The organism is Sphingomonas sp., from assembly GCF_017745215.1.
Lineage (GTDB): Bacteria > Pseudomonadota > Alphaproteobacteria > Sphingomonadales > Sphingomonadaceae > Sphingomonas.
The window spans coordinates 1-55162 of record NZ_JAGHZV010000010.1 but is presented as its reverse complement, the minus strand read 5'-3'; the positions used below and the strand labels follow the sequence as shown (position 1 = coordinate 55162).

59 protein-coding genes, 1 tRNA gene and 1 pseudogene (1 of these 61 cut by a window edge) are annotated in these 55162 nt (G+C 68.7%); 39 read left to right on the top strand and 22 right to left on the bottom strand.

Translation table 11 applies throughout. The features are described 5' to 3' along the window. From J7495_RS11965 to J7495_RS11950, 4 genes are all read right to left on the bottom strand, one after another. On the bottom strand, positions 1-93 hold the beginning of the coding sequence (locus J7495_RS11965) for a sulfotransferase (protein ID WP_294056734.1). It extends 861 nt beyond the left edge of the window; only the first 93 of its 954 coding nucleotides appear in the window; its start codon is at positions 91-93; its stop codon lies off the left edge, out of view. A 64-nt stretch (positions 94-157) separates the two neighbouring features. Further along, on the bottom strand, positions 158-550 hold the full coding sequence (locus J7495_RS11960; protein WP_294056733.1) for a hypothetical protein: 393 nt from the start codon (positions 548-550) through the stop codon (positions 158-160). After that, complete coding sequence (locus tag J7495_RS11955) at positions 547-804, bottom strand: hypothetical protein (RefSeq protein ID WP_294056732.1); 258 nt, start codon at positions 802-804, stop codon at positions 547-549. Before J7495_RS11955 ends, J7495_RS11960 begins: the two co-directional genes overlap by 4 nt. Beyond that, positions 795-2183: an arylsulfotransferase family protein gene (locus J7495_RS11950; protein WP_294056731.1), complete on the bottom strand. Its 1389-nt coding sequence runs from the start codon at positions 2181-2183 to the stop codon at positions 795-797. Before J7495_RS11950 ends, J7495_RS11955 begins: the two co-directional genes overlap by 10 nt. Before the next feature lie 272 nt (positions 2184-2455). Here J7495_RS11950 and J7495_RS11945 point away from each other — a divergent pair, with 272 nt between their 5' ends. From J7495_RS11945 to grxD, 12 genes are all read left to right on the top strand, one after another. Next, the gene (locus J7495_RS11945; RefSeq protein WP_294056730.1) at positions 2456-3139 is read left to right on the top strand and encodes a ferritin-like domain-containing protein; all 684 of its coding nucleotides are present in this window, start codon (positions 2456-2458) and stop codon (positions 3137-3139) included. A 137-nt stretch (positions 3140-3276) separates the two neighbouring features. Further along, positions 3277-4236, top strand: coding sequence for an NAD(P)-dependent oxidoreductase (locus J7495_RS11940; RefSeq protein WP_294056729.1), 960 nt, complete (start codon positions 3277-3279; stop codon positions 4234-4236). A gap of 44 nt (positions 4237-4280) precedes the next feature. Then, entirely contained in the window at positions 4281-5123 is an 843-nt protein-coding gene (locus J7495_RS11935; protein ID WP_294056826.1) for a c-type cytochrome, read from the top strand. Between the two features lie 17 nt (positions 5124-5140). Then, entirely contained in the window at positions 5141-5983 is an 843-nt protein-coding gene (locus J7495_RS11930; protein ID WP_294056728.1) for a cytochrome c, read from the top strand. Beyond that, positions 5980-6306 (top strand): hypothetical protein, encoded by a 327-nt coding sequence (locus J7495_RS11925; RefSeq protein WP_294056727.1) that lies wholly within the window; start codon positions 5980-5982, stop codon positions 6304-6306. Before J7495_RS11930 ends, J7495_RS11925 begins: the two co-directional genes overlap by 4 nt. A gap of 52 nt (positions 6307-6358) precedes the next feature. Then, positions 6359-7798, top strand: a complete 1440-nt coding sequence (gene leuC / locus J7495_RS11920) for a 3-isopropylmalate dehydratase large subunit (protein WP_294056726.1) — start codon at positions 6359-6361, stop codon at positions 7796-7798. 24 nt (positions 7799-7822) lie between these two features. Further along, entirely contained in the window at positions 7823-7972 is a 150-nt protein-coding gene (locus tag J7495_RS11915; protein ID WP_294056725.1) for a hypothetical protein, read from the top strand. A gap of 88 nt (positions 7973-8060) precedes the next feature. After that, positions 8061-8690, top strand: coding sequence for a 3-isopropylmalate dehydratase small subunit (gene leuD, locus J7495_RS11910; protein ID WP_294056724.1), 630 nt, complete (start codon positions 8061-8063; stop codon positions 8688-8690). After that, the gene (locus tag J7495_RS11905) at positions 8653-9654 is read left to right on the top strand and encodes an NADPH:quinone oxidoreductase family protein (RefSeq protein ID WP_294056723.1); all 1002 of its coding nucleotides are present in this window, start codon (positions 8653-8655) and stop codon (positions 9652-9654) included. The genes leuD and J7495_RS11905 overlap by 38 nt, the downstream gene beginning before the upstream one ends. 204 nt (positions 9655-9858) lie before the next feature. Then, a complete protein-coding gene (locus J7495_RS11900; protein WP_294056722.1) occupies positions 9859-10182 on the top strand; it encodes a DUF1476 domain-containing protein in 324 nt (107 codons plus the stop codon). Continuing rightward, positions 10183-10422, top strand: coding sequence for a BolA family protein (locus J7495_RS11895; protein WP_294056721.1), 240 nt, complete (start codon positions 10183-10185; stop codon positions 10420-10422). It abuts the gene before it with no gap. Between the two features lie 6 nt (positions 10423-10428). Continuing rightward, positions 10429-10761, top strand: a complete 333-nt coding sequence (gene grxD, locus J7495_RS11890) for a Grx4 family monothiol glutaredoxin (protein WP_294056720.1) — start codon at positions 10429-10431, stop codon at positions 10759-10761. Between the two features lie 386 nt (positions 10762-11147). On the opposite strand, the gene J7495_RS11885 is transcribed toward grxD, so the two are convergent. Then, positions 11148-12122, bottom strand: coding sequence for a carbohydrate kinase family protein (locus J7495_RS11885; RefSeq protein WP_294056719.1), 975 nt, complete (start codon positions 12120-12122; stop codon positions 11148-11150). A 139-nt stretch (positions 12123-12261) separates the two neighbouring features. On the opposite strand from J7495_RS11885, the gene J7495_RS11880 reads away from it, so the two are divergent. The 6 genes from J7495_RS11880 to nadA all read left to right on the top strand — a co-directional run bounded on the left by J7495_RS11880 (position 12262) and on the right by nadA (position 17906). Continuing rightward, a complete protein-coding gene (locus tag J7495_RS11880) occupies positions 12262-12630 on the top strand; it encodes a BlaI/MecI/CopY family transcriptional regulator (protein ID WP_294056718.1) in 369 nt (122 codons plus the stop codon). Beyond that, positions 12627-14270: a M56 family metallopeptidase gene (locus J7495_RS11875; RefSeq protein ID WP_294056717.1), complete on the top strand. Its 1644-nt coding sequence runs from the start codon at positions 12627-12629 to the stop codon at positions 14268-14270. The genes J7495_RS11880 and J7495_RS11875 overlap by 4 nt, the downstream gene beginning before the upstream one ends. 154 nt (positions 14271-14424) lie before the next feature. Further along, a complete protein-coding gene (locus J7495_RS11870; RefSeq protein WP_294056716.1) occupies positions 14425-15282 on the top strand; it encodes an MBL fold metallo-hydrolase in 858 nt (285 codons plus the stop codon). Then, positions 15264-16001 carry a DUF4230 domain-containing protein gene (locus J7495_RS11865; protein ID WP_294056715.1) on the top strand — a complete coding sequence of 246 codons (738 nt, stop codon included), beginning with the start codon at positions 15264-15266 and terminating at the stop codon, positions 15999-16001. Before J7495_RS11870 ends, J7495_RS11865 begins: the two co-directional genes overlap by 19 nt. 65 nt (positions 16002-16066) lie before the next feature. Beyond that, positions 16067-16837 carry a hypothetical protein gene (locus tag J7495_RS11860; RefSeq protein WP_294056714.1) on the top strand — a complete coding sequence of 257 codons (771 nt, stop codon included), beginning with the start codon at positions 16067-16069 and terminating at the stop codon, positions 16835-16837. 52 nt (positions 16838-16889) lie between these two features. Further along, entirely contained in the window at positions 16890-17906 is a 1017-nt protein-coding gene (nadA, locus tag J7495_RS11855; protein ID WP_294056713.1) for a quinolinate synthase NadA, read from the top strand. Here nadA and J7495_RS11850 read toward each other — a convergent pair. Beyond that, positions 17903-18139: a hypothetical protein gene (locus tag J7495_RS11850; RefSeq protein WP_294056712.1), complete on the bottom strand. Its 237-nt coding sequence runs from the start codon at positions 18137-18139 to the stop codon at positions 17903-17905. The genes nadA and J7495_RS11850 overlap by 4 nt on opposite strands. A 133-nt stretch (positions 18140-18272) precedes the next feature. On the opposite strand from J7495_RS11850, the gene J7495_RS11845 reads away from it, so the two are divergent. Then, positions 18273-19403, top strand: a complete 1131-nt coding sequence (locus J7495_RS11845) for a heparan-alpha-glucosaminide N-acetyltransferase domain-containing protein (protein WP_294056711.1) — start codon at positions 18273-18275, stop codon at positions 19401-19403. 119 nt (positions 19404-19522) lie between these two features. Here the strand turns inward: J7495_RS11845 and J7495_RS11840 are convergent, their stop codons facing one another. Both J7495_RS11840 and J7495_RS11835 read right to left on the bottom strand, forming a co-directional pair. Beyond that, a complete protein-coding gene (locus tag J7495_RS11840; RefSeq protein WP_294056710.1) occupies positions 19523-20518 on the bottom strand; it encodes a phytanoyl-CoA dioxygenase family protein in 996 nt (331 codons plus the stop codon). Then, complete coding sequence (locus J7495_RS11835) at positions 20515-22293, bottom strand: DUF885 domain-containing protein (RefSeq protein ID WP_294056709.1); 1779 nt, start codon at positions 22291-22293, stop codon at positions 20515-20517. Before J7495_RS11835 ends, J7495_RS11840 begins: the two co-directional genes overlap by 4 nt. A 65-nt stretch (positions 22294-22358) precedes the next feature. On the opposite strand from J7495_RS11835, the gene nadC reads away from it, so the two are divergent. The 3 genes from nadC to J7495_RS11820 all read left to right on the top strand — a co-directional run bounded on the left by nadC (position 22359) and on the right by J7495_RS11820 (position 24713). Then, the gene (gene nadC / locus J7495_RS11830) at positions 22359-23213 is read left to right on the top strand and encodes a carboxylating nicotinate-nucleotide diphosphorylase (RefSeq protein WP_294056708.1); all 855 of its coding nucleotides are present in this window, start codon (positions 22359-22361) and stop codon (positions 23211-23213) included. A gap of 274 nt (positions 23214-23487) precedes the next feature. Continuing rightward, positions 23488-23916, top strand: a complete 429-nt coding sequence (locus tag J7495_RS11825) for a hypothetical protein (protein ID WP_294056707.1) — start codon at positions 23488-23490, stop codon at positions 23914-23916. Between the two features lie 68 nt (positions 23917-23984). Then, entirely contained in the window at positions 23985-24713 is a 729-nt protein-coding gene (locus tag J7495_RS11820) for an SDR family oxidoreductase (protein WP_294056706.1), read from the top strand. 120 nt (positions 24714-24833) lie between these two features. Here the strand turns inward: J7495_RS11820 and J7495_RS11815 are convergent. From J7495_RS11815 to J7495_RS11800, 4 genes and pseudogenes are all read right to left on the bottom strand, one after another. Next, positions 24834-24971, bottom strand: a pseudogene (locus J7495_RS11815) (DUF4893 domain-containing protein); the annotation flags it as partial. 123 nt (positions 24972-25094) lie between these two features. Then, the gene (locus tag J7495_RS11810) at positions 25095-25718 is read right to left on the bottom strand and encodes a DUF4893 domain-containing protein (protein ID WP_294056705.1); all 624 of its coding nucleotides are present in this window, start codon (positions 25716-25718) and stop codon (positions 25095-25097) included. A 42-nt stretch (positions 25719-25760) separates the two neighbouring features. After that, on the bottom strand, positions 25761-26546 hold the full coding sequence (locus J7495_RS11805) for a 3-hydroxybutyrate dehydrogenase (RefSeq protein WP_294056704.1): 786 nt from the start codon (positions 26544-26546) through the stop codon (positions 25761-25763). Positions 26547-26560: 14 nt separating this feature from the next. Further along, a complete protein-coding gene (locus J7495_RS11800; protein ID WP_294056703.1) occupies positions 26561-27706 on the bottom strand; it encodes a patatin-like phospholipase family protein in 1146 nt (381 codons plus the stop codon). A 365-nt stretch (positions 27707-28071) separates the two neighbouring features. Between J7495_RS11800 and J7495_RS11795 the strand changes: the two genes are divergently transcribed. The 6 genes from J7495_RS11795 to J7495_RS11770 all read left to right on the top strand — a co-directional run bounded on the left by J7495_RS11795 (position 28072) and on the right by J7495_RS11770 (position 34571). Continuing rightward, positions 28072-28953, top strand: a complete 882-nt coding sequence (locus J7495_RS11795; RefSeq protein ID WP_294056702.1) for a neutral zinc metallopeptidase — start codon at positions 28072-28074, stop codon at positions 28951-28953. 277 nt (positions 28954-29230) lie between these two features. Continuing rightward, entirely contained in the window at positions 29231-30412 is a 1182-nt protein-coding gene (locus tag J7495_RS11790; RefSeq protein WP_294056701.1) for a YjgN family protein, read from the top strand. 60 nt (positions 30413-30472) lie between these two features. Then, positions 30473-31549: a YjgN family protein gene (locus tag J7495_RS11785; RefSeq protein ID WP_294056700.1), complete on the top strand. Its 1077-nt coding sequence runs from the start codon at positions 30473-30475 to the stop codon at positions 31547-31549. 7 nt (positions 31550-31556) lie between these two features. Beyond that, entirely contained in the window at positions 31557-32924 is a 1368-nt protein-coding gene (locus tag J7495_RS11780) for a M48 family metallopeptidase (RefSeq protein ID WP_294056699.1), read from the top strand. A 148-nt stretch (positions 32925-33072) separates the two neighbouring features. Further along, positions 33073-33837, top strand: coding sequence for an alpha/beta hydrolase (locus tag J7495_RS11775; protein ID WP_294056698.1), 765 nt, complete (start codon positions 33073-33075; stop codon positions 33835-33837). Then, positions 33819-34571: a hypothetical protein gene (locus tag J7495_RS11770; protein ID WP_294056697.1), complete on the top strand. Its 753-nt coding sequence runs from the start codon at positions 33819-33821 to the stop codon at positions 34569-34571. The genes J7495_RS11775 and J7495_RS11770 overlap by 19 nt, the downstream gene beginning before the upstream one ends. 333 nt (positions 34572-34904) lie before the next feature. Here J7495_RS11770 and J7495_RS11765 read toward each other — a convergent pair whose 3' ends face one another. Continuing rightward, the gene (locus J7495_RS11765; protein WP_294056696.1) at positions 34905-35372 is read right to left on the bottom strand and encodes a YbaK/EbsC family protein; all 468 of its coding nucleotides are present in this window, start codon (positions 35370-35372) and stop codon (positions 34905-34907) included. 184 nt (positions 35373-35556) lie between these two features. Next, positions 35557-38667, bottom strand: coding sequence for a PAS domain S-box protein (locus J7495_RS11760; RefSeq protein WP_294056695.1), 3111 nt, complete (start codon positions 38665-38667; stop codon positions 35557-35559). 209 nt (positions 38668-38876) lie between these two features. Here J7495_RS11760 and J7495_RS11755 point away from each other — a divergent pair, with 209 nt between their 5' ends. Genes J7495_RS11755 through J7495_RS11735 form a run of 5 tightly spaced genes read left to right on the top strand, consistent with a single transcriptional unit; the run spans position 38877 to position 41953 of the window. Further along, positions 38877-39329, top strand: a complete 453-nt coding sequence (locus J7495_RS11755; RefSeq protein WP_294056694.1) for a VOC family protein — start codon at positions 38877-38879, stop codon at positions 39327-39329. Beyond that, on the top strand, positions 39326-40387 hold the full coding sequence (locus J7495_RS11750) for a nitronate monooxygenase (protein WP_294056693.1): 1062 nt from the start codon (positions 39326-39328) through the stop codon (positions 40385-40387). The genes J7495_RS11755 and J7495_RS11750 overlap by 4 nt, the downstream gene beginning before the upstream one ends. Next, a complete protein-coding gene (gene gloB, locus J7495_RS11745) occupies positions 40380-41114 on the top strand; it encodes a hydroxyacylglutathione hydrolase (protein WP_294056692.1) in 735 nt (244 codons plus the stop codon). Before J7495_RS11750 ends, gloB begins: the two co-directional genes overlap by 8 nt. Positions 41115-41153: 39 nt before the next feature. Beyond that, positions 41154-41555 carry a hypothetical protein gene (locus J7495_RS11740; protein ID WP_294056691.1) on the top strand — a complete coding sequence of 134 codons (402 nt, stop codon included), beginning with the start codon at positions 41154-41156 and terminating at the stop codon, positions 41553-41555. A 2-nt stretch (positions 41556-41557) separates the two neighbouring features. After that, entirely contained in the window at positions 41558-41953 is a 396-nt protein-coding gene (locus tag J7495_RS11735; RefSeq protein WP_294056690.1) for a DUF6491 family protein, read from the top strand. A gap of 40 nt (positions 41954-41993) precedes the next feature. Here the strand turns inward: J7495_RS11735 and J7495_RS11730 are convergent, their stop codons facing one another. The 3 genes from J7495_RS11730 to hslV all read right to left on the bottom strand — a co-directional run bounded on the left by J7495_RS11730 (position 41994) and on the right by hslV (position 46239). Beyond that, positions 41994-44123: a S9 family peptidase gene (locus J7495_RS11730; RefSeq protein ID WP_294056689.1), complete on the bottom strand. Its 2130-nt coding sequence runs from the start codon at positions 44121-44123 to the stop codon at positions 41994-41996. A gap of 129 nt (positions 44124-44252) precedes the next feature. Then, positions 44253-45551 carry an ATP-dependent protease ATPase subunit HslU gene (gene hslU, locus J7495_RS11725; RefSeq protein WP_294056688.1) on the bottom strand — a complete coding sequence of 433 codons (1299 nt, stop codon included), beginning with the start codon at positions 45549-45551 and terminating at the stop codon, positions 44253-44255. Positions 45552-45678: 127 nt separating this feature from the next. Continuing rightward, positions 45679-46239 carry an ATP-dependent protease subunit HslV gene (gene hslV, locus J7495_RS11720; RefSeq protein WP_294056687.1) on the bottom strand — a complete coding sequence of 187 codons (561 nt, stop codon included), beginning with the start codon at positions 46237-46239 and terminating at the stop codon, positions 45679-45681. 95 nt (positions 46240-46334) lie between these two features. On the opposite strand from hslV, the gene J7495_RS11715 reads away from it, so the two are divergent. After that, positions 46335-46982, top strand: a complete 648-nt coding sequence (locus J7495_RS11715; protein WP_294056686.1) for a Yip1 family protein — start codon at positions 46335-46337, stop codon at positions 46980-46982. A gap of 62 nt (positions 46983-47044) precedes the next feature. Here J7495_RS11715 and J7495_RS11710 read toward each other — a convergent pair. Next, positions 47045-47121, bottom strand: a tRNA-Pro gene (locus J7495_RS11710). Between the two features lie 136 nt (positions 47122-47257). On the opposite strand from J7495_RS11710, the gene yajC reads away from it, so the two are divergent. From yajC to J7495_RS11690, 4 genes are read left to right on the top strand one after another with little or no spacing between them, the layout of a single operon-like run. Continuing rightward, positions 47258-47644, top strand: coding sequence for a preprotein translocase subunit YajC (gene yajC / locus J7495_RS11705; RefSeq protein ID WP_294056685.1), 387 nt, complete (start codon positions 47258-47260; stop codon positions 47642-47644). Beyond that, positions 47644-49230 carry a protein translocase subunit SecD gene (secD, locus tag J7495_RS11700; protein ID WP_294056684.1) on the top strand — a complete coding sequence of 529 codons (1587 nt, stop codon included), beginning with the start codon at positions 47644-47646 and terminating at the stop codon, positions 49228-49230. The genes yajC and secD overlap by 1 nt, the downstream gene beginning before the upstream one ends. Before the next feature lie 14 nt (positions 49231-49244). Next, a complete protein-coding gene (gene secF, locus J7495_RS11695; RefSeq protein ID WP_294056683.1) occupies positions 49245-50207 on the top strand; it encodes a protein translocase subunit SecF in 963 nt (320 codons plus the stop codon). Positions 50208-50211: 4 nt separating this feature from the next. Next, positions 50212-50583, top strand: coding sequence for an Mth938-like domain-containing protein (locus J7495_RS11690; protein ID WP_294056682.1), 372 nt, complete (start codon positions 50212-50214; stop codon positions 50581-50583). Here J7495_RS11690 and J7495_RS11685 read toward each other — a convergent pair. Genes J7495_RS11685 through J7495_RS11670 form a run of 4 tightly spaced genes read right to left on the bottom strand, consistent with a single transcriptional unit; the run spans position 50568 to position 53370 of the window. Beyond that, positions 50568-51218: a TMEM175 family protein gene (locus tag J7495_RS11685; RefSeq protein ID WP_294056681.1), complete on the bottom strand. Its 651-nt coding sequence runs from the start codon at positions 51216-51218 to the stop codon at positions 50568-50570. The genes J7495_RS11690 and J7495_RS11685 overlap by 16 nt on opposite strands. A gap of 50 nt (positions 51219-51268) precedes the next feature. Then, positions 51269-51736, bottom strand: coding sequence for a hypothetical protein (locus J7495_RS11680; protein ID WP_294056680.1), 468 nt, complete (start codon positions 51734-51736; stop codon positions 51269-51271). A gap of 54 nt (positions 51737-51790) precedes the next feature. Continuing rightward, positions 51791-52993 carry a glycosyltransferase gene (locus tag J7495_RS11675; protein ID WP_294056679.1) on the bottom strand — a complete coding sequence of 401 codons (1203 nt, stop codon included), beginning with the start codon at positions 52991-52993 and terminating at the stop codon, positions 51791-51793. Positions 52994-53040: 47 nt separating this feature from the next. After that, positions 53041-53370 (bottom strand): glycine zipper 2TM domain-containing protein, encoded by a 330-nt coding sequence (locus J7495_RS11670; RefSeq protein ID WP_294056678.1) that lies wholly within the window; start codon positions 53368-53370, stop codon positions 53041-53043. A gap of 81 nt (positions 53371-53451) precedes the next feature. On the opposite strand from J7495_RS11670, the gene J7495_RS11665 reads away from it, so the two are divergent. Then, positions 53452-53922: a cupin domain-containing protein gene (locus J7495_RS11665; RefSeq protein WP_294056677.1), complete on the top strand. Its 471-nt coding sequence runs from the start codon at positions 53452-53454 to the stop codon at positions 53920-53922. Positions 53923-55162: the final 1240 nt, after the last annotated feature.

Sequence of the window (55162 nt, the reverse complement as noted above, 5' to 3'; positions counted from 1 at the left end):
CATGAGGATCGTCGTGCCCGCGCGAGCGAGCCCGGTGACGAACACCGGCGAGTCGAGCGCCAGCGCGTCCGCAATGCGTCCGTGTCGTGCCATTTCGATGTCCAGACTCAGCTCCAGCACCGGCGTGCTGCCCAGCGCGATGCGATGGAGCAGCCGATCAAGCCTGCCGTAGGCGGAGGCGCTGGGTTGCGTAGCGGAAGCCGGCAAGGGCGAGACCCATCGAGAGGATGAACAGCCGCGCCCGCGTGTCGGCCAGCGCGTCGATCGTGCCGAGGTGCGCGATCGGATCGAGCGCGAGCATCGCCAGCAGCGGCAAGGCGATCAGCGCGAGCAGCGCGCCCGCCGTCAGCGACTTGACCATCATCCGGATCGCGAGGATGCGTGTCGCGCGCTCCTTCGACCAGTCCGACACGCCGCGCCGGGCGAGCGTGCGCACCGAGCGCTGGCTGAGCCGGCCGAGCTGGCGGAAGTGGCGCAGGATGCCCGAACGGCGCGCCACGGCGATCGAGCCGAGGATCCCGGCGAAGAGGAACAGTGCGGCGATCGTCACGACACGGTCCCTTCGTCGGCGCGCGCCGGCGCGGGGCGCTGGGCGGCGCGGCCACGCATCCGGCGGACCAGCCGCTTGACCGGGTACCAGACCATCGAGACGATCCCGAGCAGGATCGCGCCGAGTACGCCCAGCGCGGTGCTGATCGCGCCGAGGCCGAGGCCGGGGCCCAGATAGGCCTGGGCGGGATCCGCCGAGGCGAGGATGAGAGCGACGGCGGCTGCCGTCGTGAGCGTCTTGATGTTCAGCTGCATTTCGCGTCCACCGCTGCCTTGATGCCATCCCCGTCCGCCACGGGGTCGAGATAGCGGCTCCAGCGCAGTGCGTAGCGGCGCCGGTCGCCGTCGGCGGAAATGTATCGCCAGCGCACCGTCCCGTCGGGCGCGATGCGCAGCAGCCTCCCTTGCTCGGTCTCCTCGACCATCGTGTCGCCGTTCGCGAGCGGCGTGGCGCGGCCCTGCGCGCGCGTCCGGATGCCGAGCTTGTGGAAGCTGGGCGTCAGCGGATCGCTCGTGCTGTCGGTCGCGAAATCATAGACGACGACGCGGTTGGTGCCGTCGACTTCGGCCTGCTCGGGCTGGTCGAACGCGAAGCGCCAGTGATTGTCGAACACCGAGATGCGGTGGTCGTCGATCACGTTGACGTCGTGCTGGAATTTCCACGGAAAGGTCTTGCGCCACAGCACCTTGCCCGTCGACGGGCGATAGAGCATCACCATCGAGAGGTTGCGCAGGCTGACGAGCAGGTCGCCGCGCTGCCAATAGGGGCCCGAGCTCATCACCGGCTGGATGTCGTTGAGGTGGAACGGATCCTCGTTGAACGGCCGTCCGCGCCAGAGGTGGCCGAGGCCGTTCTGGTCGAGGATGTCGACGATCGAGGTACGCGACAGCACCGCGCCGGCCGCATTCACATGCGCGATGCCTTCCTCGATGAAGTCCGGTCCCACGTCGGGCAGCCGGGATTGCGGCACGCGGTAAGCGGCCCAGTAATCGCCGTCGGGTCCGCGCTCGACCGAATGGTGGAAGATTCCGTCGATCATCCAGATCGGTTTTCCACATGCATCGATTCGAACCAACGGCGATGTGTCGTGGATCAGCAGGCCGCCATCCGGCATCAGCAGCGGGTGCATCGGAAAATAGAAGCGGTTGGTCTTGTCGCGGCCCAGGTCGGCCAGCGCGGACTTGAAGGTGGATTTGCGGTGCACCGCCTCGATGTCGGGCTCGTACTCGCGCATCACCCGGCCATCGCTCAGCCGCACCAGCCGGACCACGCGGCGCGCATGGCCGGTATCGAAATCGGTGACGAGCACATAGCCCGGATCGACGAAGGGCTGCGCGGGGTTGCGCCACAATCCGCCCGGCAGCCGCTCGTAATTGCCGCCGATCGAGGGGCGATAGGGCAACAGCCCGCCGGCCATCCTGCCGAGCGTGTCGGGCACTTCGGCGAGCGCCTCGGCGGCCTGGCCCAGCGCGCCGTGCCGCTCCGGGTTGAGCATGATCGCGCCATAGGCGATCGTCAGCGTCGCGCCGCCCGCAACGATCAGCGCGACCGACCAGAGCGGCACGCGGCGAAAGGCGAGGCGTTCGATGAAGCCGGCGCGGGGCTCAGGACTGGCGGCGCTGCTTTGCTGCACGACGGCTCAGCCCCCGCCTTGCGCGCACGTCGATCGTGCCCTGAAATCGCCCGTTGCTCCGCCCACTCGCCGCTCCGTTCCAGGGGCAAATGCTATGTGTCGTTTGTATCCTCTCAGTTTCTGCATTTTCGCGAAATTGTCGCAACTTGTGGCAATTGCTTCTGATCTGGCGGCGGCGGAAACAAAGGAGGGTTGTGGCATGATGGATACATGGCGCGCGCGAATGGTCCGGCGCGTTGACGCTGGGGGCGCGGGGGCCTAGCCTCGCCCGCATGATCGCCGCGTTCCGCCGCCGCTACCTCGACCTGCTGGGCTCGATTTACATCTACAACGAGCATCGGGGGTACACGAGCATCGACCGCGTCCTCGAGGCGGTCCGGGCCCGCGCGCCCGACGATCATGCGCTGATCGCCTCGATCGAGAAGCACCGCGCCGACGAGCGCAAACATTATGTGATGTTCAAGCGCTGGTTCGAGCTCCAGGGCAAGATGCCGCTCAGGGTCGATCGCACCTGCGGGCATATCGATCGCTTCGTCGAGATCATGTTCCGCCGCACGATCGACGAGCTCGACACCCAGCGGATCATCGCCGAGGACGACGAGTTCGAGAAATTGTGCCGGGTGATCTCGCTCACCGAGCAGCGCGGCTACAAGCAGGTCGAGATCCTGCTCCGGCATCCGTTCGTGCTCAAGGACAAGACGCTGGTGAAGATCTTCCAGATCATCGAGAAGGACGAGCCGAGCCATTGGGCGCCCTATGACGGCTGGCTGAACGCCAACGGCAAGCGCGAGCCCAAGTGGTGGGAGCGCGGGATCGACACCTTCATCCACAGCGAATTGCTGTTCCTCAAGCTCCCCGCGCTGTTCCTCAACCCATGGCTCAGGCGCCGCACCGATTGGGCCGACGCGCACGACCCGGCCGAGCGGGGCGCCTCGCCGCTGCCGGCGGCGGCTTGACCCTCCCGCCCTCATCCCTGCTTTCGCCGGGATGAGGGTTTGAGTAGGGCGAGGGGCGTGCCGGGGAGGGGATTCAACCACAATTCCTGCGAACCATTCGCAGAAAATCTGTGAATCGTTCGCAACACGGGGCCTTGATGCGAATTCTTCTCACTGGATCGTCGGGCTGGCTCGGGCGCTTCCTCGCGCCGATGCTGCGTGCGCGGGGGCATGCGGTGACCGGCCTCGACGTCGCTGCCGGCGCCGACACCGACGTGATCGGATCGGTCGCCGATCGCGCGCTGGTCGACCGTATCTTCGGCGAGCGCGGGATCGAAGCGGTGATCCATGGCGGCGCGTTGCACAAGCCTGATATCGTTCGCTATTCCGCCCAGACCTTCATCGACGTCAATGTGAGCGGCACGCTCAATCTGCTCGACGCGGCGCGCGCGGCGGGGCATGACCGCTTCGTCTTCACCTCGACGACGTCGCTGATGATCAGCCAGGCGATCCGCGACGAAGCGGGCGACGCCGCGGTGTGGCTCGACGAGACGAGCGGGCCGATCGAACCGCGCAACATCTATGGCGTGACGAAGTACGCCGCCGAGGGATTGTGCCGGCTGGCGTGGCTCGAAGGCGGGCTCGCGACGGTCGTGTTGCGAACGAGTCGCTTCTTCCCCGAGGACGACGACACGCACCGCAGCCTCCACGGCGAGAATATGAAGGCGAACGAGCTGCTCCACCGCCGGCTGACGGTGGAGGACGCCGCGCGCGCCCATATCGTCGCGCTTGAGAAGGCGCCCGAGATCGGGTTCGGCAATTTCATCGTCTCGGCGCCGACGCCGTTCGCGCGCGAAGATTGCGCGGAGCTCAAGCACGACGCGCCCGCCGTGATCGCGCGCCATTTCCCAGATGCGGCCGAGCTTTACGCCGCGCGCGGCTGGAGGCTGCCCGCGAGCATCGGCCGCGTCTATGACGCGAGCCTTGCCGAGCGCGCGACGGGATTTCGCTGCGAGACGGATTTCGCGAGCTTGCTCAATGCCTTGCGTGAAGATGCGCCGCTGCCCTTCGCACATGACCCGAGCTATGTCTCCCCGAAAGAAGTGGCGGGGCCATAACGAGTCTGGCATAGCGCCGCCGGGGTTTCCGAGGGGTGGCGGGAATGCGGATCTTGAAGCGTGTCGCGATCGGGCTGGGTGCGATCGTCCTGTTGGCGTTGGTGGTGCTCTACGGCGCGTCCGAATGGGCGATCCGCCGCACCCACGAAGCGGATCTGGTGCAAGTGTCGGTGCCGAAAGATGCCGCATCGATTGCCGAAGGCGCCCGTATCGCGAAGATCGAAGGGTGTCGCGGCTGCCACGGTGACGATGCCGCCGGAAGTGTGTGGAACGATCCTCCCTGGTTCGTCGCGACGATTGCACCGCCGGGGCTCGCGCGCAAGGTTGCGAGCTATTCGGACGCAGAGCTCGGGCGCTTGATCCGGCACGGTATCCGCAAGGACGGAACCTCGCTCTTCATCATGCCCACGGTGGCGCATCGCAACATCGCGGACGACGATCTCGGCAAGCTGATCGCGTGGATCCGCACGCTCAGGCCGGCACCGAAGGACGTGACTCGCGACACCGGCTTCGGCCCGCTCGGGCGGGTCATGCTGCTCAGCGGCCAAGTGCCGCCAAGTTACCAGATCGGTACCGTGGCGCCCAAGCAGCGGCCCGCCGACCTTGGGCGCTATTATTATGATGCGGTCTGCTCGGAATGCCACGCGCTCGACGAGCCGCGCCCGGCTCCCGACGGTTCCGGGACGGCGCCGGCGCTCGCGCCGGTGGCGGCAAGCTACGATCCCATTGCCTTTCGGACGCTGCTGCATACCGGCGTCGCGATGGGGAACCGGAAGCTTGGCCTCATGTCGGTGGTCGCGAAAGAGAATTTCGTTGCGCTGAGCGACGCCGAAATCGTTGCGATCCAGGACTATCTGAAGCGGGAAGCCGCCAAGCAAGCGAAATAGCGAGGGAGGGGCGGGCGATGCGGGGGTTGGGTTGGTCGCGCATGTGGATGCGGCCGCTCGGATCGCTTTTTCTGATCGTTGCGATCGCTTGCCTGGCGCTGCTCGCCGCGTCCGAATGGACGATCCGCCGCGGCCATGAGGCGGCGCTGCGCCCCGTGCCCGTCCCGCACGACGCTGCCTCGGTCGCCGAAGGCGCGCGGCTCGCCACGCTGGTCGGCTGCAGGAGCTGCCACGGCGAGGGCAAGGGCGCGGTGTGGACGCCGGTCGACTGGACCTTCGGCCAGATCGCCCCGCCCGCGCTCGCGCGCACTGCGGCCGGCTATTCGGACGCCGAGTTCGCCCGGCTGATCCGCCACGGGCTGCGCAAGGACGGCAGCAGCGTCTTCATCATGCCCGCCTGGTCGATGGCGAACCTCGCCGACGACGATGTCGGCCGGATCATCGCCTGGGTCCGCACCTTGAAGCCCGCGTCCGACGACGTGATTGCGTCGACATGGTTCGGCCCGCTCGGCCGCTGGCAGATCGTCACCGGCGCGCTGCGCCCGAGCTTCGAGGTCGGCGACGTGGGGCCGCCGGCGCGCCCCGCCGATCCCGGCCGCTATTTCACGCTGGCGCTCTGTTCCGAATGCCACAAGCTCCAGGAAGCGCAGGTGCACGACGGCAACAAGGTCCCCGCGCTCGCGCCGGTCGCGGCTTCCTATTCGCTCCCCGATTTCCAGCGGCTGCTGCACACCGGCGTCGGCGCGGGCGGGCGCGACTCCGGCTTCATGGGGACGATCGCCAAGGAGAATCTCCACGCGCTGAGCGACTCGGAGATCGCCGTGATCCACGCCTATCTGTCGAAGGAAGCCAAGCCATGATGATTCCCGCGCGGCTCGACGGCCTGCCGCAGATCTTCACCGTCGCGACGCTGGTCTTCGCCGCGCTCAAGCTCGGCCCGGTCTTCATCCTGTTGCCGCAGAAGCACCGGCTCGATCGGATCGCGGAGGCGCGCTGGGTGGCGCTGCTCTATTTCACGTCGAAGCTCTCCGGCATCCTCGCGGTCGCCTTCGCGCTCGCGGCGGCGGCGAGCGCGGGCAAGGTGGGCGAGGCGGAATGGCTGTCCGCGCTGATGGTGGTCGCGGGCGCGGCGACCTTCTGGACGATCTACGCGCGCCTCACGCGCCAGACGCCCGCGGCCTAGGAAAATTACCGAAAGCCTTGCCCCGGCGCACGATTCGACTAGATCGCCCCGCATGGCGAACCCGAAGACTCTCTACGAAAAGATCTGGGACGCGCACGTCGTCGAGCGCCGCGACGACGGGACGTGCCTGGTCTATATCGATCGACACTTGGTCCATGAAGTCACCAGCCCGCAGGCGTTCGACGCGCTTCGCGCCAATGGCCGCGGGGTTCGCCGCCCGGACCTTACGCTTGCGGTGCCCGACCATAACCTGCCGACCACCGCGCGAGTCGATGCGGCGGGCCATGTCCTGCCGATCGCCGACCCGGAGAGCGCGAACCAGCTCGCGGCGCTCCGGTCCAACACCGCCGAGTTCGGCATCCGCTATATCGACGCGACCGCGCCCGAGCAGGGCATCGTCCATGTCATCGGGCCCGAGCAGGGCTTCACGCTGCCGGGCACCACGCTCGTCTGCGGCGACAGCCACACCTCGGCGCACGGCGCGCTGGGGGCGCTGGCCTTCGGCATCGGCACCAGCGAAGTCGAGCATGTGCTGGCGACGCAGACGCTGCTGCTGCGCCAGTCGAAGACGATGGAAGTCCGCGTCGACGGCTCGCTCGGCTATGGCGTGAGCCCCAAGGACGTGATCCTTGCGATCATCGGCAGGATCGGTGCAGCGGGCGGCACCGGCTATGTGATCGAATTCACCGGCGAAGTGATCCGCGCGATGTCGGTCGAGGGGCGGCTCACCGTCTCGAACATGTCGATAGAGGGCGGCGCGCGCGCCGGGCTGATCGCGCCCGACGACACGACCTTCGCCTATCTCCGGGACCGCCCGATGGCGCCGAAGGGGGCGGACTGGGACCAGGCGGTGGCGTGGTGGCGCTCCCTGGCCAGCGATCCGGGCGCGGCCTATGACCGCACGGTCACGCTCGACGCGACCTATATCGCGCCGTCGCTCACCTGGGGCACCAGCCCCGAGGATGTCGTGGCGATCACCGGCATCGTTCCCGATCCCGAGAGCTTCGCCGATCCTTCGAAGCGCGTCGCCGCGCAGAAGTCGCTCGATTACATGGGCCTCGCCGCGGGCACCGCGATGCAGGACATTCCGATCGAGCATGTCTTCATCGGCTCGTGCACCAATTCGCGGATCGAGGACCTGCGCGCCGCCGCGGCGGTGGTCGAGGGGCGGCATGTCGCGGATCGAATCCGCCAGGCGCTGGTCGTTCCCGGATCGGGACTGGTCAAGCGCCAGGCCGAGGCCGAGGGGCTCGATCGCATCTTCAAAGAGGCCGGATTCCAATGGCGTGAGCCCGGTTGCTCGATGTGCCTGGCAATGAATCCCGATAAGGTGCCGGCCGGCGAACGTTGCGCTTCAACTTCGAACCGGAATTTTGTAGGAAGACAAGGTCCGGGATCACGGACTCACCTCGTGTCGCCGGCAATGGCCGCGGCCGCGGCGGTGACGGGGAAGCTGACCGACGTCAGGGAACTCATGGCTTCGAAGTCGTGAGGGCGGCGGCACAGGGGGATGCGTATGAAGCGGGCGCTCGTGGTGTTGATCGTCGGGACGATTCTGAGCGGCCTCGCGGCGGCCTATGCGGCCACCACGCAGCGCATGGACGCGAAGGAAGCCCCCGCGGGCAAGACCAGGGCCGCCGACGACCGCGTCGCTGCGCTCGACTGAAGCCGGTATCGACAAAAATAGTCCGTCATCTCGGCTTTCGCCGGGATGACGGCGATTGGCATTCGCCCCGCACAGGAGTTTCCCGCTGATGGACCCCGTCTCCCAGGTCTCCGGCCGTGCCTATCCCTGGGGCGCGAAGAACGTCGACACCGACGTGATCATCCCCGCGCACTGGCTCAAGACCACCAGCCGCAAGGGGCTGGGCAGGGGCGCCTTCGAGACGGTGCGCGCCGAGCCCGGCAACCTCTTCGACGATCCGCGCTACGCCGGCGCACCGGTGCTCGTCGCGGGCGAGAATTTCGGCTGCGGCTCGAGCCGCGAGCATGCCGCCTGGGCGCTCGCCGACATGGGGGTGAAGGCCGTGATCGCGCCGAGCTTCTCGGACATCTTCTCGGGCAACGCCTTCAAGAACGGCATCGTGCCGGTGGTGCTGCCGCAGGAAGCGATTGACCGGCTGGTGGAGGTCGCGAAAACCGACGAGATCACCGTCGACCTCGAGACGATGACCGTCACCACCGCCTATCAGGACCGGTTCCCGTTCGAGCTCGACCCGTTCCGCCGCGAATGCCTGATGCGCGGGCTGGACGAGGTCGGCATCACGCTGGCAAGAGATACCGCGATTTCGAACTATGAAGCGGGCGTCGCCGCGGCGCGGCCGTGGATGCTGGCGGGGAACGGTCATGAAGGCGTTGCTGTCGAAGGAAGCGGGCGGACCTGAGACTCTAAGCCTCGAGGAGGTTCCCGATCCGGTCGCGGCGCCGGGGCAGGTGGTGGTCGCGGTCAGGGCCTGCTCGATCAACTATCCCGACGTGCTGATCATCGAGGACAGATACCAGTTCAAGCCGCAGCGCCCCTTCGCGCCGGGGAGCGAGTTCGCCGGCGTGGTCGAGAGCGTCGGCGCGGGGGTCGAGGGCTGGGCGCCGGGCGACCGGGTGATCGCAGTCACCGGCCACGGCGGGCTCGCCGAGAAGATCGCGGTGGAGGCGGCGCGGCTGATCCGCCTGCCCGAGGCGCACAGCTTCGCCGAGGGGGCGTCGCTGGTAATGACCTATGGCACCACCATCCACGCGCTGCTCGACCGTGGGCATCTGAAGCAGGGGCAGACGCTGCTCGTGCTCGGCGCCGCGGGCGGCGTGGGGCTGGCCGCGATCGAGCTCGGCAAGGCGTTCGGCGCCAAGGTGGTCGCGGCGGTCTCGTCGGAGGCGAAGGCAGCGGCGGCCAAGGCGTCGGGCGCGGACGCGACGATCGTCTATCCGCGTGGCCCCTTCGACAAGGACCAATCGAAGGAAGTCGCCGAACTGTTCAAGCGCGCGGTCGCGCCGCTGGGCGCCGACGTGATCTACGATCCGGTGGGCGGCGACTATGCCGAGCCGGCGCTGCGCGCGATCGGCTGGGAGGGGCGCTACCTCGTGGTCGGCTTCCCGGCCGGCATTCCGCGGCTGCCGCTCAACCTCACCTTGCTCAAGAGCTGCGATGTCTGCGGCGTCTTCTGGGGCGCGTTTGCGGCGCGGGATCCGCGCGCCAACGCCGCGCACATCGAGCGGCTGTTCCGCCTCTGGGCGCAGGGCCAGATCGCCCCGCGCGTCACCGAGACCTTCGCCTTCGCCGACGCCGGCAAGGCGATCGCCAGGCTCGCCTCGCGCGAGGCGATCGGCAAGCTGGTGGTTGAGGTCTCGGCCTAGGAATCGCCCCTTCAGTCGTCATCCCGGCGAAAGCCGGGACCCAGGGCCGCGGGCGACACGGCTTGCTGCCCTGGGTCCCGGCTTTCGCCGGGATGACGGTTTTGGGACTGGCGATGGCACTCCCATGGGATTGCCAGCACGGACCATGGCACCTATCTCAACTCCAACATCCACAGCCGAAACCAATCCAGGGGTAGCCGCAGCATGACCACTTTCGACGACCGCGAACGGGCCTATGAAGCGAAGTTCGCGCGCGACGAGGAAATGGCGTTCCGCATCACCGCGCGGCGCAATCGCCTCGTGGGGCAGTGGGCCGCGGCCAAGATGGGGCTGACCCCCGAAGAAACCGACGCCTATGCCAAGGCCGTCGTCCAGGCCGATTTCGAGGAAGCCGGCGACGAGGACGTCATCCGCAAGCTGCTCGGCGACCTGTCGGGCGCGGGCGTCGACATCGACGAGGCGGCGATCCGCCGCGCGCTCGAGGAGCAGACCGTCGAGGCGCGCCGCCAGCTGATGGAATCCAAGTAAATGCCGATGGCCGCGACCGAGATCGAGGAGCTCATCCGCGCCGGGATCCCCGGTGCGCGGGTCGAGATCACCGATCTCGCCGGCGACGGCGATCATTATGCGGCGCGCGTGGTCGCGCCGATGTTCCGCGGGATGCCGCGGGTGAAGCAGCATCAGGCAGTCTATGCCGCGCTCGGCGGACGGATGGGCGGGGTGCTCCACGCGCTCCAGCTCACCACCGAAGCGCCAGTCGAGGAGTGAGTTGAAGTGACCGACGAAACCCAGGACCGCATTCAGGGGCTGGTCGATTCGAGCGACGTGCTGCTGTTCATGAAGGGCAGCCCCTTGTTCCCGCAATGCGGCTTCTCGAGCCGCGCGGTCGCGATCCTCAACCATCTGAACGTGGCGTTCGAGAGCGTCGACGTGCTCCAGGACCAGGCGGTTCGCCAGGGCATCAAGGCCTTCTCCGACTGGCCGACGATCCCCCAGCTCTACGTCAAGGGCGAGTTTGTCGGCGGTTCGGACATCATGATGGAGATGTTCGAGAGCGGCGAGCTGTCGCAGCTGCTGACCGACAAGGGCGTCGCCGCGGCGCAGTGACGCCGGTGATCGGTTGCCGGCGCGCGCTGGTTCGGCGTGGGCCTTGCGGTGCTGGTGGCGGGAAACCCCGGGTTGGGCGGGCCGGCAGCGAGACCGGTATGAGGATCGCTGCCACGCCCGCCCAGTAATGAAGCGTTCAACGCTCGGGGTGCCTTACGGAATGCAGCCGGCGTGCCAAATAGGGTGAGGCTCGGATTCCTGCGGGTTGCGGTGGTCAACAGGCGTTAACCAGGAACGGCAGTTGTAAAGCTGGCCGACGGTTTTGGGGTTTCCAACCGTCATCCCGGCGAAAGCCGGGACCCGGGGCTGCAGAGGACGTCGCTCGTGGCCCTGGGTCCCGGCTTTCGCCGGGATGACGACTTACAGGGTCGGGATCCCGGATCGGACTACCCCACCACCTCAGCCGCCCGCTCGGGCCGTGCGCCTTCGATCGTCAGCACGCGCGCCGCGCAGGCCGTTGCGAGCCGCGCCACTTCGTCGAGCGGCAACCCCTGCTCGATCCCGTGGAGGTAGCCCGCGGTGAAGGCATCGCCGGCGCCGTTCGTGTTGACGATGGGACGGTCGAGCTTGTTCGCGCCGACATGGAGCGAGCCGGTGCGGTCGAACAGGAAGGCGCCCGCCTCGCCCTGGGTGATCGCGCCCGAGACGCCGCGTTCGCGCAGCATCGCCGCGATCGCTTCGTCGGAAAGGCCGGGGAAGAGCTTCGCGGCTTCGTGGCGGTTGAGCACGAGGTGCCGCGCCTCGGCGAGCAGGTCGCGGACGATCGGCCCGGCGTCGGTGAGCACGCTGACGTCGCCTGGGCAGAAGACCAGGTCCTGCCCCTCGGGCCGCCCGCTCGCCAGCCAGCCGCGGATGCCGTCGGCAACGCCGAGGCGCAGCAGCAGGTATCCGTCGATCGCGACGATGCGCTGGTCGTCGAGCCCATGCGCGGCGGCCGCCAGGTCGTAGGGGACGCCGTGGCAATAGTCGGCGAAGGTGCGCTCGCGATCGCCGGTGATCAGCGTGTAGACGAGCGAATGCGGCCCGTCATAGCCGAAGCCGCGGATCTCGACGCCGCGCGATTCGAGGTCTGCGCGTGCGAAGCTTCCGTGAGAATCGGCCCCGAACGGCGCTACCACCGCGACCTCGCTGCCCAAGGCGGCGAGCCCCGCCGCCATGTTCGCCCCGCAGCCGCCGGGCAGGAACCTGGCGCCAGCGCCCAGCGCGCGGCCGAGCTCCTCGCTGCGCGGATAGGGGATCGTCGTGCACTGCAGCTTCGCCAGGCCGTAGTCGGCGAGCAGCGCTTCCTCGGCATCGGCGACGACGTCGACCGGCGCATGGGCAATGAGTCCGACGATGGGGATTCTCCTTCGCGGCGACAAATAGCGGCGCCCCCGCCCGGCGGGAAGGCTTGGATGCGAAACGGATGCTTTCCTGCACGTTCGTTCAGCTGTCGTTCACCCCTTGACTACAAGCGTAATCGTAACGATTACAGGCGTAGTCATTTTTGAGAGAGACTCGATGAGCGAACGGATCAGCGACGCCGAACATGCCGTGATGGAAGTGTTGTGGGACGAGTCGCCGCTCACCGCGCAGGAAGTCTCCGAACGCGTCGCGCCGAGCCGCGACTGGAGCGCCAACACGGTCAAGACGCTGCTCGGCCGGCTGCTCGCCAAGAACATCATCGCGCATGAGGAGGAGGGGCGGCGCTACCTCTACCGCCCGCTCGTCGCGCGCGCCGACTATGTCGCGGGCGAGTCGCGGCGGATGATCGACCGGCTGTTCGGCGGCAAGCTGACCCCGCTCGTCGCGCACCTCGCCGAGCGCGACCAGCTTTCGGACCAGGACATCGCCGAGATCGAGGCGCTCTTGAAGGAGCTCAAGCAATGACGGCATGGCCAATCATCCCTTGGATCGTCGAGACGCTGATCGCCACCAGCCTGCTGATGGCGGCCGTGATGCTGCTGCGCCAGCCGGCGCGGCGCGTGCTGGGGCCCGCGCTGGCCTATGGGTTGTGGGCGATCCCGGTGCTGCGGCTGGTGATGCCGCCGCTGCCGGGCGGCTGGGGCCTGTCGCGGGTGATCGAGCCGTTCATGCCGCAGGCAGCGGCGGTCACGGCGATGCCTGCGCAGGCCGCGGCTCCGGAAGCGGCGCAGGTGATCGTGATCAGCGCCGGCGACGCCGCGACCACTGCCGCGCCGCAAGTCGTGGCTGCGACGGCGCAGATGCCCGCGCTTTCGACGATCCTGCTCGCGGTCTGGATCGGCGGCGCGCTGGCCTTCCTCGCCTATCACCTGGTTCGCTACGCGTTGTTCTGCGCACGGCTCCAGCGGCTGACGCGCCGCCGCCGCCGGGTCGCCGAGGGCCGCGTCGAAGTGATCGAGACCGACGGCACCCAGGGCCCGCTCGCCTTCGGCATCTGGCGCAAATATGTGGCCTTTCCGAGCGACTTCGCCGAGCGCTACGACCCTGTCGAGCGCAGCCTCGCGCTCGCGCATGAACTCGCGCACCACCGCCGCGGCGACCTGATCGCCAATTGGGTCGCGCTGGTACTGCTCGCGATCCACTGGTGGAATCCGATCGCCTGGCGCGCCTTCCGCGCCTTCCGGGCCGACCAGGAAATGGCCTGCGACGAGCTCGTGCTCGCCGGCCGCAACCAATCGCTGCGCCATGCCTATGGCCGCGCGATCGTCAAGTCCGCGCATGGGGGCGCGGTCTCGGCGGCATGTCACCTGCACACGATCAACGAACTCAAAGGGAGGCTTCGCATGCTCTCGAAGACCAGGAAATTTTCCCCCAAGCGCATCGCCGGCGGCATCGCCGGGGTGAGCATCCTTTCGCTCGCAGCACTGGGGCTGACCGCCTCCGGCAGCCAGGCCGCCGAGCGGATCACGCGAAAGGTCGAGAAGACCCTCGGTGTCGCCATCACCCAGAGCGCGCCGGCCGCGCCCGAGGCGCCGGCTGCGCCTGCCGCGCCCGCCGTGGAAGCGGCGCCGCCGGCTCCGCCCGCAGCCCCTGCGGTCGCCGGCCAGGAAGCGCCGCCTGCGCCGCCCGAGGCCCCGGCTGCGCCTGCGCCCGGCACCCATGTCGAGAAGCGCGTCTATCGCATCACCACCGACGGCAAGGACGGCAAGAAGGTCGTCGTGATCGCCGACAGCCAGGGCACGCCCGACATGAGCTGGGTCGAGGCGAGCGTCCCCGAGGTCAAGGAAGGCGCCTGCAGGGGCAAGAGCGACGACGGCAAATCGGTGGTCCAGGTCACGCCGGGCAAGGACGGCAAGAAGCAGGTCATCGTCATCTGCACCAAGCGCATCGAAGCGATGGCCAAGGCGAGCGAGGACATGGCGAAGGACATCGCGCGCCGTTCGAAGGACATGGGCCTGCGCAGCGCGATCATGGGGCTGCGCGCCGCGCGCAACTCGATCGAGGCGAACGGCGAGATGCCGGCCGATGCGAAGGCCGAAGCGCTCAAGGGCATCGACGAGGCGATCGCCGAGGTCGAGAAGGAAGCCAAGAGCGGGGACGACTGACGGTTTGGGCTAGGGGGAAGGGCCGTCTGCCCCATTTGGCGGCCCTTCCAATGCGGGGCCGGTCGCTCTCCTTCGTGCGGCCGGCTCCGTTTTTTCGTTGGCGGGACGAAACGCCCTGCTTGCGCGCGTCCCGGCGAGGCGCCACATGCCCTGCATGATCGAGGCCCCGACCGGCATCGCCATGGCGATCGACCCGCTGGTCACGCGCATCCTGGCGCCGAACCCGTCGCCCTATACCTATACTGGCACCCAGACCTATCTGGTCGGCGAGGCTGATCTCGCCGTGATCGATCCCGGCCCCGACGAGCCCGCGCATCTCGACGCGCTGGTGATGGCGATCGCGGGCCGGCCGGTGAAGGCGATCCTCTGCACCCACACGCATCGCGACCATAGCCCCGCCTCACGGCCGCTCCAGGATCGCACCGGCGCGCGCGTGATCGGCTGCGCGCCGCTCGTGCTCAAGGATGCCGGCCCGCGCGCCGACGCCTCGTTCGACACCAGCTATGCGCCGGACCTCGTGCTCGACGACGGCGAGACGGTGGCGGGCGAGGGCTGGACGCTCGAGGCGGTGGCGACGCCGGGCCACACCTCGAACCACCTCTGCTTCTCGCTGCGCGAGACCGGCGCGCTGTTCACCGGCGACCATGTCATGGGCTGGTCGACCACCGTGGTCGCGCCGCCGGACGGCGACATGACCGCCTATATGGCCAGCCTCGACAAGCTCATGGCGCGCGAGGACCGCATCTACTTCCCCGCGCACGGCGAGCCGATCGACAAGCCCCAGCGCTTCGTGCGCGGGCTGATCGGCCATCGCAGGCAACGCGAGGGGCAGATCCTGCGTTTGCTCCGGCAGGACGTGGGCGAGGTGCCCGCGATGGTCGAGCGCATGTATGTCGGGCTCGATCCGCGGCTGACGGGCGCGGCGGGCCGTTCGGTGCTCGCGCACCTGATCGACCTTCGCGGCCGCGGACTGGTGAGGGAGGACAACGGCGCATGGCGGATGGCGGCGTAGAACGGGAAAGCGGACGGGGCCGCGGCGGCGGCTGCCTCAAGTTCGTCGCGGGAATGATCGCGGTCGTGGTGATCCTCGGCGCGGCCTTCTGGCTGCTCGGCGACCAGCTCAAGCAGCGCTTCCTCAACCCCGATCCCACCACCATCGCCCAGTCGAGCCTCCAGGGGCTGCGCGAGCAGAACCGGCTCTCGACCTTCGCCGCGCGCTATGTCGCAGTGGTCACCTCGAAGCAGAGCCGGCTCGGTCTCACCGCGCAGAAGACGCTGATCATGCCGGGGAGCGTGCGCTACGAAGTCGATCTCGCGCGGCTCCAGCAGAACGACGTGAGCTGGGACCCGACGGGCAAGAAGCTCACGGTGGTGCTGCCGCCGGTCGAAGTGGTCGGCCCCGAAGTCGATATGGAGCACATCCGCGAGTATAGCGAAGGCGGCATCCTGATGACGCTGACCGACGCCGAATCGGCGCTCGACGACGCCAACCGCAAGGCGGCGCGCGCCGAGCTGGTGCGCCAGGCGCAGGAGCCGACGCCGATGAAGATGGCGCGCGAATCGACGCGGCGGGCGGTCGCCAAGACCTTCGAGATGCCCTTGAAGGCCGCTGGGATCGACGCGAGCGTCCAAGTCTATTTTCAGGGCGAGCCGCGCAACGGCGAAGTGTGGGACATGTCGACCAATCCCCGCGATATCGGCCGCGATCGCCCGGCGCGCGAGCGGCAATAGCTGCACGACTTTGCGGGCAAGCTGATTTGCGTTAGGGTCGCTCCGTTCCGATTGGGGGGAATCCGATGGCGACCATGGCTGGCCCGCTGCGCGACGAGCGTGGCGACGAACGTTTCTTCATGACGATGGCGATCGTCATGGCGCTGATCGTGTTCACGGGCTTCACCTTCCACCTCGCGATGGGCCGCTCGACCTTCGCCAAGCCGCTGATCGTCCATGCCCATGCCGTGGTGTTCATGGGCTGGATCGTGATCTACCTGCTCCAGAACCTCTTCGTCGCGACCGGGAACAAGGCGCTGCACCGCCGGCTCGGCTGGCTCGGCGCCGGCTGGATCGTCGCGATGATCATCCTGGGTACCGCCGTGACGGTTCGGATGGTGCGGCTCGGCGAGGCGCCGTTCTTCTTCACGCCGCTCAACTTCCTGGTCTTCGATCCGCTGACCGTGACCTTTTTTGCGGGGCTCACCGCCGCGGCGATCGCGCTTCGCCGCCAGACCGACTGGCACCGCCGCCTGCACTATTGCGGGATGGCGCTGCTGCTCGGCCCTGCGATCAGCCGGATGCTGCCGTCGCCGCTCCTGATGCCCTATGCCTTCGAGGCGGCGTTCGTGCCGCTGCTGGTCTTCCCCGCGATCGGCGCTGTCGCCGACATCCGGCGGACCGGACGCGTGCATCCGGCCTGGTGGTACGGGATGGCCGCGATGGTGGCGATGCTGCTCGTCACCGAGGCCGTCACGCACAGCCCGGCCGGCATCGCGCTCTACGATGCGGTGACCGCCGGCTCGCCGGGCGCCGAAGTGCCTCCGCTCGCGTTCGGCGCGCCGCCGCGGCCTTGATCCTGCCGTCTCACGGGGCCATGTGCGCCGCGAGACACGGGAGCAAGCTGGAATGGACGCACGCAACGGCATCGGCGGGAGCCTGAGCGGGCTCGACCTGCGCGCCGAGATCGATCGGCTGCGCAAGGAGCGCAACGCGGTGATCCTCGCGCACTACTATCAGAAGCCCGAGCTGCAGGACATCGCCGACTTCGTCGGCGACAGCCTCGACCTGTCGCGCAAGGCGGCCGAGACCAATGCCGACGTGATCGCCTTCTGCGGGGTGCGCTTCATGGCCGAAGTGGCGAAGATCCTCTCGCCGCAGAAGACCGTGGTGCTGCCCGACATGGATGCCGGCTGCAGCCTGGAGGACAGCTGCCCGCCCGAGCAGTTCGCCGCCTTCCGCGCGCAGCATCCCGACCATATCGCGATCACCTACATCAACAGCTCGATCCAGGTGAAGGCGCTGTCGGACATCATCGTCACCAGCTCCTCGGCCGAGAAGATCCTCGCGCAGCTGCCGGCGGACCAGAAGATCATCTTCGGGCCCGACAAGCACCTCGGCGGCTATATGAACCGCAAGACCGGGCGCGACATGCTGCTGTGGCCGGGCGTGTGCATCGTCCACGAGGCGTTCAGCGAGACCGAGCTGCTCAAGCTCAAGGCGCAGCATCCCTCGGCGCCGGTCGCCGCGCACCCGGAGTGCCCGCCGCACGTGCTCGACCATGCCGACTACGTCGGCTCGACCAGCGGCATCCTCGACTTTGCCAAGTCCTTCCCGGGCGACACGCTGATCGTCGCGACCGAGCCGCACATCATCCACCAGATGGAGAAGGCGGTCCCCGGCAAGGCCTTCATCGGCGCGCCTGGCGCGGACGGCAACTGCAACTGCAACGTCTGCCCCTACATGGCGCTCAACACGATGGAGAAGCTGTACCTCTCGCTGCGCGACCTCGAGCCCAGGATTGATGTCGAGGAAGGGCTGCGGCTGAAGGCGAAGAAGAGCCTCGACCGGATGCTCGACATGGCGAGCGGGACGGTGGGGCAGGGCGACCTGGGGCCGATGGGGCCGGTCACCCAGGGCGACTAGGTCTCGGGATCGCCGAACAGCAAGGGCCAGTAGAGCTCGGGCCAGGCAGGCGGCTGGAGGTCGGCCGCGGTTGCCGCCTCGAGCAGCGAGGCGATGCGCGCGACGAGCGCCGGGCGCGCGCGTGCCGGCGTCCGCCCGATCTCGGCGGCCAGCGCATCCATCAGTGCGGGCGACGGTCCGAGCTGGCGCTCGGCTTCAGGATCGCTCGCGGGCTTCAGCAGCAACGGCATCATGGGGCTCACCATCACTCGAACTTTGCCCTACGATTTCCAGCGCTTGTCCGGGAAGGCCAGTTGGGACAGGGTGGTGCGGGGCGGGCCGGGGCGGTGCATGCCGGGGCCGGGCGCCGTTGGAGGGGAGAGAGACGTGGCCTTGAAAGGCGAAAGCGGGCGCCTGACTGCGCTCGACGCGTTGCGTGGGCTCGCGGTGGCGGGGATGATCCTGGTCAACAGCCCCGGCGACTGGAGAATCTCCTGGCCGCAACTCCACCATGCGGACTGGCACGGCTGGACGCTCGCCGACTTCGTCTTCCCCGGCTTCCTGTTCAGCGCCGGGATGGCGCTGGGGCTGAGCTTCCCGCGCACCGTCGACGGCGCGCTGTGGCACAAGGTGCTCAAGCGGGTGGCGCTGCTGATGCTGATCGGGCTGGCGCTCAACCTGTTGCCAGACCTCAACCTCGCGACGCTGCGCATCCCCGGCATCCTCCAGCGGATCGCACTCTGCTATCTGCTGGGGCTGGCGATCGGCGTGGCGACCGGGCGGCGCGATGCGGCCGGACGGGTGACCTTCTCGCCGGAGTGGCTCGGTGTGGCGGCGGCGGGGCTGCTGCTGCTCTACTGGGTGCTGCTGGCCACCGTCGGCGGCGGGCAGCTCGATCCGGCGGGCAACCTCGGTGCGCGGATCGACCGCGCGGTGTTCACCGTGTCGCACCTCTGGCTCTACGGCACCGATGCGAGCGGCGCGGTGGTCTATGATCCCGAAGGGCTGCTCTCGACGATCCCGGCGACCGCCAACCTGCTCGCCGGCATGATCGCGGGGATCGCGTGGCGGCGGCGCGGCGAGGGGGCCTGGCCGTGGCTGCTCGGCGCAGGCGTCGCGCTGCTGGTTCTCGGGCTGGCGCTCGACCCATGGGTGCCGATCAACAAGCGGATCTGGACGCCGAGCTTCGCGCTGCTGAGCATCGGCGTGGCGCTGGCGGTGCTGGTGCTGCTCGGTGCGTTGCTGAGGGCGCGACCGGGCCGGTGGGTCGCGGCGCCGCTGATGGTGCTCGGCGGCAATGCGATCCTCGCCTTCATCCTCTCGCAGCTGCTGGGCGTTGCCGGCGGGATCGGCTGGCTGCCGGGCGGGCAGAGCCCGCAGGGCTGGGGGTTCGGCGTGGCGAAGTCGATCATCGCCGACCCCTATCTCGCCTCCTTCGCCTGCGCGGTGGCGGTCCTAGCGCTGGTGGTGCTGATCCTTGTCCCGCTCCAGCGGCGGGGCATTCACCTGAGGCTTTAGTTCCGAGTCCGACCAACTCAACCGTAATCCCGGCGGAAGCCGGGAAGCACGGTCATGGCCGATGTCGCTTGCTGCCCTGGGTCCCGGCTTTCGCCGGGATGACGGCTTAGGAGAAAGGCTCACCGCCACACGGGGTTCGGTACCAGGTCGGCCGAGACCATCGTGACATATTGCGCCATGCGCGGCAGCGCGGCGCGGTTGGGGCTGGCGCCATGGGGGAGTTCCTGGCGCCAGATGATCAGGTCGCCGGCGCTGGCGGGGATCGGGATCGCCTCGGCGCTCAGGTCCACCTCGCGCGGATCGGCATCGTCCAACGCTCCCAGCCAGCCCTCGGCGAGGCGATGGTGGAAGCCGGGGACGAGCCGCAGCGCGCCCTGGTGGGCGGCGGTGTCGGTGAAATAGAGGATGCCCTGCGTCGCGAAGGGGATCGGCGGGGCGATGCTCTCGTCCCAATGGAGGTGCGGGCCGGGGAACATATAGCCGCCGCGCTCGGGCGGGTTGAAGCTCATCCGGTCGATGCGGTGCCAGAGGTCGGCGGTGCCCCAGAGCTGGGCGAACGCCTTGTGGACGCGATCCGAGCGGCGCGGCGCCTCGAGTTCGGGGGCCTGGAAGCACTGGATCATGATCCCCTGCGCATCGAGCCCATACCAGCTCGCAGGCTCGTCGAGCCGCGCGCCGGTGACCCGCCAGAGCAGCTCTGCCGAGGCGCGCGCCTCGTCGGGGGTGATCGCCTGGCGGAGGATCACCCAGCCGTGCGCGTCCCAATGCGCGAGGTCGGCGGTGTCGAGCACCGGCGGCAGCGCGTCGATCGCGGCGATCCGCGCGGCGGTGGTGGGCGGCGGCGGCAGGCCGTCGAGCCAGGCGTGGTAGCGCGCGACCGTCTCGGGATCGGGCTCGCCCGCGGTGGCGACGATCCAGGCCTCGAACTCGGCGAGCTCGGGCGCCTCGAGGCGCAGGTAACGCATCGCCTGCTCGAGCCCGAGCCCGAGCCCGTCGAGGATCAGCCGGTCCGCCATCCGCAGCGGCTCGGGCGGGACGCGGCCGCTCAGCCGCGCCCAGAGCGAGTCGAGCCCGCGGATGCCGAGCCCCCCGATGCTCGGCGCCTCGCCGATCATTCGATCGGCAGCCCGAACATCAGCTCGCGCACGAACCGCGCCGGCGGCGAGCCGTGGCTGAGCACCGAGTCATTGTACTTCTTGAGGTCGAAGGCGGCGCCCTGCCTGGCCTTGGCTTCCTCGCGCATCGCCATATGCTCGGTGTAGCCGAGGAAATAGCTGAGCAGCTGGGTGGAGCTCAGGCTGGCGCGCACCCATTTGCCCGCCGCTTCGCGCTCCTGCTGGAAGGCGCCCTGGGTCATCAGCGCCATCGCCTGGTCGCGGGTCATGCCCTCGGTCTGGATGCCGATGTCGAGCAGCGTGTTGGTGATCGAGCGCAGCCGCATCTTGAGCACGGTGAGCTTGAACAGCGGATCGCCGTCCAGATAGTCGGCGTCGGCCATCATCCCCTCGGCATAGACTGCCCAGCCTTCGACGAACGAGCCCGAGGAGAGCAGCGCGCGCAGCGTCGAGGGATTGTCGTTCGAATGCGCGATCTGGACGTAGTGGCCCGGCATCGCCTCGTGGATGCCGAGGTCGTGGATCATATAGTCGTTGTATTCGCGCAGGAACGAGGTGGCCTGCTCGTCGCTCCAGTCGGCGGGGATCGGCGAGATGGCGTAGAAGGTGTCGAGCTGGCGCTCCAAGGGCCCGGGCGAGTCGCAATAGGCCACCGCATTGCCTTGCTGGAACACCGGCATGGTGATGATCTTCACCGGCGCGTCAGGCAGCGTGATCAGCCCCTTGGCGCGGACGAAGTCGGTCGCCTGGGCCAGCGTCGCGCGGGCCTTGTCCATCAGCTCGGCGCGCGCGGGCCGCTTGGCGTAGCTGAGCTCGAGCGCGGCTTCGATCGCCGCCTGCTGCTGTGCGGCCGAGGGCGCCTCGGGGCGATCGGCCGAGGCGCCGAGCACCTGGCGGGCGAGCGCGTACATCTCGGCGCGGGTGTCGAGCTTGGCCTTCTCCGCGCGCGCCTTGAGCTCGGCGCGGCTGAGGTCCGAGAGCAGCGCGAACTTCATCTTCTCGTCGTACAGCTTGGCGCCGAGGCGGAAGTCGCCCTTGGCTGCGGGGACGAGGACGGTGTCGAGCCACTTCTGGTGCTCGGCGACGGCGGTCTTCAGCGCCGCCAGCGCGGCGTCGAAGCGCTTCTGGTCGGCGGCCGGGAGCGCATCCTTGTGCGGCGCGAGCATGCCCTCGGCGATCTCGACGATCCCCGAATTCTGCTTCGAGACGGTGGTCGCGAAGATCGCGGGGACGCGCGCGGGGACGAGCTGCCTGCGCGTCTCGGCGAGCAGCGCGGGCAGGCCCTCCATCCGCGCGATCGCGGCCTTCATCCGCACGCCCCACGGCGCGAAGTCGCGCGCGGCGAGGCCGTAGAGCGCGCCCGCGGCGATGTCGTTGTAGCCCTGCGGGTTCCACGCCCAGCTCTGCAGCGTCTCGAGGTCCCAGAGGTCGTAGCGCAGCTGGTTCTCGAGCATCGCGGCGTCGACCTGGCTGTCGCGGCTCAGCGCCTTGCGGTCGAGCTTCGCCAGCTCGGCGAGCAGGCCTGCCTCGAACTTCGCCTGGGCGGCGCGGCCGGCGGCGGTGACGTCGGGCAATTTGGTGTCGGCGCTGTGGTCGCCGAGCGTGGTCGCGTAGCTCGGTGCGAAGCGGGCGATGGACGCGACGTAGCGCTGGCCGATCGACGCGAAGGCGGCCTCCGCCGCGGCGGGCGCGGGGCGGACGGCGGCGACGGGAGCGGTGGCGACGGCGCCGCTGAGCGACGCGCCGAGAAGCAAGGTGGCAAGGATGGAGCGCATTGGAATCCCCTCTGGATGCCGCGGACCCTAGCTGCGGCGAACGCGAAACTATAGGGGGTGCGGCCATGAGCATGACCATCCCCGGGTTCGACCTCGACACCTTCGTCGCCGCCACGCTCGCCGAGGATCTGGGCGGGGGAGGCGACATCACCTCCGCCGCGGTGATCCCGGCCGAGGCGCGGTTCGGCGGGGTGATGGACAGCCGCGACGCGATCATCGTCGCCGGGCTGCCGATCGCCGAAGCCTTCTTCCGCGCGCTCGACCCCGAGGTGGCGATCGAGCGGCTGGTGGCGGACGGCGACCGAGTCTCTGCGGGGACCGACCTGCTGCGGCTCCGCGGCAAGGCGCGCGCGCTGCTCACGGCGGAGCGATCGGCGCTCAACACGGTGCAGCATCTCTCGGGGATCGCGACGCTGACGCGGTCCTATGTCGATGCGATCGTCGGGACGGGGGCGATCCTGCTCGACACGCGCAAGACGCTGCCGGGGCTGCGCCTGCTCGAGAAATATGCGACGCGGATGGGCGGGGCGACCAACCACCGGCTCGGGCTGTGGGACGCGGCGATGATCAAGGACAATCATGTCGCGGTCGCCGGATCGGTTGGCGAAGCGGTGCGGCGCGCGGCGGCGGCGGGGATCACGCGGATCATCGTCGAGGTCGACCGGATCGACCAGATCGAGCCGGCGCTGGCAGCTGGCGCGACGCACCTGCTGCTCGACAACATGGGCCTGCCGGTGCTGCGCGAGGCCGTGGCGCTGGTCGGCGGGCGGGTGCCGACCGAAGCCTCGGGCGGCGTGCGGCTCGACACGATCCGCGCGATCGCCGAGACGGGAGTGACCTATATCAGCGTCGGGCGGATCACCCAGTCGGCCCCGGCGGCGGACATCGGGCTGGATTTCGCTGCAGAAGCGACCGAGTGATCGAGGAAATCGATAACGGTTGACACGGTTGACACCAATCATTGCAGAAACGCTCCGGAGCCTCTGATCGATCAGATCGATCAAGAGACATCCAGCATCTTCAACGACGAGAAAGAGCACCGCCGAAGCTCGCAAGCCAAGTCCTACTTTGCAAGGTCGAGGAAAAATCCAACTCATTCTCGCGTGACTGTTGCGGCGATGCGATGAAGGATTCCGCAATATTGCGCCTTCGCTCCCTCGATTATGCTGTGTCGCAGCATGGAAAGGGGACGACATGGCCGAGACCGTCACGCTGAAGCTCACCGTCTACAGCCCGGAGATCATGACCGATGGCCAGTCGGGCTTCGACTATGACCTGACGATCGAGATCCCCGACACCGCCACGTCGTTCGCCGAAGGGACCGCCGATCCCGGCGACGCCAAGTGCGAAGTGGTGCCGGTGACCGGCACGCTCTCCTTCCCCAATCCCGCCGCGCCGGTGATCGCGCCCTTCACCGGGCTGATCTTCATCTACAGCGACAGCTATGCGATCGGCTTCCCGCTCACCATGATCGCGCAGGGCGACGATCCGGACCTGCTGCCGTTCAACCTCAACATGGCCTTCCCCGCCTCGCCGCTCTATTTCTACAGCGGCGCGATCCAGTTCGGCCAGTGGCCCGGGCCGCTCAGCGACACCACCGCCAGCTTCCTCTGCCCGCAATAGGCATCTGCCGGCTTTTCCGTTGATGACGAATCCAATATGGGATCGTCGAACAAGCGGGAGAGGCAGGCGTGAGCATCCTGAAGGATCGCGTGGTGGTGGTGACGGGCGCGAGCTCGGGGATCGGCGAGGCGTGCGGCGAGGCCTTTGCCGAAAGGGGCGCGAAGGTCGTGCTCGCGGCACGGCGGGCGGAGCGGCTGGACGGGCTGGTCGCGAAGATCGAAGCGGCGGGCGGCGAGGCGCTGGCGGTGACGACCGACGTGACCGACGAAACGGCGGTGGCGGCGCTGTTCGACCGGGCGATGGCGCGGTTCGGGCGGGTCGACGTGCTGGTCAACAATGCGGGAATCGCCGACAGCACGCCGATCGAGCAGACCGAGCTGGCGCTGTGGCACCGGGTGATCGATACCAACCTCACTTCGGCGTTCCTGTGCGCGCGCGAGGCGTTCCGGGTGATGAAGCCGCAGGGGCATGGCCGGATCATCAACGTCGGCTCGATCTCGGCCCGGGTGCCGCGGCCCGAGAGCCCGGCCTATACCGCGAGCAAATGGGGGCTGGACGGGCTGACGCGGGCGCTGGCGATCGACGGGCGGGCGCATAATGTCGCGGTGTCGATCTTCCATCCGGGCGTGGTGGCGACCGAGCTGTCGCCGACGGTGGCGAGCCTGCCCGAGGACCGCGCGGCGCGGCCGCGGGACATGGCGGACGTGATCGTCCACATGGCGGACGTGCCGGACCATCTGAACTTCTACGAGGCGCTGGTGGTGCAAAACCGGATCGCGTTCCTCGGGCGGGGGTGACCCCCCAATCCGTCATCCCGGCGAAAGCCGGGACCCGGGGCCGCGAGCGATGTCTTCCGTAACCCTGGGTCCCGGCTTTCGCCGGGATGACGGTCGAGAGGGCGCGAGAATACCCGACCGTTATTCCACCGGCACGAGCTCGGTCACGTCAAGCAGCGATTCGAAGCGCGGCGACGGCACCACCCAGCGCCAGCGCCTGGGACCGATGCGCTCGACGTAGCCGATGATATCGTGCGTCGCGTCGGTGCCGTAGCGTATGGTGACCCCAATCCGTCATCCCGGCGAAAGCCGGGACCCAGGGCAGCAAGCCGTGTCGCGCGCGGCCCTGGGTCCCGGCTTTCGCCGGGATGACGGTCGAGAGGGCGTGAGAATGCCTGACCGTTACTCCACCGGCACCAGCTCGGTGACATCCAGCAGCGATTCGAAGCGGGGCGACGGCACCACCCAGCGCCAGCGCTTCGGGCCGATGCGCTCGACATAGCCGATCATGTCGCGCGTCGCGTCGGTGCCGTAGCGCAGCGGCGCGGTCTCGTCGCCGAGCATCAGCGTGCCGAGGAAGATCAGCCTCCCACCGCCCGCCGAATCCTTGAACAACAGCCCGGTCGGGCGCTGCGAGCCCGTGCGCTTGTCGAGGCTGACGACCTCGCCCTCGTCGGCGACGTTGCATTCGAACCAGGGATAGGCAGTGAAGTCGCGCATCGCCGTGCCCGCGCCGCCGAGCTTGTAGGTGCGGCAGCGGTAGCGGCCGGGCGGGAGCGTCGGGTCGGCGAGGGCATGGTCGGGGTCGAACAGCGCGGCGTCTCCGGCGATCGCCTGCGGGTCGGCGAGCCGCGCCTTGGCGAGCGCCGCGTCCCACGCCGTCCGCCAGCCGCGGAGGCGATCGCGGTCGGGCTGGGTCGCCATGCTGCGCCAGTCGACGGGGGCAGCACGTTCGGGCCGCTTGTCGTGGCCGCCGCAACCGGCGAGCAGCATCAGGGCAATCAGGGGTGCAGCGCGTCCAGCCATCGTCCTCGCCTTCCGCCCGCCCCGCCTCCTTGTGGCGGTGGATCAGGCCGCGGTCCAGCCTCCGTCGATCGAATAATTGGCCCCGGTGATGGACTTGGCCTCGTCGCGGCAGAGGAACAGCACCAGCGCGGCGACTTCCTCGGGCTGGACGAAGGCCTTGGTCGGCTGCGCGTCGAGCAGCACGTCGTTGATCACCTGCTCGCGGGTCATGTTGCGGGTCTTCATCGTGTCGGGGATCTGGTTCTCGACCAGCGGGGTCCAGACATAGCCGGGCGAGACGCAGTTGACCGTGATGCCGTTCGTCGCGACTTCGAGCGCGATCGTCTTGGTGAGCCCGGCGATGCCGTGCTTGGCCATGACATAGGCCGACTTGTTGGGGCTGGCGACGAGGCTGTGCGCACTCGCCGTCGAGATGATCCGGCCCCAGTTCGCCGCCTTCATGAACGGCACCGCGGCGCGGATCATGTGCCAGGCCGAGGAGAGGTTGATCGCGATGATCGCGTCATACTTCTCGGGCGGGAAATCCTCGATCGGCGCGACGTGCTGGATGCCGGCATTGTTGATGATGATGTCGGGTCCGCCCAGCTCGTCGTGGCAGCGCTTGACCATCGCTTCGATCTGGTCGGGCCTGGTCATGTCGGCGGCGTCGTAGAGCGCCTTGGCGCCGCTGATCGTGGCGAGGTTGGCGCGCTCGGTCTCGATCGCGGCGGCGTCGCCGAAGCCGTTGATCATCACGCCGGCGCCCTCGGCCGCGAGCGCCTTGGCATAGGCGAGACCGATGCCCGAAGTGGAGCCGGTGACGATCGCGGACTTGCCCTTGAGGAACATGGGAGACTCCTGGCTTAGCGTTGGGTGAGGTCGAAGGCGGCGGTCTTGCCCTCGATGATGTCCTGGGCGATCAGCCGCGCGTTCGCCATCGTCTCGGCGACGTCGGCGAGGCCGGCCTGCCAATGCTCGTGCATCGTGCGGCGCGAGAATTCGAAGTCGCGGCTGCCGCCTTCCCAGCGGTTGGCGCGGTAGATGAGCTGGACGAGGCTGACCGGCTTCTCGGCGGCGCGGCGCGTGAGCTCCTGCACGTCGGGGTCGGCCTGGAGCTCGGGCGGCAGCTTGGCGAGCACCTTGCGCGCGAGCTCGCGGTCGCGGCGGCGGCGGATGCGCTCGTCGGAGATCGCGCGGGTGCGGCTGGAGTAGCGGATCTCCTTCTCGCGCGCGAGCACGTCCATGATCGTGCGCGGGCGCTCGGCCTGGGCGGGGAAGAGATCGACCTGGAAGACGAGCATCGTCGCTTCCTGGTTGTCGAGCACATGGGTGAGCGGGGTGTTCGAGACGAGCCCGCCGTCCCACCACAGCGCGCCGTCGATCTCGATCGGCGGCAGCCCGGGCGGGAGCGCGCCCGAGGCCATGATGTGGCGCGCGTCGATCCGGTCGCCGACATGCGTGTCGAAATAGCGGAAGTTGCCGCTCTCGATGTCGACCGCGCCGACCGAGAGGCGGACGGGGCCGTTGTTGAGCAGGTCCCAGTCGACGAGCGTGTCGAGCGTCTTCCGCAAGGGGGAGGAATCGTAGAAGCTGAGCGCCTCCATCGTGCCGGGCACGGCGAAGGCCGGGGGCACGAAGCGCGGGGTGAAGAAGCCCGGCACGCCCTGCACCGCGACCATCGAGGCCGACCATTCGTGGACGAGCTCGCGCATGCCGTCGCCGAGGGGCACGCCGAGGTCGGGGAGCGAGGCGCTGACCGTGTCCCAGAAGGTGCGAAGGCGCTCGAGCCGGCGCTCGGGCGGGTTGCCGGCGAGGATCGCGGCGTTGACGGCGCCGATCGAGATGCCCGCGACCCAGTCGATCTCGATCTGGGCATGGTCGAGCGCTTCGATCACGCCGGCCTGGTAGCTGCCGAGCGCGCCGCCGCCCTGCAGCACCAGCGCCACCGTGTCCGGCAGCGGCAGGGCGGGAGAGCGGCGCCGGGGCTTGCGCGAGTCTGCATCGGCCATGGCGTGGGGCATGGCGCAATGCAGCACGATAGGGAAGGGGCCGACTCAGGGGTTAAACCTAAGTAGGTGGAGGCATCGTTCCAGCCCGCGCGGGCCGCCCTCGCTCCAAGTCGTCATCCCGGCGAAAGCCGGGACCCAGGGCCGCGAGCGATTGCCGGGTCGGCCATGCTCCCAGCATGGCCTGAACAGCGCGGGGCGCTGTTCACCCAGCAATCCTCTGTAACCCTGGGTCCCGGCTTTCGCCGGGATGACGGTTGATGCTGGGCTCGCATCACGATTTCGCCACGGCCAACGCGATTCCAGGGGTGCAACGAAGCCGCGCTTGGCGCATTGTTGCGGAAGAGGAACATCAGGCGGGACCTTCCATGCGGCTGGACGACATCGACCCCACCGAGAATGCGCGCGACCTGGGCAGCGGCGGCGGGGGCGGCGGCTTTCCGCTGCTCGGGCTGCTGCCCTTCTTCCTGAGCGGGCGGATGGGCTGCGGCGGCTTCCTGCTGCTCGCGGTGGTCGCGGCGGTGTACCTGTCGATGGGCGGCGGCGGGCTGGTCTCGACCGGCGCGGGGCCGGGGACGGTCAGCACCACCGCCGGGGAGAGCGGCTCGGGAGTGTGCAACACGCCGGCGCGGCTGGAGGCGTGCAAGGTGATGCACAGCGCCGACCTCACCTGGGCGGCGATCTTCCGGAAGACCGGCAAGCAGTACGAGCCCGCGACGATCTATTTCTACACCGGCGGCGCCAATTCGGCGTGCGGCTTCGCCTCGTCGGCGGTCGGGCCCTATTATTGCCCGGGCGACGACGGCGTGTACCTCGACACCGCCTTCTTCGACGAGCTGGCGCAGCGCTTCGGCGCGAAGGGCGACTTCGCGCGCGACTATGTGATCGCGCACGAGATGGGGCACCATATCCAGGACCTGCTCGGCATCTCGGACGAAGTGTCGCGGCGCCAGGCGGCGGCGGGCGAGACCGAGGCGAACAAGCTCTCGGTGCGGCTGGAGCTGCAAGCGGATTGCTTCGCGGGGGTGTGGGCCTCGTACAACAAGGACCGGCTCGAGCCCGGCGACATCGAGGAAGGCCTGACCGCCGCGCACGCGATCGGCGACGATACCCTTCAACGGGAGGCGCAGGGGACGGTGATGCCCGACAAGTTCACCCACGGCACGTCCGAGGAGCGGATGCGCTGGCTGAAGCGCGGGCTGGATTCGGGCGATCCGGGGCAATGCGACACGTTCAGCGGGGCGATTTGAGCTGAAACCTCAAATCCTCCCCTGGAAGGGGAGGTGACAGCCCGCAGGGCTGACGGAGAGCTACCCCTCCACCACCGCTTCGCGGCGGTCCCCCTCCCCTTCCAGGGGAGGATTTGAACGCTGCCACGCACGGAAGCGTCGAAAACCGGGTGTCGCTAAAGGTCAGGATTTCGGACACCCTGCTCCGAAATCGATCGGAATCCCCTTTGCCGCCAGTCGATTGGCCTTGACGCTGGCCACCCCCATGCGTTGAATCCGGCGCCGAGGGGGAGTTCGCATGGACAAGGGGGAGGCGGCGCCGCGCGCGTTCGAATTCCATGGGCATTGGCGCGAGTTCGCGGGAATCGCGTTCACCAACCTGCTGCTCACCATCGTGACGCTGGGCGTCTATCTCTTCTGGGCGCGTGCCCGCGAGCGACGCTACCTGTGGAGCCAGACGCGCTTCATCGACGACCGGCTCGAATGGACCGGCACCGGGCTCGAGCTGTTCCTCGGCTATGTCATCGCGATCCTCGTCATCGTGGTGCCGCTGTGGGCGCTGCAGATGACCGCGAGCATCCTGATCACCCGCGGCGAGATGGCGGGTGCCTTCGCGCTGGGCATCATCCTGTACCTGCTCGCGCCCTATCTCATCGGCCTCGCGGTGTTCCGGGGCCTGCGCTATCGCCTCAGCCGCACCTTCTGGCACGGGATCCGCGGCGGCACCGACCAGCGCGGGCTCGGCTATGCGCTCGCGAACCTGTGGCGGATGATCGTCGCATATTTCCTGCCGGGGCTGCTGCTCCTCGTCGGCATCTACAATCTCACGCCCCAGGCGGCGATGATGGGGGAGGGCGCTTCCTGGCAGACCGGCGTGGTCTTCCTGATCGCGGCGTTCGGCCTCTCGCTGCTGGTCCCCTGGTCGCAGACGAGCACGTGGAACCTGCGCTGGGGCGCGATGAGCTTCGGACCCTATCCCTTCGGCGCGACGGCGCGTTACCAGCCGCTGATCTGGCGCTTCCTGCTCTATTACCTGCTGCCGATCGTGCTCCTGGCGGGGTTGTTCGTCTTCTTCGTGACGCTGGGCGCGACGGGATCGATCGACAAGGCCGTCTCGACGATCGCCGTCGCGGCGGTGGTGTTCTACTTGGTGTTCTTCGTGCTGCTCGGGCTGGTCGCGCTGTTCTATTATGCCGCCTTCTACCGCGAGGCGATCCGCGCGCTGTCGCTCGGCGAGCTCGAGTTCGAATTCGACGCGACGACGTTCGACTGGTTCCGGCTGATGGTGGTGAACACCGCGCTGGTGATCTTCACGCTGGGGATCGGCGCGATCTTCCTGAGCTACCGCAACTGGCGTTTCTTCATCCGCCACCTGAACGCCTACGGGAACGTCGACCTGCTGCAGATGACGCAGTCCGAGACGCGGCGGCCGGGGCAGGGCGAGGGGCTGCTCGACGCCTTCGACATGGGGGCGTTCTGAGCGGTCTTGACGGTGTAACAGGGCTGGCGTTGAACAGGTACGTGAAGGGGGCAGGGTGACATGGACGAAAATTTGGACAGGGCGCGGGCCTTCGGGTTCCACGGCGACTGGCGAGAGTTCGCGCCGATCGCCTTCACCAACCTGCTGCTCACCATCGTGACGCTCGGCGTCTACACCTTCTGGGCGCGGGCGCGCGAGCGGCGCTACCTTTGGAGCCAGACGCATTTCATCGACGACCGGCTCGAATGGACCGGCACCGGGTTCGAGCTGTTCCTCGGCTATGTGATGGCGATCCTGATCTTCGGCATTCCGCTGGGCGGGCTGTCGTTCCTCTTCCAGATCCTCGTGGCGCGCGGCGAGGCCGGCTATGGCGGGCTGCTGTTCGTCTCGCTCTACCTGCTCGGCATGTACCTGGTCGGCGTCGCGATGTTCCGCGCGCTGCGCTATCGGCTGAGCCGCACCTTCTGGCACGGCATCCGCGGCGGCAGCCATTCGCAGGGCTTCGGCTACGGCCTGTCGCATGTGTGGCGGAACATCGTCGGCTCGCTCGTCTTCGGCTTCCTCGTGCCCTGGGCGATGACCAGCCTGTGGAACAAGCGCTGGAACCAGATGAGCTTCGGGCCGGACGACTTCTACAGCGAGGCGAGCTCCTCGCCGCTGATCGGGCGCTACCTGCTCTATTACCTGCTGCCGATCGTGCTGTTCGTCGGCGCCTTCATCGCCGCTGCGGTCCTCGGCCCCGATGCGGCCGCGCGGCGCGAGGATGCGGCGGCGAACGGGCTTGCCGTGGGCATCATCATCTACATCCTCTTCTTCGTGGTGATGGGGCTGATCGCGCTCTTCTATTATTCGGCCTATTTCCGCGAAGTGATCGGCTCGCTGACGCTGGGCGACCTGCAGTTCGAGTTCGACGCGACCACGGCCGACTGGTTCAAGCTGATGGTGGTGAACATCGCGCTGGTGGTGTTCACGCTGGGGATCGGATCGATCTTCCTCGGCTATCGCAACTGGCGCTTCTTCATCACGCACCTCAATGCCTATGGCACGGTGAACCTCGACGAGATGACGCAGTCCGACACGCGCGCGCCGGGGCAGGGCGAGGGGCTGCTCGACGCCTTCGACGTGGGGGCCTTCTGAGATGCGGATGCGGGTCTGGTACGAGGACGGTCACAGCGCGGCGCGGTTCACGCGGTGGCTGCGCGCCGAGGGTGGCAGCTTCTTCCTGACCGAGGACGGGCTGGAGGACGGGCCCTATGCCTTCGCCGACCTTGTGCCCGCGGGTAGGGCCGACGGGCTGCCCGTCTATGGCCATGCCGCGCGGCCGGGCTGGCGGATCGGGCTCGAGGAGGATGCGCCCGAAGCGATCGCTGCGCAGCTGCCGCAACCGAAGCCCGCACCTGGGCCCGCACCTGTTTCCGCGGCCACGTCGATGCGCCCGCTCGCGCCCGATGCCCTGCTCGGTGAGAATGTCCGCGTCTGGCATTATGACGGGCTGAGCGCCGTGAAGCAGATCCGCACCCTTTATCCGCGCGGCGACCAGTTCGTGCTCGCCGAAGGGATGTTCGAGACCGAGCCCCATGCCTTCAAGGACCTCGTCTCGATGGGCGCGACCGGCGGCGCGGCGCAATATGGGCTGCGCAAGCGGCCGGGCTGGAAGATCGGGCTCGACGGCGAGCCGCCCGCGGGGATCGCGGCGATGCTGCCGGGCGCGAAACGCTATGGCGGGGTGATCGACCGGATCGGGCTGGTGCCTGCGGTGATCGTCTTCGCGGTGCTCTCGGTGCTCGTGGTGGTGGCGGTGCTGATGTCGCCGCCGCTGATCGCGAGCGCGATCCCGCGCTCGACCGAGCGCGAGATGGGCGACCTGATGATCGGCGACGTCGGCACGCGGGCCTGCCACACCAAGGACGGCGACGCGGCGCTGGCAGCGCTGGAGCAGCGGATCGGCGCGCCGAACGGCGTCGACATCCGCGTGGTCAGCATCCCGATCCCCAACGCGGTGACCTTCCCGGGCGGGCATATCCTGGTATTCAGCGGGCTGCTCGACCAGGCGGCCTCGGCGGACGAAGTCGCGGGGGTGCTGGGGCATGAGATCGGCCATTACGAGCATCGCGACCCGCTCGAGGGGCTGATCCGCGACCTGGGGCTGAGCGCGGTGTTCCAGGGCATGAACGGCAATGTCGCGGGGCTTTCGCACGCGGTGCTGGGCGCGAGCTATTCGCGGAACGCCGAGGCGCGGGCGGACAGCTATGCGATCGAGACGCTGCAGAAGCACCAGGTCTCGACCAAGGGCGCGGCGGACTTCTTCCGGCGGATGGAGAAGGAAGAGAAGGAACTGGGCGCGCACGGCGTGATCCAGGGCTATTTCGCGAGCCATCCGGGCTCGGCGAGCCGCGCGGCCGAGTTCGACAAGGGCGATGTGAAGGGTGCCAGGCCGGTGCTCGACGCGGAGCAATGGCGCGCGCTGCGCCACATCTGCTCGGGCGTGAAGCCGGGGAGCTTCTTCTTCTAGCGATCAGAGCCGTCATCCCGGCGAAAGCCGGGACCCAGGGTTATAGGGGACGTCGCTCGTGGCCCTGGGTCCCGGCTTTCGCCGGGATGACGTTGAACGCGCTTGGGGATGCTTCCCTTCATCCTCCGCGCCACCTAGACTGCGCCGCATGACCGACGCGACGACCGAGACCGCCGACCCCGAAGCCGCCGCCGCGCCGCGGCTCGCCTATCATCTGACCCCGGGCGAGGGGCCGACCGTGATGTTCCTCCCCGGCTACGCCTCGGACATGACCGGCACCAAGGCGACTGCGCTCGAGCAATGGGCGCAGGCGAACGGCCGCGCCTATCTGCGCTTCGACTATGCCGGCTGCGGCGCGAGCGAGGGCAGCTTCGAGGACCAGACGCTGGTCGGCTGGCGCGACGACGTGCTGCGCCTGATCGACACGGTTGTCGAGGGGCCGGTGCTGCTCGTCGGCTCGTCGATGGGCGGGTGGATCATGCTGATGGTCGCGCTCGCGCGGCCCGATCGGGTGTGCGGCATGGTGGGGATCGCGCCGGCGCCCGACTTCACCGACTGGGGCTTCAGCCACGACGAGAAGATGACGATGCTCCAGACCGGGCGGCTCGAGCGGCCCTCGGGCTATTCGGACGCGCCGATGGTCACCACCCGTGCCTTCTGGGCCTCGGGCGAGGCCAACCGTATCCTGATCGGCGCGATCGAGACGCGCGTGCCGGTGCGGATCGTCCACGGCCAGATGGACTTTGCGGTCGCCTGGCAGCGCAGCCTCCGGCTGGTCGAGCTGCTCCGTTCATCGGACGTGCAGGTCACCCTGATCAAGGACGGCGACCACCGCCTCAGCCGCGAGGCGGACATCGCGCTGATCGAGCGCGCGATCGAAGATGTGAGCCGCCGATGTTCCTTGCCTTCCTGACGATGCTCCAGCCCGCGCTGCCGCTGCCCGTTCCCTGGAACGAGGATGCGAAGGCGAGGCTGACCCAGTGCCTGAAGCTCGCGGCCACCGATGCGCCGGCCGCGGCGGCGGATGCGGCGAAGTGGCAGGCCTCGGGCGGCAGCTATTTCGCGCGCCAGTGCCTGGGCGTGGCGCTCGCCAACCAGCAGCGCTGGACCGAGGCGGCGACGGCGTTCGAGGCGGCGGCGAAGGATGCCGATGCGGCGCGCGATCTCGTCGCGGCCGATTGCTGGGCGAAGGCGGGCAACGCCTGGCTGGCGGCGGGCGAGGCGGAGAAGGCACGCGGCGTATTGGATGCGGCGATCGCTTCCGGCGGGCTGGTCGGCAATTCGCTGGGCGAGGCCTATCTCGACCGGGCGCGGGCCCGCGTTGCCTCCGGCGACAGCCAGGGCGCGCGCGACGACCTCGACGAAGCGACGCTCAACGCGCCCGACGATGCGCTCGGCTGGCTGCTGCAGGCGACGCTGTCGCGGCGAGTGAATGACCTGCTGAAGGCGGACAAGGCGATCCGCGAGGCGCTGAGGCTGGCGCCGGGCGAGCCCTCGATCCAGCTCGAGGCGGGCAATGTCGCGGCGATGCGCGGCGACGAGCCCGGCGCGCGCGCGGCATGGAGCCAGGTGATCGAGCTGGCGCCGGGGACGCCGATCGCCGATGCGGCGCGCAATGCGCTCAGCCAGTTCGGCGCGGAGAAGTAGAGAGTCTCTCGCGTTCACGCCGCAAACCGACACGCTGAACTTGTTTCAGCATCCAACTCTCCTCCGGGCGGCATCCCTCGTGACGCGTTGGACCCTGAAACAAGGGCGTGTCATCAATTGCGCTTCGAGAGCAGGTGGAACGGGAGCGCCGCTGCCTTTCGAGTCGTCATCCCGGCGAAAGCCGGAACCCCGGGCCGCGAGCGATGCCTTTGTAACCCTGGGTCCCGGCTTTCGCCGGGATGACGGCGGTAGGAGCGCCGAAACCCGCTCGGCGCTTGAGGACACGCCCAAGCTCAGGGTGACAGTTCTGGAGGCGAGGGCGGTTCTCCGCGCTCACTCCGGCAGCTTGCAGATGTCGACCCAGCCCTTCGACACCAGCGCCGCGAGCCGGTGAGGCTCGACTTCGACCGAGCTGACCAGCGAGCCCGCCGCGGGGAAGACCGTGGCGAAGCCCTGGAGCGAGACGTCGCAGTGCACGTCGACCGGCGTGGCGAGGCCGAAGGGGCAGACGCCGCCGACGGCATGGCCGGTCACCGCGAGCGCGTCCTCGGGGTCGAGCATCCGCGGGCGCGCGCCGAACGCCGCCCTGGACTTGGCGTTGTCGATCCGCGCATCGCCGCGCGCGACCACGAGCACGACCCTGTCGTCGAAGCGCAGCGCCAGCGTCTTGGCGATGCGCGCGGGCGCGACCCCGAGCGCGTCGGCGGCTTCGGCGACGGTGGCGGTGCTGCGGCTGTGCTCGATGATCGCGAGGTCCGGCGCATGCTCGGCGAGCCAGGCGCGCGCGCTTTCGATGCTCATGATACACCAGCCTCCATTCGCAGACGCGTCTTCCTATAACCGCCATCCCGGCGAAAGCCGGGATCCAGGGGGGCAGGCGACGTCGCTCTTGGCCCTGGGTCCCGGCTTTCGCCGGGATGACGACCGATGGGGTGGATGCCCCGATCCGGACCGAGCGATAGCAGCGGCCCCGAACGCAGGCGAGTCAGCCTTCGGCGGCCAGCGCTTCGTTGAGGCGGGCGCGGAGGAAGGCGAGGCTGGCGGCGAAGGCGCCGTCCTGCGCTTCCTCGAAGATGTAGCGATCGACGATCCGCGCGGCGTCGCCGAGCGTGCGATAGCCGAACATCGCCGCGGTGCCCGCGAGCTGGTGGCTGTGGCCGCGGATGTCGTTCCAGTCATGGTCGTCGCCGGCGTCGACCGCCGCGGCGAGCATCGCCTCGAGCGTGACCATGCGCGCGCGGAACTGCGGGCGGAGCTCGGCGAGCGCGGGATCGAGGTTGGGCGCCATCGCGACCGCGGGAATGCGGACCCAGCGGCGCAGCATCCGCGTGAGCGCGGTGATGTCGATCGGCTTGGCGAGATGGCCCTGCATCCCCGCGAGCAGCGCGGCCTGGATGTCCTCCTGATAGGCGTTGGCGGTGAGCGCGACCACGGGCAGCTGCTCGGGGGCGATCCCGACCTCGCGGATGCGGCGGACCGCCTCGAAGCCGTCGGTCTCGGGCATCTGCAGGTCCATCAGCACGAGGTCGTAGCCGCGCCCCTCGGCCTCGGCGGCGAGCACGGCGGCGATCGCCTCGGTGCCGTCGGCGGCGATCTCGCACTCGACGCCGAGCTGGCGGAGCACCGCGCGGACGAGGTGCTGGTTGATCGCATTGTCCTCCGCCACGAGCACGCGCGCCGCCATCGGGCCGGTCTCGGGCGTCTCGGGCGCGTCGGCAGGGGCGGGCGCAGGCGCCTCGGCCTCGACGAGCGGCAGGATGAGCGTGAAGCACGAGCCCTTGCGCAGCTCGCTCTCGAGCGTCATCTCGCCGCCCATCAGGTGCACGAGCCGGTCGGCGATCGAGAGGCCGAGGCCGGTGCCGCCGAAGTTGCGTGCGGTCTCCTCGTCGGCCTGGACGAATTCGGCGAAGATCATCTCCTGCCGCTCGGGCGCGATGCCGATGCCGGTGTCGCGCACCGAGACGAGGAGGCGCGGCTCGAAGCCGGCATAATCGGCCTTCGCCTCGACCTGGACGCTGCCTTCGTTGGTGAACTTGACGGCATTGCCGACGAGGTTGGTGACCACCTGGCGCAGCCGCAGCCCGTCGCCGTGGATCCAGCGCGGCAAGTCGGGCGCGAGCGCGACGCTGAGCGCGATGCCCTTCTGCTTGGCCACCGCCTCGAACAGCTCGACCGAGCGCATCAGCGCGTGCGGCAGCTCGACCGATTCGTCGATGATCGCCATCTGCCCCGCCTCGATCTTCGAGAGGTCGAGGATCTCGTTGAGGATGCGCATCATCGCGCGGCTCGATTCGGCGATCAGCCGGGCATAGTCGCGCTCGTCGTCGGGCAGGTTGCCGTCGAGCAGCAGGTCGGCGAAGCCGAGCACGCCGTTCATCGGCGTGCGCAGCTCGTGGCTCATGTTGGCGAGGAAGCGCGACTTGGCGAGCGCGGCGCTCTCCGCACGCTCGCGTTCGCGCTCGAGCTCGGCCTCGAGCGCCTTGCGCGCGCTGATGTCGCGCAGCGAGGAGACGATCTCGAGCGGCTTGCCGGTGACGGCCTCGCGGACAAGCTGGCTGCTGGCCTCGATCCATACCCAGCCTTCGCGTACTGCATGGCGCGCGCGATAGGTGATCACCGCGCGGTCGAGCTGGCCCATCGCCATGCGGCCGAAGCCTTCGGAGACCATGCCGCGGTCGTCGGGATGGAAGCGCGCGAGCATGTTGCGGCCGACGACATGCTCGGGCTCGTAGCCGAACACGTCGCGCACCGAGGGGGTGACGAACAGGCAGGTGCCGTCGAGCGCGAGGCGGAACACCGCGTCGGAGACGTTGCTCGCGAAGAGCTGGAGATGGTGCTCGCTCTCGACGAGCGCGCGCGCGTCGGCGCGCTGGTCGGTCACGTCGCGGAGGTTGCCGCTCATGCCGGTATAAGTGCCGTCGGGGGCGTGCATCGGGCGGATGCTGACCTCGGCGATCCGCGGCACGCCGTCGGCGCGGACGAAGGGGAGGTCGAAGCGCATATGGTCGCGCTCGCCGGTGCGCAGCGGCTCGAGGATCGAATCGGCGCCCTCCTGGACTTCGGAGGCGAGCCATTCGCGCCAGTTGCGCCCGAGCGACTGCTCGACCGGATAGCCGGTCAGCTCGGTCCAGGCGGGATTGAGCAGCGTCCAATGGCCCTCGGCATCGGTGCGGAACACCACTTCGCGGATCGTGTCGAGCGTCGAGCGCAGCAGGTCGCGGCCCTGGGCGAGCGCCTCGCGCGTGCCGCGCAGCTCGCGGACCGCGGCGGCCAAGGGGAGCGAGGAGGCGAAGGTGGTGAGCAGGAAGACCTGGAGCACGAAGATCTTCTCGCGCAACGGCCCTTGCACGATGTGGATCGGGCCATGGTCGAGCCCCGTCGCGATCGAGGCGATCGCCGTGACGATCAGCGTCGAGACCGCTGCTCCCGAGATCCCCAGGCGGAAGCCGGCGAGCAGCACGAAGGGCGCGGCGGCGAACAGCATCGGGTAGCGCTGCTGGCTGAACACCGCGAGCGTCAGCAAGGTGCCCGTGCCGAGGATCGCGGTCCAGTGGATCACATCGTGCCGCGTCACGCGGGTCCGCGTCTGGAGCGCCTTGGCGAGCACGAGCAGGATCGGCGTGATCATGAGATTGCCGAGCCCGTCGGTAAGCGCCCAGGCCGCCCAGGTGGTGACGAAGCTCGAAGGGCTTGGATCGGCGACCATGATCGCCGCGACCACGCCGGTGAAGACGGGGGCGAACACGCCGGCGATGCCCACGAAGCGCAGCAGGTCGCTCGGCGTGCCGAGATCGGGCACGCGGCGCGCGCGGCCGAGCAGCACCAGTGCGGCGAGCGTCACTTCGAACATGTTGCAGGCGCTGAGCCCCGCCGCGCGCCACGGCACGCCGCCGGCGGCGATCCCCGCGGTGACGTTGGCGATCATGCACAGCAGGACGTAGAGCCAGAGATGCTCGCCCCGGCGCCAAAGCAGCGCGGCGAGCAGCACGCCGTTGGGGAACCAGAGCGCGGCGATGTGCGCGGTGTCGAGCGTCAGCACGGTGCTGATCGAGGCGAGCGCGCCGAAGACGAGCGCGACGAGCAGCGCCTCGGCCACGGCCCTCAGGCCTGGGGCGGATCGGAATCCGGCATCGGCGCTCGCTGCACTCACAATCGCCTCGGGATTTGCGGAGGATTTCGCCTTATCATCCAGCCTGATCGTGCCAATCCCGTAGAAACACAGCGGACATATGCCGCGAGGGGGGCGGGGAGTAGGCGAATCGCCCGCCTGCGCCTATCTCGGCGGCACGTTCGAGGAGGCTGCCGATGAAATATCTCCACACGATGATCCGCGTCACCGATCCCGATGCGACGATCCGTTTCTTCGAGCTGCTGGGCCTGAAGGAAGTCCGGCGGATGGAGAGCGAGCGCGGGCGCTTCACGCTGATCTTCCTCGCCGCGCCGGAGGACATCGCCGCCGACGGCGAACGTGCGCAGGCCGAGGTGGAGCTGACCTATAATTGGCCCGCCGAGGACGGCAGCGCCGGCGAGGCCTATGGCGGTGGGCGCAACTTCGGGCACCTCGCCTATCGCGTCGACAACATCTACGAGACCTGCCAGCGGCTGATGGACGCCGGCGTGACGATCAACCGCCCGCCACGCGACGGGCACATGGCGTTCGTCCGCACGCCCGACGACATCTCGATCGAGCTGCTGCAGGACGGCCATCTCGAGCCCGCCGAGCCCTGGACCTCGATGCCGAACACGGGCGTGTGGTGAACTGGCCGAGCCAGCGCTTCCTCGACCGACTCGGCGCCGCGGTGCCGATCGTGGCGGCGCCGATGGCGGGCGCGGCGGGGGTGGCGCTGGCGGTGGCGGCGATCCGTGGCGGGGCGGTGGGCTCGCTGCCCTGCGCGATGCTGACGCCCGAGCAAGTGCGGGCGCAGGTCGCCGAGGTGCGCGCGGCGGCGTCCGGGCCGCTCAACCTCAATTTCTTCTGCCACACGCTGCCCGAGCCGGCGCCTGACGAGCGTGCGTGGCGCGCGCTGCTCGCGCCTTATTATGCCGAGGAGGGCGTCGAGCCCGGCCCGCCGCCGGCGCTGCGCCGGCCGTTCGACGCGGCGATGGCCGAGGCGGTGGCCGAGGTGCGGCCCGCGATCGTGAGCTTCCACTTCGGGCTGCCGGAGCCGACGCTGCTGGCGCGGGTCCGCGGTGCTGGGTCGAAGGTGTTCGGCAATGCGACGACGCGGGCCGAGATGCACTGGCTGGCGGCGCAAGGCGTCGACGCGGTGATCGCCCAGGGTGCCGAGGCGGGCGGGCATTCGGGCTGGTTCCTCGGCGAGCGCCACGTGCCGGTTTCGCTCGCCGAACTGCTTGCCCAGCCGATGGACGTGCCGGTGATCGCGGCGGGCGGGATCGTCGACGGCGCGGGGATCGCCGCGGCGCTGCGGGCCGGCGCGGCGATGGCGCAGCTCGGCACCGCCTATCTCGCGACGCCCGAGAGCCGGATCCCGGCGCCGTTCCGCGCGCTGATCGGGGCCGAGGGATCGCGCGATACCGCCTTCACCAACCTCTTCTCGGGCCGCGAGGCGCGCGGCATCCGCAACCGGCTGATGCGCGAGCTCGGGCCGGTCAACGCCGCGGTGCCGGCCTTCCCGCACGGCTCGACTGCGCTGGCACCGCTGCGGGCCAAGGCCGAAGCCGACGGGCGCGGGGATTATTCGCCACTCTGGGCGGGGACGCGCGCGGCCGAGGCCCGCGTGATGCCCGCCGAACAACTGACGCGCACGCTCGCCGCCGAAGCGCGGGCGGCGCTGGGAGATACCGACCATGGCTGAGCTCGAGATCGTCCGCATTCCCGCGCTGAGCGACAATTACATCTGGCTCGTCCACGATCCCGAGAGCGCCGAGACGATGGTGGTCGATCCCGCCCAGGCCGAGCCGGTGTTCGAGGCTGCGGATGCGCGTGGATGGCCGATCACGGCGATCTGGAACACGCACTGGCACCCCGACCACACCGGCGGCAACGCCGGGATCAAGGCGCGGACGGGCTGCGAGATCATCGCGCCTGCCGCCGAGCGCGAGCGCATCCCGACGGCCGACCGGCTGGTGAAGGAAGGCGACGAAGTGCGGCTCGGCGCGCATGTCGCGCGAGTGATGGAGGTGCCGGCGCACACCGCGGGGCATATCGCCTATCACTTCGCCGCGGACGGTGTGGTGTTCGTGGGCGATACGCTGTTCGCCATGGGCTGCGGGCGGCTGTTCGAGGGGACGGCCGGGCAGATGTTCGCCAACATGCAGCGGCTCGCGGCGCTGCCGCCCGAGACACGAGTCTATTGCGCGCACGAATATACCCAGTCGAACGGGCGGTTCGCGCTGGTCGCCGAACCCGACAACGAAGCGATCCGCGCGCGGATGGCCGAGGTCGACCGGATGCGCGCGGCGGGCGAGGCGACGGTGCCGACGACGATCGCCGCCGAGCTCGACACCAATGTTTTCATGCGCGCGCGCGACGCCGTTCAGCTTGCAGAAAGGCGCGCTGGCAAGGATGCGTTCAGGGGATAGGTGCGCGCCGCGCGCACCGGGGCGAGTCAGGAGGAAGCCATGATCCGTATCGCCATGATCGCAGCGGTGCTCACCGGCTCGCTGGGCGCCGCCGGCCAGAGCCGCGTCGAGGAACGCCAGGCGGCCGAGCTCGCCAAGTCGCTCGAAGGACTCTCCGCGGGCAAGCCGACCAGCTGCATCAATCCCGACCAGGTGACCTATACCCGCAAGTACAAGGACACGATCGTCTATGTGCAGGGCCGCAGCAAGCTCTGGGTGAACCGGACCAACGCCGGCTGCGACGGCCTGATCCGCGACGACATCATCGTGTGGAAGAGCCCGATCCACCAATATTGCAAGGGCGACATGATCCAGACGCGATCGCGCAGCGGCGGCTTCTTCACCGGCGCCTGCTCGCTGGGCGAATTCGTGCCCTACACCAAAGAGAAGGGGAGGAACTGACCATGATGCGACTGATGGCCCTGCCGCTTGCGGCGCTGCTCGGATGCACTGCCAGCACGGCGATGCAGAGCGAACCCTCCAAGTCCGACCTGGCGCTCGCCAAGGCGCTCGAGGGGCGTACCGCCGGCAAGGCGGAGGAATGCATCTCGGCGAGCTTCACCTCGGGTCCCGAGATCATCGACAGCAAGACGGTCCTCTACAGCGAAGTCGGCCGCACCGTGTGGCGCAACGACATCATCGGCGACTGTCCCTCGCTGAAGCCCAGCGAGACGATCGCGATCGAGATCCACGGCGGGCAGATCTGCCACAACGACCGCTTCCGGGTGATCCCGTTCGGCGGCGGGATTCCCTCGGCGCCGTGCCGGCTGGGCAAGTTCACGCCGTATCGCAAGGGATGACGTGCCTCCCCTCCCTTTTTGGGAAGGGGAGACGGTCCGGTCATTCGGGCACCTTGAGCTGGGTGAGCACGAAGGCGAGCCACTCGGCGTTCATCCGGTAACGCTCGAAGCGGCCCGACTTGCCGCCGTGCCCGGCCTGCATGTTGACGCGGAAGACCAGCGGCTCGCCGCCGGTCTTCTTCGCGCGCAGGCGGGCGACCCACTTCGTCGGCTCGTAATATTGCACCTGGCTGTCCCATAGCCCCGTCGAGACGTAGAGCGCCGGATATTCCTGGGCGGCTACGTTGTCGTAGGGCGAATAGCTCAGCATATAGTCGTAATATTGCTTCTCGGCAGGGTTGCCCCATTCGTCATATTCGTTGGTGGTGAGCGGGATCGACGCGTCGAGCATCGTCGTCACCACGTCGACGAAGGGGACCTGCGCGACGATCGCGCCATAGTCCTTCGGCGCCATATTGGCGACGGCGCCCATCAGCAGCCCGCCTGCGCTGCCGCCCAGCGCGGCGACTCGCCCCGGCGCGGCATAACCCTGGGCGACGAGATAGCGCGTCACGTCGATGAAGTCGGTGAAGCTGTTCTTCTTGCGGAGAAGATGCCCGTCGTCATACCAGCCGCGGCCCATCTCCTGCCCGCCGCGAATGTGCGCGATCGCCACCACCATGCCGCGATCGAGCATGCTCGGGTTGATCACCGAGAAGTCCGGGTCGGTCGAGGCGCCGTAGCTGCCATAGGCCTCCTGGAAGAGCGCGGCGGTGCCGTCCTTCCTGAAGCCCTTGGCATAGACGAGGCTCACCGGGATCCTCGTCCCGTCGCGCGCCGGCGCCCAGACGCGCTCGGTGACGTATTTGGCCGGGTCGTAGCCCGGGACCGGCTGGACCTTGAGCACGCGGCGCTCGCCGGTCAGCGCGTTGACTTCATAGGTGGTGGTCGGCGTGACCAGCGAGTCATAGGTGTAGCGCACCCAGGGCGTCTTGATCTCGGGATTGATGCCGAGCCCCATCGAATAGGCCGGCTCGTCGGCGTCGACGAAGCTCGACTTGCCGCCGTCGGTGAGGATGCGCAGCCGCTTGTTGCCGCCCGAGCGCTCCTCGATCGCGAGGAAGCCCTCGAAGGACTGGAAATTCTCGATGAAGACGGTGTCGCTGGCCGGCACCAGATCCTTCCACGCCGCGCGGCCCTTGGCGGCATCGGCGTCGGCGACCTGCATCAGCTTGTAGTTCTTGGCGTTCCAGTCGGTGCGGACGATCCAGCGGCCGCCGATGTGATCGGCCGAATAGCGGAAATCGCGCTCGCGCGGGGCGACGATCGTGAAGGCGCCGGGCTTCGCCGCCGAGGTGCAGCGCTGCTCGTTGCTGACGGTCGCTTCCTCGCCGATGCAGATGAACTTGTCGTCGCTGGTGCGGCCGATGCCGATGTAGAAGCTCTCGTCCTTCTCCTCGAAGACGATGGTGTCGGCGCTCGCGGGGGTGCCGAGGACGTGGCGCTTGATCCGCTTGCTGAGCAGCGTCACCGGATCCTTGTCGACGTAGTAGACCGACCTTCCGTCGTCGGCCCAGACGGGGGCCCCCTGCATGTTCTCGACCGTGTCGGGGAGCAACTTGCCGGTGGCGAGGTCCTTGAAGCGCAGCACATATTGGCGGCGGCCGACGGTATCCTCGGCCCAGGCGAGCAGCGCGTTGTCCTGGCTGACCGCCCAGCCGCCGATCTGGAAGAAGCCATGGCCCTTCGCCATCGCGGGCCCGTCGAGGATCACTTGCTCGGTAGTGCCCGCGGCGAGCGAGGTCTTGCGGGCGAAGACGGCATAGTCGGCGCCCGCGTCGAAGCGGCTGTAGTAATAATAGCCGTGCTTTCGGAAGGGGACGCTGCTGTCGTCCTGCTTGATGTGGCCGACGATCTCGCCGTACAGTTTCTCCTGCAGCGGCTTGGTGGGCGCCATCACCGCATCGGCATAGCCGTTCTCGGCGGCGAGATAGGCGAGCATCTCGGGGTTCTTCCGCGTATCGTCGCGGAGCCAGTAATATTCGTCGTTGCGCGCGGCGCCGAAGGGCGCCTTGACCTCGTGCGGCTTCTGCGCGGCGACGGGCGGGGTGGGGCTCGCGGGGGTCTCGCCCTGCGCGAAGGCGGGCGTGGCGCAGGCGGACAGCAGGAGTGCGAAGGCGAGCTTGTGCATGTGGCTGGATTCCCCCGGGGATCGAGTCGATCCCCGGAGGCTATCAGGCGGGTCGGGGGATGGGGAGGGGGTACCGTTTCCCGGCCAGGCTGAAGAGGGCGGGGTCGGGAAAGGAGGGGGCTGCCCGGCCTATAGCACGTAGCGGCTGAGGTCCGTATTCCGCGCCACGCTCGCGAGCTGGCTGTCGACATAGGCCGCGTCGATCATCAGCGTCGAGCCCGAACGATCCTCGGCGTCGAAGCTGACTTCCTCGAGCAGCTTCTCCATCACCGTCTGCAGCCGGCGCGCGCCGATGTTCTCGATCTCGGCATTCACTTCGGCGGCGATCTTCGCCACTGCGCGGATGCCGTCGTCGGTGAACTCGATCGACACGCCCTCGGTGCCGAGCAGCGCGGCATATTGCTGCACCAGGCTCGCCTTGGTGTCCGAGAGGATCGCGACGAAATCCTCCTCGGTGAGCGCCTTCAGTTCCACCCGGATCGGCAGGCGGCCCTGGAGCTCGGGGAGCAGGTCCGAGGGCTTGGCGACATGGAAGGCGCCGCTCGCGATGAAGAGGATGTGATCGGTCTTCATCGGGCCGTACTTGGTGGCGACGGTGGTGCCCTCGATCAGCGGCAGCAGGTCGCGCTGGACGCCCTCGCGGCTCACCGAGCCGCCGCGGACGTCCGACACCGCGATCTTGTCGATCTCGTCGAGGAAGACGATGCCGTTGGCTTCCGCATCGGCCAGCGCCTGGCGGCTGACCTCGTCCTGGTCGAGGCGCTTGTCGGCCTCTTCCTCGACCAGCTTGTCCCATGCCGAGCGCACGCTCAGCTTGCGGCGCTTGAGCGGCGCGCCGCCGAACGCCTTGCCCATCATCTCGCCGAGGTTGATCATGCCGACCTGGCCGCCGCCGGGCATCTCGAAGGGCATCTGCGGCGCCTGCTCGAGCTCGATCTCGATCTCGGCATCATCGAGGCTGCCCTCGGCGAAGCGCTGCTTGAAGGCTTCGCGGGTCGCGGTCGAACTGTCCTTGCCGGTGAGCGCGTCGAGCAGGCGCTGCATCGCGGCCTCCTCGGCCTTGTCCTTGACTGCCGAGCGGCGGCGCTCCTTCTCGAGCCGGATCGCTTCCTCGACGAGGTCGCGGGCGATCTGCTCGACGTCGCGGCCGACATAGCCGACCTCGGTGAATTTGGTCGCTTCCACCTTCACGAAGGGGGCGTCGGCGAGCTTGGCGAGGCGGCGGCTGATCTCGGTCTTGCCGCAGCCGGTGGGCCCGATCATCAGGATGTTCTTGGGCGTCACTTCGTCGCGCAGGTCGGCCGAGAGCCGCTGGCGGCGCCAGCGGTTGCGCAGCGCGACCGCGACGGCCTTCTTGGCGTCCTTCTGCCCGATGATGTGCGCATCGAGCGCCGCGACGATGGTCTTGGGGGTGAGGTTGTCGTTCATTTCTTTCTCTCAAGCCCCTCCCCTTCAGGGGAGGGGTTGGGGGTGGGGCGGTCGATCTGGGCGTTGGGCTCGGTGAGACTCACAGGCCCCACCCCAACCCCTCCCCTGAAGGGGAGGGGCTTCAGGTTCAGCTCGCACTGTCGAGCATCTCCACGGTCAGCCGGTCGTTGGTGTAGACGCAGAGTTCGCCGGCGATTCCCATCGCCTTGCGCGCGATCGTCTCGGCATCCGACTCATAGTCGACCAGCGCGCGTGCCGCGGCGAGGGCGAAGTTGCCGCCCGAGCCGATCGCGGCGACACCGCCTTCGGGCTCGAGCACGTCGCCGTTGCCGGTGACGACCAAAGTCACGTCCTTGTCCGCGACGATCAGCATCGCCTCGAGGTTGCGGAGGTATTTGTCGGTCCGCCAGTCCTTGGCGAGCTCCACGGCGGCGCGCATCAGCTGGCCGCTGTGGCGCTCGAGCTTCGACTCGAGCCGCTCGAACAAGGTGAAGGCATCGGCGGTGGCGCCGGCGAAGCCCGCGATCACCTTGCCGTCTCCCAGCGGACGCACCTTGCGCGCATTGGGTTTCATCACCGTCTGGCCGGCGGTCACCTGCCCATCGCCGGCGATGACCACCTTGCCGCTCTTCCTAACCGACAGAATCGTAGTACCATGCCATGCCGGCATCTTTTCATTCCCGCTCATGCGGCGGGATATGGGGTGGGGGTGGCCGCGCTGCAATCGCTTCGCTTCTCCCCCTGGCCCCGGGCGTAACGCCGGTGAGAAACTGGGAGGACCCTATGGCTAGCGAACCCCCCGTCGCAGCTGCGAACGGGATGATCGGCCGAATCATCGCGATCCTGACGAAACCGAAGCACGAATTCGAAGCGATCGCCGCCGAGCCGATGACGGTGCAGGGCATGCTGATCGGCTGGGCCGCGCCGCTCGCGGCGATCGGGCCGATCGCGAACATGCTGCGCCAGCTCGTGTTCGGCTACAGCAACCTCGGCATCCGCGTCGAGATTCCGATGAGCTCGATCCTGCCCTTCGCCGTCGCCAGCGCGGCGATCGGCTGGGTGATGGGGCTGGTGATGGTCGTGGCGCTCGCGCTGGTGATCAGCGAACTCGCGCCCAATTTCGGCGGGCAGAAGGACATGACCGCGGCGACCAAGCTCGCGGTGTTCAGCTTCATCCCGGCGTGGCTGACGGGGATCTTCGGGCTGGTGCCGGGGCTGGGCGTGCTCGGCGTGCTCGGGCTCTACAGCTTCTACCTTCTCTATGTCGGGCTGCCGATCCTGATGCGTGCGCCGCAGGACAAGGCGATCGCCTATGTGGTCGTCGCCGTGCTCTGCGCGGTGGTGCTGACCGTGGTGGCGAGCTGGTTCGTCAACGCGACGAGCGCGATCTTCGAGCCCCAGGTGGTGCCGGGGATGCGCGTGCGGTTCTGAAGCGGTAAGGCGGCGCGGCGGGCCCGGCCCGCCGCCGTCCGTCGCTGGGGAGACGACGGAAATGGTCGGGGTGACAGGATTCGAACCTGCGACCCCCACACCCCCAGTGTGATGCGCTACCAGGCTGCGCTACACCCCGACCGAGGGGTGGCCCTCTAGGCCGGTCGGGGGCCGGATGCAAGCCACTTGCGGCACGGCTTTCCGCACCCGATGTATCGGGCGGCAGCAAGGGGCGGGAGTTGCACGCGGGCAAAGCGCGTGTTAGCGCGCGCCGCTTGAAGCTGGCGGGCCCGAACCCGCCGCACCTCCAGGTTTCCAGGGAACCCATGCTCGTCACCCCAGCCTATGCCCAGACCGCAGGCGCCGCCGCGGATCCCACCGGGGGCATCCTCGGCCTCGCGCCGCTGATCCTGATCTTCGTGGCCTTCTATTTCCTGATGATCCGTCCGCAGCAGAAGCGGATGAAGACGCTCCAGGACGCCGTCGCCGCGGTCAAGAAGGGCGATTCGGTGGTGACCGCCGGCGGCATCGTCGGCAAGGTCGTGAAGGTCGACGAGAAATACGTCGAACTCGAGATCGCGCAGGGCGTGAAGGTCCGCGCCGTAAAGAGCACGCTCGCCGAAGTCATGGCTTCGGGCGGCGCCAAGCCTGCGAACGACTGATGCTGGACTTCCCGCGCTGGAAGGTGGCGTCGATCAGCCTCGGGCTGCTGCTGCTGATCCTGTGCTCGATCCCGAGCTTCGTCCCGCGCGAGGCGCGTGCCGGCTGGCCGAGTTGGACGCCGAGCATCAACCTGGGTCTCGACCTCGCCGGCGGCAGCTATCTGCTGTTCGAGGGCGACCTGTCGGGCGTGGCCAAGGCGCGCGTCGACACGATGAAGCAGCAGGTCCGCGCCGCGCTGAACCGCGATCCGAAGATCCGGATCAGCGACATCTCGACGCAGGACGGCAAGGTCAGCTTCCTGGTGAGCGACGCCAGCAAGGTCGATGAAGTGCGCGAGCGGCTGCTCCCGCTGATCAACGACCAGACCGGCACTAACCAGCGCGACTGGGACATCCAGGTGGTCGACGGCAGCCGCTTCGTGCTGACTCCGACGCAGGACGGGCTCGAGCGGCTGGTCAAGCGCTCGATGGACGACGCGCGCGAGATCGTCGAGACGCGCATCAACGGGCTCGGCACGCTGGAGCCGACCGTGGTGCGCGAAGGCGCGAACCGCATCGTCGTGCAGGTGCCGGGGCTCAAGGACCCGACCGCGCTCAAGGCGCTGATCGGCAAGACCGCCAAGCTCGAGTTCAAGCTGGTCAACACCCAGGCGACCGCCGCGGACGTCGAGAAGGGCATCGCGCCCGAGGACAGCGAGATCCTGCCGATGGCGGACGGCAACGGCAAGGTCGTCGTCTTCCAGAACGCGATGATCACCGGCGACATGCTCACCGCCGCGTCGCAGTCGTTCAACCAGCAGACGGGGGCACCGGAAGTTGTGCTGGACCTGAACGCCGTGGGCACCAAGCGCTTCGCCGACATCACCACGCAGAACGTCAACAAGCCCTTCGCGATCATCGTCGACAACAAGGTGATCTCGGCGCCGAACATCAACGAGCCGATCCTAGGCGGACGCGCTTCGATCAGCGGCGGCTTCACGGTGGACAGCGCCAACGAGCTGGCGATCGCGCTCCGCTCGGGCAAGCTGCCGATCGCGCTCAAGGTGGTGCAGGAATCGACGGTGAGCCCCGAGCTCGGCAAGGATTCGATCGAGGCGGGCATCAAGGCCTCGATCATCGCGACGGTCGCGGTGATCGCCTTCATGATCCTCACCTATGGCCGCTTCGGCATCTATGCGACCTTCGCGGTGGTGATCAACGTGCTGGTGATCCTGGCGGTGATGGGCTTCCTCCACGCCACGCTGACGCTGCCCGGCATCGCCGGCTTCGTGCTGACGATCGGAACCGCGGTGGACGCCAACGTGCTGATCAACGAGCGCATCCGCGAGGAGCGACGGCGCGGGCGCAGCGTTCTCCAGGCGATCGAGCTGGGCTATAAGGAAGCCAGCCGCACGATCTTCGAGGCCAATGTGACGCATGCCATCGCTGGCGTGATCATGATGATCCTGGGCTCGGGCCCGGTGCGCGGCTTCGCGGTGGTGCTGCTGATCGGCATCGCGACCTCGGTCTTCACTGCCGTGGTGTTCACGCGCATGCTCGTCTCGATCTGGGTGCGGCGCAACCGCCCCACCGAGATCCACATCTGAATCGGACGCGAACCATGCGGTTGCTCAAGATCATTCCGGACAACACCAACATCGGGTTCGTCCGGATTCGCCATATCGCCTTCGCGATCACCGCGGCGCTGACCCTCGGCGCGATCGCGCTGGTCGGGCTGCATGGCCTGAACCTCGGCGTCGACTTCGTCGGCGGCGTCTCGATCGAGGAGAAGTTCGAGAGTCCGCCGGCGCTCGACAAGGTGCGTTCGACGGTGAGCCACCTGGGCTATGGCGAGCCCGCGCTCCAGCAGCTGGGCGGCGCCAACACGGTGACGATCCGCCTGCCGGTGCCCGCGAGCAGCGATGCGGATGCGACCAACAAGATGGTCGAGGCCGTGAAGGCGACGCTCGCGGCGAAGTTCCCGGGTGCCACCTTCTCCAACTACACCACCGTCTCGGGCAAGGTCTCGGGCGAGCTGGTGCAGAACGGTGCGCTGGCGGTGCTGCTCGCGATCGTCGGCATCGCGATCTTCTCCTGGCTGCGCTACGAATGGCAGTTCGGCGTCTCGACCGCGGTGGCGATCCTGCACGACGTGCTGATGACGCTCGGCTTCTTCGCGCTCACGCAATTGGTGTTCGACCTGAACATCGTTGCGGCGGTGCTGACGATCATCGGCTATTCGATCAACGACAAGATGGTGATCGACGACCGCATCCGCGAGAACATGCGCAAATACCGCAAGATGGGGATGAGCGAGCTGATCGATCTTTCGGTCAACGAGACGCTGCCGCGTACCGTGATGACCTCGCTGACGATCATGCTTGCGCTTGCCTCGCTGCTGATCTTCGGCGGCGAAGTGCTGCGCGGCTTCACCGCAGCGATGATGCTGGGCATCGTGGTGGGTACCTATTCGTCGATCTACGTCTCCTCCTCGCTGCTGATCACGCTGGGGCTGAAGCCCGGCTTCCGTCCCGAAAAGGAAGACAAGTCGATCGCGTCCGGCGCCGAGCGCGTCGGGCCCTGACTCCATGAAGATCGAGCGCCGGCGCGCCGAGGGGCCCGTGATCACGGGTTTCTCCGGCGGCGGCTTCCGCGTCGACGAACTGATGTTCGCGGCGGTGCTGATCAGTCCCGAGCGCGTCGAGGGCTGGAGCCCACCGCCCGTGAGCGCACTGGACGAGGGCGATGTTGCGGCGCTGCTCTCGCTTGAGCCGGCACCCGAATTCCTGCTGCTCGGCACGGGGCCCACGCTGGTGCGGCCGTCGCCCGCGTTCGTCGCGGCGTTGAACGCAAAGGGCATCGGCGTCGAGGCGATGGACAGCCGCGCAGCGGCGCGCGCCTGGGGCGTGCTGCGCGCCGAGGGGCGCTGGATCGCGGGCGCCTTCTACCCGCTCGGCTGAGCCCTGGGGTCCGGAAGCGCGCCGAGCAGCCGGCGCCAGAGCGGGATCGACAGCAGCATGATCTGGCCGAGCCAGGGATAGAAATAGCTGACCGCCAGCGCGGTCGCCGCACCGAGGGCCACCGAGAGGCCGCGATGGCGGATCATCCGCCGCAGCGCCGGCGCGATCCGGGCCGAGGCGACTGGCGGCGAGGTCACGATGCGCTGGAGCCGCATGTTGAGCAGCGCGATCACCAGCAGCCAGCCGCAATAGAGCATGATCGGCACGCGCTGCGCCCAGTGTTCCGAGGACAATGCGGTGAAGAAGGGCATCGCGGCGATCGCGCAGAGCAGCATCAGATTGGGCATGAACAGCTTCGGGCTCCAGTGCCGCGCGCAATCGAAGGCGCGATGATGGCCCATCCAGAAGGCGCCGATCACGAAGAAGGAGACGAGGAAGCCGACGAAGTTCGGGACCATCCGCGCAAGCGCGCGCAGATAGTCGGCATCGCTTGCGGGCTGGTGGACTTCGGGGAAGCGCAGCTCGATGACGAGCAGGGTGATCGCGATCGCGAACACGGCGTCGGAGAAGAAGATCAGCCGCTCAAGCGCATGGCCCGGGCCATGCGGTTCGGATTCGTGATGCGCGTCGGTCATGCTGCCCCCTGCGCCGCGGACGAACGCGGCGCGGGGAGCTTAGCAGGCGATCAGGCAGCCGTCTTGGGAGCGCGGCGGCGCGGGGTCTTGGGCGCGGCAGCCGGCTTGGCGGCAGCGGGCTTCTTCGCCGGTGCCTTGGCCGGGGCCTTCTTGGCGGCGGCGGGCTTGGCCGCGGCCGGCTTCCTGGCGGGCGCCTTGGGCTTGGTGGCGGGCTTGGCTTCGGTACTCACTGCCTTGCGCGCCGCGGTGACGGCCTTGGCCGCGACCGCGGTGGCGATCTCGGTGCTCGCCTCGAGCACGGCGTCCTTGGGCTCGGCGGCCTTGCCCTTGGCCCTGGGTGCGGGCTTCTCGCCCGAATCGTCGCGCAGCTTGGCGGCGAGCGCGACCAGGCCGGCAGCGAGGAGATCGGCGACGACGGGGTTCTGGGCAAGCTTCACCAACCCCTCGCGCACCGACTTGGGGATCTTCACGCCAGCCAGGCGCTTGGGGAGATGCTGCTCGCTGTCCTTCTTCGCCATCGGGGCCGCCATCCTTCCTCGCGTTGATGTCACAAAAGTGTAATAATCCTTCTTTTACGCGAATTTATGCAGATTTGCCATCCCTGCCGATGCGTCGATGGCCGACCGATAGTGCGACACCAGCGCCGCGGCATTGGCTTCCCAGCCGAAGCCATCCACCGTGGCGCGGACCGCGGCGCGATCCGGCGGGGCCGCGAGCAGCGCGGTGATCGCGCGGGTGAAGGCTTCGGGGGTGCGTGCGGCGATCGTTCCGGCCTGCGGCTTCCCCTCGAGCAGCTGGCGCGCGCCCCCGACATCGGGGATCACGATCGGCGTGCCGCTGGCGAGCGCCTCGACCCAGGCATTGGCCATCCCTTCGCGTTCCGAGGCGAGCGCCATCACGTCGGCCAGCGCGGCGACCATGGCGACTTCCTCGGCCGAGACGGGGCCCCACAGCTTGATCCGGTCGGCGACGCCGAGGCTCGCGATCAGCACGCCCAGCGCCGCGCGCTCGGGCCCGTCGCCGAGGATCCAGAGCTTGACGCCGGGCAGTGCCGCCACCGCGCGGATGACGATCTCATGCCCCTTGAGCGGGATCAGCGCGCCGATCGACGCGACGAGCTGGCCGCTGTGGCTGTACTCGCGAAGCGCCGAGAAGCGGATGCGCGGGTTGAAGCGATCGAGGTCGATGCCTGTCATGATCGAATCGATGCGGTCGCGCGGCATGCCGAGCGCGGCCATATCGTCGCGCAGCGCATCGCTGACCGCGACGAGGCGCGCGGCGGACTGGCCGGCGGCGACGATCTGCGGGCGGACCGCGGCCTGGGCGGTCCAATAATGGATGTCCGATCCGCGCGCGGTGATCGAGACCGGCACGCCCAGGCGCCGGCCGAGCTCGGCGGCTGCAGGGCCGTCGGGGAAGAAGAATTCCGCGGCGAGCAGGTCGAAGGGGAAGTCGTCGCGGATGCGGCAGAGCAGCGGCTCGAGCGCGCGGACGAGCATGGCGGCGTGGTGGCGGCCTCCGGAACCGGGGATGTTGAGAAAGGCCGGGCGGTAGACCTCCAGGCCTTTCCAGCTCTCGCGCTCGGGGAGGTCCACGAGCGGGCGGTAGCGCGAATGGCGAGAGAGCGGCCAAGGCGGCAGACCGCGCGGGGCGACCACGCGCAGCTCGACGTCGTCGCGCTTCGCCAGCGCGAGCGCCTGCCGTTCGACGAAGATGCCGAAGTTCGGCATCGTCGCGGCCGGGAACAGCGTCGACAGGGTCAGCACGCGCAGCATGGGCGCAGCCTATAGACTGCGCCCGGTTAATGCGGTGCTAGCCAGCCTCAGCGGCAGCGGCGGCTGCTGTTGCTGCGCTGGATCTCGCGGCCCGCAAGGCCGCCGGCGACCGCGCCGAGGATCGTGCCGGTGCCGCGCTCGCCATGCGTGTCGATCGAGCGGCCGAGCAGTGCGCCGGCCGCCGCGCCGACCACGAGTCCGGTGGTGCCGTTCGACTTGCGGCAATAGAGCCGGCCGTCGCGGCCGCGCCATTCCTTGTAGCGATAGCTCTTGCCATGGTGGTGGCGCGACTGGGCCTGGGCCTGGTCGGTCGGCAGCGCCATGGTGACGGGAACCGCCATCGCCGCAGCGCCCAGCGCGAGCATCAGGGTACGCATTGTCCTTACTCCTTCGGATGGCCACTTTCGCGGCAAGATCAGGGAGGGCAACGTTGGCCGCGCGGCGGAGGTTGCATGAACATGAAACAACGATGGCAAGCGTGGCAGAAAGGACACGGCGTGGCGGAAGCGAAGAAGATCATCGCGGCGCTGGGGCTGGCGCCGCATCCCGAGGGAGGCTGGTATCGCGAGACCTGGCGCGCCGGTGCGGCACCCGGCGAGCGGTCGGCGGGCACTGCGATCCATTTCCTGCTCGAACAGGGTCAGCGCTCGCACTGGCACCGGGTGGACGCCGAGGAGATCTGGCTGTGGCACGCGGGGAGCCCGGTGACCCTGTCGATCGCCGACACCGAAGTGTCACAGCCCGGTGCCATGGCGCTGGGCGCCGATGTGCTCGCCGGCGAAGCGCCGCAGCTCCGCGTGCCCGCAGGCGCCTGGCAGGCGGCCGAGGCGCGCGCCGGCTGGGCGCTGGTGAGCTGCATCGTCGTGCCCGGATTCGACTTCGCCGGGTTCGAGCTCGCCGCGCCGGACTGGTCTCCCGGCGCGGCCTGAGGTTGGCGATTATCCCCGTTATCCACAATATCAACAGGGTCGAGGCGCCATTTTGCCGCTTCCCCGAACCCGGATTCGATGACAGTCTCACAACTGTAAGAAGGCGGTGAGGCCGAGGGAAACCGGAGCGAAACCAAGGGCTTACGAGCCAATTCAGCGTGTAGCCACCCCGGTGGCGAAGCGGCTGGAGCGGTAGGATACCCCGGCGCGAGCCGGGACGCCGGATTCGGTGCGCAAGCATCGAGCGAGGTGCGGACCGAGGAACTCGAGAGGGGACCGACGTCCGGCCGAAAGCGCCTCGCAAGGGGCGGTGGAGGCTCCCGAGCAGAAGGTCCTCGCAAGAGGGCTGGAAGCAGGCCGATGGTCCCCGACAGGGGTCTGGATGCTGGCGGATGCCCCCGCAAGGGGGCGGATGCGAGCGGAAGGGTCTTCGAGGGGGCCCGAAGCGGACGGACGGTCTCCGCAAGGAGGCCCGACGCGAGCCAAAGGTTCCCGCAAGGGAGCCCGACGCTGGAGGCAGGAAAGCGGAGCGCAAGCCGAGCTTGAACGCCGGAACGCATCGGATCAGGTGTCCGCAACCCGTCGCGAAGGCTGCTCTCGGGCAGCCGGAGAGGCAGGCCGCCGAGGCCGGCGACCGAAGCTCCCCCCGGGAGCGGAAAACGGCCGGCCCCGGTGACCAAACGCCAGGTCCGCTCGCCCTTGCCGGCGCGGATCGAGCGAGCCGCCGAAACCAGGCCAGGCTGCCCGTCCGGGCGAATGGCCGTAGTCCGGCGACACGGGGGCTGGCAGCGATGCCGGCCCCCTTTTGCTGCATTTGCGGCGTTGCCGCGTCCGCTGGCGCCGGGTTCCGGTGTTGTCGCCGGCGTGCGGTGTGTGGTTGCGTGCCTTTCCCGGAGGGTCTTTCGGGCAAATTCCAGATCGGGTCTTCGAGCTGCGGCGCGCCCTTGCGGGCGCTGCGCCGCCGCGGTGCCCCTCCTCGTCCGCCGACCGGACGCCGCCGGCGTTTTTCCCATCCGCCGCGGCGGCCCGGGCCGTGCGGGACGGGGAGGGGTGCCGATGGGTGGCTTTTTTCTTCTAGCCCTCTCCCGCAAAAGTGGGAGAGGGCTAAGAGCCCGATTGGAAATGCGCGGAAGAGCGCATTTCGAGACGGCACCAGCCCGCTCCCCCACCCGGCCTCCCATAGAATACTGCCGGTGGGAGGCCGGGTGGGGGAGCGGGCTGGTGCCGCAATGCGCTGAAT

Coding starts and splice junctions, on each gene's coding strand:
- J7495_RS11685 (WP_294056681.1), bottom strand. CDS start 51,218: ATGACCGACGCGCATCACGAATCCGAACCGCATGGCCCGGGCCATGCG.
- hslV (WP_294056687.1), bottom strand. CDS start 46,239: ATGAGCGGGAATGAAAAGATGCCGGCATGGCATGGTACTACGATTCTG.
- secD (WP_294056684.1), top strand. CDS start 47,644: ATGCTGGACTTCCCGCGCTGGAAGGTGGCGTCGATCAGCCTCGGGCTG.
- J7495_RS11795 (WP_294056702.1), top strand. CDS start 28,072: ATGCGGCTGGACGACATCGACCCCACCGAGAATGCGCGCGACCTGGGC.
- gloB (WP_294056692.1), top strand. CDS start 40,380: ATGGCTGAGCTCGAGATCGTCCGCATTCCCGCGCTGAGCGACAATTAC.
- J7495_RS11825 (WP_294056707.1), top strand. CDS start 23,488: ATGGCCGAGACCGTCACGCTGAAGCTCACCGTCTACAGCCCGGAGATC.
- J7495_RS11785 (WP_294056700.1), top strand. CDS start 30,473: ATGGACGAAAATTTGGACAGGGCGCGGGCCTTCGGGTTCCACGGCGAC.
- J7495_RS11765 (WP_294056696.1), bottom strand. CDS start 35,372: ATGAGCATCGAAAGCGCGCGCGCCTGGCTCGCCGAGCATGCGCCGGAC.
- J7495_RS11895 (WP_294056721.1), top strand. CDS start 10,183: ATGCCGATGGCCGCGACCGAGATCGAGGAGCTCATCCGCGCCGGGATC.
- J7495_RS11680 (WP_294056680.1), bottom strand. CDS start 51,736: ATGGCGAAGAAGGACAGCGAGCAGCATCTCCCCAAGCGCCTGGCTGGC.
- J7495_RS11790 (WP_294056701.1), top strand. CDS start 29,231: ATGGACAAGGGGGAGGCGGCGCCGCGCGCGTTCGAATTCCATGGGCAT.
- J7495_RS11945 (WP_294056730.1), top strand. CDS start 2,456: ATGATCGCCGCGTTCCGCCGCCGCTACCTCGACCTGCTGGGCTCGATT.
- J7495_RS11755 (WP_294056694.1), top strand. CDS start 38,877: ATGAAATATCTCCACACGATGATCCGCGTCACCGATCCCGATGCGACG.
- J7495_RS11875 (WP_294056717.1), top strand. CDS start 12,627: ATGACGGCATGGCCAATCATCCCTTGGATCGTCGAGACGCTGATCGCC.
- J7495_RS11735 (WP_294056690.1), top strand. CDS start 41,558: ATGATGCGACTGATGGCCCTGCCGCTTGCGGCGCTGCTCGGATGCACT.
- J7495_RS11860 (WP_294056714.1), top strand. CDS start 16,067: ATGGCGACCATGGCTGGCCCGCTGCGCGACGAGCGTGGCGACGAACGT.
- J7495_RS11925 (WP_294056727.1), top strand. CDS start 5,980: ATGATGATTCCCGCGCGGCTCGACGGCCTGCCGCAGATCTTCACCGTC.
- nadC (WP_294056708.1), top strand. CDS start 22,359: ATGAGCATGACCATCCCCGGGTTCGACCTCGACACCTTCGTCGCCGCC.
- J7495_RS11800 (WP_294056703.1), bottom strand. CDS start 27,706: ATGGCCGATGCAGACTCGCGCAAGCCCCGGCGCCGCTCTCCCGCCCTG.
- J7495_RS11665 (WP_294056677.1), top strand. CDS start 53,452: ATGAAACAACGATGGCAAGCGTGGCAGAAAGGACACGGCGTGGCGGAA.
- hslU (WP_294056688.1), bottom strand. CDS start 45,551: ATGAACGACAACCTCACCCCCAAGACCATCGTCGCGGCGCTCGATGCG.
- nadA (WP_294056713.1), top strand. CDS start 16,890: ATGGACGCACGCAACGGCATCGGCGGGAGCCTGAGCGGGCTCGACCTG.
- leuC (WP_294056726.1), top strand. CDS start 6,359: ATGGCGAACCCGAAGACTCTCTACGAAAAGATCTGGGACGCGCACGTC.
- J7495_RS11940 (WP_294056729.1), top strand. CDS start 3,277: ATGCGAATTCTTCTCACTGGATCGTCGGGCTGGCTCGGGCGCTTCCTC.
- J7495_RS11905 (WP_294056723.1), top strand. CDS start 8,653: ATGAAGGCGTTGCTGTCGAAGGAAGCGGGCGGACCTGAGACTCTAAGC.
- J7495_RS11935 (WP_294056826.1), top strand. CDS start 4,281: ATGCGGATCTTGAAGCGTGTCGCGATCGGGCTGGGTGCGATCGTCCTG.
- J7495_RS11690 (WP_294056682.1), top strand. CDS start 50,212: ATGAAGATCGAGCGCCGGCGCGCCGAGGGGCCCGTGATCACGGGTTTC.
- J7495_RS11805 (WP_294056704.1), bottom strand. CDS start 26,546: ATGTTCCTCAAGGGCAAGTCCGCGATCGTCACCGGCTCCACTTCGGGC.
- leuD (WP_294056724.1), top strand. CDS start 8,061: ATGGACCCCGTCTCCCAGGTCTCCGGCCGTGCCTATCCCTGGGGCGCG.
- J7495_RS11775 (WP_294056698.1), top strand. CDS start 33,073: ATGACCGACGCGACGACCGAGACCGCCGACCCCGAAGCCGCCGCCGCG.
- J7495_RS11780 (WP_294056699.1), top strand. CDS start 31,557: ATGCGGGTCTGGTACGAGGACGGTCACAGCGCGGCGCGGTTCACGCGG.
- J7495_RS11865 (WP_294056715.1), top strand. CDS start 15,264: ATGGCGGATGGCGGCGTAGAACGGGAAAGCGGACGGGGCCGCGGCGGC.
- J7495_RS11915 (WP_294056725.1), top strand. CDS start 7,823: ATGAAGCGGGCGCTCGTGGTGTTGATCGTCGGGACGATTCTGAGCGGC.
- J7495_RS11770 (WP_294056697.1), top strand. CDS start 33,819: ATGTTCCTTGCCTTCCTGACGATGCTCCAGCCCGCGCTGCCGCTGCCC.
- secF (WP_294056683.1), top strand. CDS start 49,245: ATGCGGTTGCTCAAGATCATTCCGGACAACACCAACATCGGGTTCGTC.
- J7495_RS11675 (WP_294056679.1), bottom strand. CDS start 52,993: ATGCTGCGCGTGCTGACCCTGTCGACGCTGTTCCCGGCCGCGACGATG.
- J7495_RS11740 (WP_294056691.1), top strand. CDS start 41,154: ATGATCCGTATCGCCATGATCGCAGCGGTGCTCACCGGCTCGCTGGGC.
- J7495_RS11835 (WP_294056709.1), bottom strand. CDS start 22,293: ATGCGCTCCATCCTTGCCACCTTGCTTCTCGGCGCGTCGCTCAGCGGC.
- J7495_RS11955 (WP_294056732.1), bottom strand. CDS start 804: ATGCAGCTGAACATCAAGACGCTCACGACGGCAGCCGCCGTCGCTCTC.
- J7495_RS11730 (WP_294056689.1), bottom strand. CDS start 44,123: ATGCACAAGCTCGCCTTCGCACTCCTGCTGTCCGCCTGCGCCACGCCC.
- J7495_RS11880 (WP_294056718.1), top strand. CDS start 12,262: ATGAGCGAACGGATCAGCGACGCCGAACATGCCGTGATGGAAGTGTTG.
- J7495_RS11715 (WP_294056686.1), top strand. CDS start 46,335: ATGGCTAGCGAACCCCCCGTCGCAGCTGCGAACGGGATGATCGGCCGA.
- J7495_RS11930 (WP_294056728.1), top strand. CDS start 5,141: ATGCGGGGGTTGGGTTGGTCGCGCATGTGGATGCGGCCGCTCGGATCG.
- J7495_RS11850 (WP_294056712.1), bottom strand. CDS start 18,139: ATGATGCCGTTGCTGCTGAAGCCCGCGAGCGATCCTGAAGCCGAGCGC.
- J7495_RS11840 (WP_294056710.1), bottom strand. CDS start 20,518: ATGATCGGCGAGGCGCCGAGCATCGGGGGGCTCGGCATCCGCGGGCTC.
- J7495_RS11900 (WP_294056722.1), top strand. CDS start 9,859: ATGACCACTTTCGACGACCGCGAACGGGCCTATGAAGCGAAGTTCGCG.
- J7495_RS11810 (WP_294056705.1), bottom strand. CDS start 25,718: ATGGCTGGACGCGCTGCACCCCTGATTGCCCTGATGCTGCTCGCCGGT.
- J7495_RS11670 (WP_294056678.1), bottom strand. CDS start 53,370: ATGCGTACCCTGATGCTCGCGCTGGGCGCTGCGGCGATGGCGGTTCCC.
- J7495_RS11870 (WP_294056716.1), top strand. CDS start 14,425: ATGATCGAGGCCCCGACCGGCATCGCCATGGCGATCGACCCGCTGGTC.